The 57,671-nt window shown below is 51.2% G+C and carries 50 protein-coding genes (1 of these 50 running past the window's edge); 25 read left to right on the top strand and 25 right to left on the bottom strand.

Features of this window, described 5'->3' with window-relative positions:
• Positions 1-868 carry the 5' portion of an alpha/beta fold hydrolase gene (locus tag ACM615_RS15295; RefSeq protein WP_431012133.1) on the bottom strand. 8 nt of this gene lie to the left of the window's left edge, so only the first 868 of its 876 coding nucleotides appear in the window; it begins with the start codon at positions 866-868; the stop codon falls past the left edge of the window.
• Between the two features lie 170 nt (positions 869-1,038).
• Between ACM615_RS15295 and leuC the strand changes: the two genes are divergently transcribed.
• Together leuC and leuD are read left to right on the top strand one after the other, a co-directional pair.
• On the top strand, positions 1,039-2,469 hold the full coding sequence (leuC, locus tag ACM615_RS15290; RefSeq protein WP_431012132.1) for a 3-isopropylmalate dehydratase large subunit: 1,431 nt from the start codon (positions 1,039-1,041) through the stop codon (positions 2,467-2,469).
• Positions 2,456-3,064, top strand: a complete 609-nt coding sequence (gene leuD / locus ACM615_RS15285; RefSeq protein ID WP_129639000.1) for a 3-isopropylmalate dehydratase small subunit — start codon at positions 2,456-2,458, stop codon at positions 3,062-3,064. Before leuC ends, leuD begins: the two co-directional genes overlap by 14 nt.
• Before the next feature lie 23 nt (positions 3,065-3,087).
• Here the strand turns inward: leuD and ACM615_RS15280 are convergent, their stop codons facing one another.
• From ACM615_RS15280 to ACM615_RS15260, 5 genes are all read right to left on the bottom strand, one after another.
• A complete protein-coding gene (locus ACM615_RS15280) occupies positions 3,088-4,014 on the bottom strand; it encodes a LysR substrate-binding domain-containing protein (protein ID WP_129639001.1) in 927 nt (308 codons plus the stop codon).
• A 5-nt stretch (positions 4,015-4,019) separates the two neighbouring features.
• On the bottom strand, positions 4,020-5,129 hold the full coding sequence (locus ACM615_RS15275) for an endonuclease/exonuclease/phosphatase family protein (protein WP_431012131.1): 1,110 nt from the start codon (positions 5,127-5,129) through the stop codon (positions 4,020-4,022).
• Between the two features lie 144 nt (positions 5,130-5,273).
• Positions 5,274-6,950: a kdo(2)-lipid A phosphoethanolamine 7''-transferase gene (gene eptB / locus ACM615_RS15270; protein WP_431012130.1), complete on the bottom strand. Its 1,677-nt coding sequence runs from the start codon at positions 6,948-6,950 to the stop codon at positions 5,274-5,276.
• Between the two features lie 236 nt (positions 6,951-7,186).
• On the bottom strand, positions 7,187-8,620 hold the full coding sequence (locus ACM615_RS15265) for a heavy metal sensor histidine kinase (RefSeq protein WP_240783308.1): 1,434 nt from the start codon (positions 8,618-8,620) through the stop codon (positions 7,187-7,189).
• Entirely contained in the window at positions 8,613-9,287 is a 675-nt protein-coding gene (locus ACM615_RS15260) for a heavy metal response regulator transcription factor (RefSeq protein WP_113877501.1), read from the bottom strand. The genes ACM615_RS15265 and ACM615_RS15260 overlap by 8 nt, the downstream gene beginning before the upstream one ends.
• A 213-nt stretch (positions 9,288-9,500) precedes the next feature.
• Between ACM615_RS15260 and ACM615_RS15255 the strand changes: the two genes are divergently transcribed.
• The 3 genes from ACM615_RS15255 to ACM615_RS15245 are packed head-to-tail and all read left to right on the top strand — an operon-like array spanning position 9,501 to position 11,562.
• Positions 9,501-10,124, top strand: a complete 624-nt coding sequence (locus ACM615_RS15255) for a hypothetical protein (RefSeq protein WP_112289412.1) — start codon at positions 9,501-9,503, stop codon at positions 10,122-10,124.
• 39 nt (positions 10,125-10,163) lie between these two features.
• Positions 10,164-10,805, top strand: a complete 642-nt coding sequence (locus ACM615_RS15250) for a cytochrome b/b6 domain-containing protein (RefSeq protein ID WP_113877500.1) — start codon at positions 10,164-10,166, stop codon at positions 10,803-10,805.
• Positions 10,798-11,562, top strand: coding sequence for a molybdopterin-dependent oxidoreductase (locus ACM615_RS15245; protein WP_129639003.1), 765 nt, complete (start codon positions 10,798-10,800; stop codon positions 11,560-11,562). The genes ACM615_RS15250 and ACM615_RS15245 overlap by 8 nt, the downstream gene beginning before the upstream one ends.
• 166 nt (positions 11,563-11,728) lie before the next feature.
• Here the strand turns inward: ACM615_RS15245 and ompX are convergent, their stop codons facing one another.
• Positions 11,729-12,256 carry an outer membrane protein OmpX gene (gene ompX / locus ACM615_RS15240; protein ID WP_112289432.1) on the bottom strand — a complete coding sequence of 176 codons (528 nt, stop codon included), beginning with the start codon at positions 12,254-12,256 and terminating at the stop codon, positions 11,729-11,731.
• 486 nt (positions 12,257-12,742) lie between these two features.
• Here ompX and rhtA point away from each other — a divergent pair, with 486 nt between their 5' ends.
• The 10 genes from rhtA to ACM615_RS15190 all read left to right on the top strand — a co-directional run bounded on the left by rhtA (position 12,743) and on the right by ACM615_RS15190 (position 21,964).
• A complete protein-coding gene (rhtA, locus tag ACM615_RS15235) occupies positions 12,743-13,651 on the top strand; it encodes a threonine/homoserine exporter RhtA (protein ID WP_369964440.1) in 909 nt (302 codons plus the stop codon).
• 229 nt (positions 13,652-13,880) lie between these two features.
• Positions 13,881-14,444, top strand: a complete 564-nt coding sequence (locus tag ACM615_RS15230; RefSeq protein WP_095922755.1) for a fasciclin domain-containing protein — start codon at positions 13,881-13,883, stop codon at positions 14,442-14,444.
• Between the two features lie 64 nt (positions 14,445-14,508).
• Complete coding sequence (locus ACM615_RS15225; RefSeq protein WP_112289416.1) at positions 14,509-15,090, top strand: sigma-70 family RNA polymerase sigma factor; 582 nt, start codon at positions 14,509-14,511, stop codon at positions 15,088-15,090.
• Positions 15,087-15,764, top strand: coding sequence for an anti-sigma factor (locus ACM615_RS15220; RefSeq protein ID WP_431012129.1), 678 nt, complete (start codon positions 15,087-15,089; stop codon positions 15,762-15,764). The genes ACM615_RS15225 and ACM615_RS15220 overlap by 4 nt, the downstream gene beginning before the upstream one ends.
• 455 nt (positions 15,765-16,219) lie before the next feature.
• Complete coding sequence (gene dps / locus ACM615_RS15215) at positions 16,220-16,723, top strand: DNA starvation/stationary phase protection protein Dps (protein ID WP_112289418.1); 504 nt, start codon at positions 16,220-16,222, stop codon at positions 16,721-16,723.
• A 653-nt stretch (positions 16,724-17,376) separates the two neighbouring features.
• Positions 17,377-18,153 (top strand): ABC transporter permease, encoded by a 777-nt coding sequence (locus ACM615_RS15210; protein WP_431012128.1) that lies wholly within the window; start codon positions 17,377-17,379, stop codon positions 18,151-18,153.
• Positions 18,150-18,815, top strand: a complete 666-nt coding sequence (locus ACM615_RS15205) for an ABC transporter ATP-binding protein (protein WP_165058175.1) — start codon at positions 18,150-18,152, stop codon at positions 18,813-18,815. Before ACM615_RS15210 ends, ACM615_RS15205 begins: the two co-directional genes overlap by 4 nt.
• 28 nt (positions 18,816-18,843) lie before the next feature.
• Entirely contained in the window at positions 18,844-19,488 is a 645-nt protein-coding gene (locus ACM615_RS15200; protein ID WP_431012127.1) for an acyltransferase, read from the top strand.
• A 2-nt stretch (positions 19,489-19,490) separates the two neighbouring features.
• Positions 19,491-21,011: a glycosyltransferase family 29 protein gene (locus ACM615_RS15195; RefSeq protein WP_431012126.1), complete on the top strand. Its 1,521-nt coding sequence runs from the start codon at positions 19,491-19,493 to the stop codon at positions 21,009-21,011.
• Positions 21,012-21,025: 14 nt separating this feature from the next.
• Positions 21,026-21,964: a glycosyltransferase family 2 protein gene (locus tag ACM615_RS15190; protein WP_431012125.1), complete on the top strand. Its 939-nt coding sequence runs from the start codon at positions 21,026-21,028 to the stop codon at positions 21,962-21,964.
• Positions 21,965-22,020: 56 nt separating this feature from the next.
• Here the strand turns inward: ACM615_RS15190 and ACM615_RS15185 are convergent, their stop codons facing one another.
• The 6 genes from ACM615_RS15185 to ACM615_RS15160 form a co-directional block, all read right to left on the bottom strand.
• The gene (locus ACM615_RS15185; RefSeq protein WP_431012124.1) at positions 22,021-23,016 is read right to left on the bottom strand and encodes a NosD domain-containing protein; all 996 of its coding nucleotides are present in this window, start codon (positions 23,014-23,016) and stop codon (positions 22,021-22,023) included.
• 26 nt (positions 23,017-23,042) lie between these two features.
• On the bottom strand, positions 23,043-24,314 hold the full coding sequence (locus ACM615_RS15180) for a capsule biosynthesis protein (RefSeq protein ID WP_431012123.1): 1,272 nt from the start codon (positions 24,312-24,314) through the stop codon (positions 23,043-23,045).
• 47 nt (positions 24,315-24,361) lie between these two features.
• Positions 24,362-26,401, bottom strand: coding sequence for a capsular polysaccharide biosynthesis protein (locus tag ACM615_RS15175; protein WP_431012122.1), 2,040 nt, complete (start codon positions 26,399-26,401; stop codon positions 24,362-24,364).
• Positions 26,401-28,077, bottom strand: a complete 1,677-nt coding sequence (locus ACM615_RS15170; RefSeq protein ID WP_112289426.1) for a polysaccharide biosynthesis/export family protein — start codon at positions 28,075-28,077, stop codon at positions 26,401-26,403. Before ACM615_RS15170 ends, ACM615_RS15175 begins: the two co-directional genes overlap by 1 nt.
• 54 nt (positions 28,078-28,131) lie before the next feature.
• Positions 28,132-29,220, bottom strand: a complete 1,089-nt coding sequence (locus ACM615_RS15165; protein ID WP_431012177.1) for a capsule biosynthesis protein — start codon at positions 29,218-29,220, stop codon at positions 28,132-28,134.
• A gap of 195 nt (positions 29,221-29,415) precedes the next feature.
• Positions 29,416-30,402 carry a KpsF/GutQ family sugar-phosphate isomerase gene (locus ACM615_RS15160; protein ID WP_129639012.1) on the bottom strand — a complete coding sequence of 329 codons (987 nt, stop codon included), beginning with the start codon at positions 30,400-30,402 and terminating at the stop codon, positions 29,416-29,418.
• 533 nt (positions 30,403-30,935) lie between these two features.
• Here ACM615_RS15160 and ACM615_RS15155 point away from each other — a divergent pair.
• From ACM615_RS15155 to ybiO, 5 genes are all read left to right on the top strand, one after another.
• Complete coding sequence (locus ACM615_RS15155) at positions 30,936-31,202, top strand: DksA/TraR family C4-type zinc finger protein (RefSeq protein ID WP_112289429.1); 267 nt, start codon at positions 30,936-30,938, stop codon at positions 31,200-31,202.
• A gap of 413 nt (positions 31,203-31,615) precedes the next feature.
• Complete coding sequence (glnH, locus tag ACM615_RS15150) at positions 31,616-32,359, top strand: glutamine ABC transporter substrate-binding protein GlnH (protein WP_013574683.1); 744 nt, start codon at positions 31,616-31,618, stop codon at positions 32,357-32,359.
• Positions 32,360-32,470: 111 nt separating this feature from the next.
• Positions 32,471-33,130 carry a glutamine ABC transporter permease GlnP gene (gene glnP / locus ACM615_RS15145; RefSeq protein WP_013574682.1) on the top strand — a complete coding sequence of 220 codons (660 nt, stop codon included), beginning with the start codon at positions 32,471-32,473 and terminating at the stop codon, positions 33,128-33,130.
• The gene (gene glnQ, locus ACM615_RS15140) at positions 33,127-33,849 is read left to right on the top strand and encodes a glutamine ABC transporter ATP-binding protein GlnQ (RefSeq protein WP_129639013.1); all 723 of its coding nucleotides are present in this window, start codon (positions 33,127-33,129) and stop codon (positions 33,847-33,849) included. The genes glnP and glnQ overlap by 4 nt, the downstream gene beginning before the upstream one ends.
• Before the next feature lie 474 nt (positions 33,850-34,323).
• The gene (gene ybiO, locus ACM615_RS15135; RefSeq protein WP_129639014.1) at positions 34,324-36,555 is read left to right on the top strand and encodes a mechanosensitive channel protein; all 2,232 of its coding nucleotides are present in this window, start codon (positions 34,324-34,326) and stop codon (positions 36,553-36,555) included.
• Between the two features lie 402 nt (positions 36,556-36,957).
• Here the strand turns inward: ybiO and ACM615_RS15130 are convergent, their stop codons facing one another.
• The 3 genes from ACM615_RS15130 to rlmF form a co-directional block, all read right to left on the bottom strand.
• Positions 36,958-37,227 carry a helix-turn-helix domain-containing protein gene (locus ACM615_RS15130; RefSeq protein ID WP_132965518.1) on the bottom strand — a complete coding sequence of 90 codons (270 nt, stop codon included), beginning with the start codon at positions 37,225-37,227 and terminating at the stop codon, positions 36,958-36,960.
• A gap of 581 nt (positions 37,228-37,808) precedes the next feature.
• Positions 37,809-39,119: a methyl-accepting chemotaxis protein gene (locus tag ACM615_RS15125; protein WP_431012121.1), complete on the bottom strand. Its 1,311-nt coding sequence runs from the start codon at positions 39,117-39,119 to the stop codon at positions 37,809-37,811.
• Positions 39,120-39,463: 344 nt separating this feature from the next.
• The gene (gene rlmF, locus ACM615_RS15120; protein WP_112287765.1) at positions 39,464-40,432 is read right to left on the bottom strand and encodes a 23S rRNA (adenine(1618)-N(6))-methyltransferase RlmF; all 969 of its coding nucleotides are present in this window, start codon (positions 40,430-40,432) and stop codon (positions 39,464-39,466) included.
• A gap of 206 nt (positions 40,433-40,638) precedes the next feature.
• On the opposite strand from rlmF, the gene ACM615_RS15115 reads away from it, so the two are divergent.
• Positions 40,639-41,268, top strand: coding sequence for a flavin reductase family protein (locus ACM615_RS15115; RefSeq protein ID WP_132965520.1), 630 nt, complete (start codon positions 40,639-40,641; stop codon positions 41,266-41,268).
• 87 nt (positions 41,269-41,355) lie between these two features.
• Here ACM615_RS15115 and ACM615_RS15110 read toward each other — a convergent pair whose 3' ends face one another.
• The 4 genes from ACM615_RS15110 to dinG all read right to left on the bottom strand — a co-directional run bounded on the left by ACM615_RS15110 (position 41,356) and on the right by dinG (position 47,000).
• Positions 41,356-43,218, bottom strand: a complete 1,863-nt coding sequence (locus tag ACM615_RS15110) for a M3 family metallopeptidase (protein WP_279918587.1) — start codon at positions 43,216-43,218, stop codon at positions 41,356-41,358.
• A gap of 112 nt (positions 43,219-43,330) precedes the next feature.
• Positions 43,331-43,672 carry a zinc ribbon domain-containing protein YjdM gene (locus ACM615_RS15105; protein ID WP_112287762.1) on the bottom strand — a complete coding sequence of 114 codons (342 nt, stop codon included), beginning with the start codon at positions 43,670-43,672 and terminating at the stop codon, positions 43,331-43,333.
• A 146-nt stretch (positions 43,673-43,818) separates the two neighbouring features.
• The gene (gene ybiB / locus ACM615_RS15100; RefSeq protein WP_112287761.1) at positions 43,819-44,781 is read right to left on the bottom strand and encodes a DNA-binding protein YbiB; all 963 of its coding nucleotides are present in this window, start codon (positions 44,779-44,781) and stop codon (positions 43,819-43,821) included.
• A 44-nt stretch (positions 44,782-44,825) separates the two neighbouring features.
• Positions 44,826-47,000 carry an ATP-dependent DNA helicase DinG gene (gene dinG, locus ACM615_RS15095; RefSeq protein ID WP_112287760.1) on the bottom strand — a complete coding sequence of 725 codons (2,175 nt, stop codon included), beginning with the start codon at positions 46,998-47,000 and terminating at the stop codon, positions 44,826-44,828.
• A 322-nt stretch (positions 47,001-47,322) separates the two neighbouring features.
• On the opposite strand from dinG, the gene ACM615_RS15090 reads away from it, so the two are divergent.
• Together ACM615_RS15090 and ACM615_RS15085 are read left to right on the top strand one after the other, a co-directional pair.
• Positions 47,323-48,432, top strand: a complete 1,110-nt coding sequence (locus tag ACM615_RS15090) for a porin (protein WP_113877481.1) — start codon at positions 47,323-47,325, stop codon at positions 48,430-48,432.
• A 210-nt stretch (positions 48,433-48,642) separates the two neighbouring features.
• Positions 48,643-49,449, top strand: coding sequence for a 5'-nucleotidase, lipoprotein e(P4) family (locus ACM615_RS15085; protein WP_431012120.1), 807 nt, complete (start codon positions 48,643-48,645; stop codon positions 49,447-49,449).
• A 626-nt stretch (positions 49,450-50,075) separates the two neighbouring features.
• Here ACM615_RS15085 and ACM615_RS15080 read toward each other — a convergent pair.
• The 4 genes from ACM615_RS15080 to yieE all read right to left on the bottom strand — a co-directional run bounded on the left by ACM615_RS15080 (position 50,076) and on the right by yieE (position 54,714).
• Positions 50,076-50,909: an ABC transporter ATP-binding protein gene (locus tag ACM615_RS15080; protein WP_113877479.1), complete on the bottom strand. Its 834-nt coding sequence runs from the start codon at positions 50,907-50,909 to the stop codon at positions 50,076-50,078.
• The gene (locus tag ACM615_RS15075) at positions 50,909-51,991 is read right to left on the bottom strand and encodes a FecCD family ABC transporter permease (protein ID WP_112287858.1); all 1,083 of its coding nucleotides are present in this window, start codon (positions 51,989-51,991) and stop codon (positions 50,909-50,911) included. Before ACM615_RS15075 ends, ACM615_RS15080 begins: the two co-directional genes overlap by 1 nt.
• Positions 51,992-52,234: 243 nt before the next feature.
• A complete protein-coding gene (locus ACM615_RS15070; protein WP_112287857.1) occupies positions 52,235-53,710 on the bottom strand; it encodes an amino acid permease in 1,476 nt (491 codons plus the stop codon).
• A 131-nt stretch (positions 53,711-53,841) separates the two neighbouring features.
• Positions 53,842-54,714 (bottom strand): DNA-binding transcriptional regulator YeiE, encoded by an 873-nt coding sequence (gene yieE, locus ACM615_RS15065; protein WP_112287856.1) that lies wholly within the window; start codon positions 54,712-54,714, stop codon positions 53,842-53,844.
• A gap of 190 nt (positions 54,715-54,904) precedes the next feature.
• Between yieE and ACM615_RS15060 the strand changes: the two genes are divergently transcribed.
• Together ACM615_RS15060 and nfo are read left to right on the top strand one after the other, a co-directional pair.
• Entirely contained in the window at positions 54,905-56,017 is a 1,113-nt protein-coding gene (locus tag ACM615_RS15060; RefSeq protein WP_129639020.1) for a YeiH family protein, read from the top strand.
• A gap of 89 nt (positions 56,018-56,106) precedes the next feature.
• Positions 56,107-56,973, top strand: coding sequence for a deoxyribonuclease IV (gene nfo, locus ACM615_RS15055; protein WP_113877477.1), 867 nt, complete (start codon positions 56,107-56,109; stop codon positions 56,971-56,973).
• 80 nt (positions 56,974-57,053) lie between these two features.
• On the opposite strand, the gene ACM615_RS15050 is transcribed toward nfo, so the two are convergent.
• Positions 57,054-57,671, bottom strand: a 618-nt coding sequence (locus ACM615_RS15050; protein WP_431012119.1) for a fructose-specific PTS transporter subunit EIIC, incomplete at its 5' end; no start/stop codon positions are given.

The raw sequence follows: 57,671 nt of genomic DNA, 5'->3' as shown, positions 1-57,671 counted from the left end.
AAAATGGCAGGACTTTTTCCAGCAGCAGTTCCGGCTGTTCTTCGGCGATGTAATGCCCGCAAGGCAGCGCCTCACCCTGCACGTTTTCTGCCACCTTTTCCCACTCCGCCAGCGGCGCAAAACATTTCCCCACCGTGCCCTGTTCCCCCCACAGAACCAAAAGCGGACACTTCACTTTGCGGCCTGCATTCACATCCGCTTCGTCGTGTTGCAGATCGATACCCGCCGACGCGCGGTAGTCCTCGCAAATCCCGCGTGCCGTGCCATCCAGTTGCAGACAACGCAAATAATCTGCGTAAGCTTCTTCGGTGAAAGGCTGCATACCGGCGCTGCGGCTGCCCATTACGCTGCGCAGATAGAGATCGGCATCGGCCATGATTAATGCTTCCGGCAGCGGTGCCGGGCGGATCAGGAAAAACCAGTGCCAGTAAGCGCGGGCGAAGGTTTCAGTCGTCTGGCGATACATGGAAAGCGTCGGAGCGATATCCATCAGCACCAGCCGCTTCACCGCCTGCGGATGATCCAGCGCCAGCCGGTGCGCCACACGGGCACCGCGATCGTGAGCGACCACGCTGAACTGATTAAAACCGAGCGCGGCCATCAGCTCAAACTGATCCTGTGCCATTTCGCGCTTGCTGTAGCGCAGATGCTCCGCATCCGGCTCCGGTTTACCGCTGTCCCCATAACCGCGTAAATCGGCAAGTACCACGGTGAACTGAGACGTCAGATAAGGCGCGACTTTATGCCAGATCGCCTGAGTCTGCGGGTGTCCGTGCAGCAATAACAACGGTTCCCCCTGACCGGCAATGCGGCAGGCAATTTCGGTGCCGTTAACGGCCATCCGCCTTTGGGTAAAATGTTCAAACATAGGTTTTCTCCTTTTTTACCCATCTTAGTCGCTGATGAACCGGCAACAAGGCCGCAAGTGGAGATTGCCGCTTCACGGATCGTGTTTTAACGCTCCACACTCAGCCCGTTGCCCGATACGCGTGAGTTTGCGACGCTGACGTTATCCACTTCGTTTATCAGGGCAATGCAATGAAGCCAAGAACGCTATACGAAAAACATATCGACAGCCACACCGTGCGTACGCTCGACGATAAAGGCCACGTGTTGCTCTACATCGACCGGCAGGTGATTAACGAATACACCAGCCCGCAGGCCTTCAGCGGATTGCGTGAAGCAGGCCGCCGCGTATGGCGTCCGAAAACGTCGCTGGCGGTGGTCGATCACGTCAACCCGACGGCACCCTTGCGTACGCGCCAGATGCCGGACGCCGGTGGCGCGCGTCAGGTTTCCTATCTGGCAGAAAATTGCCAGGAATTTGGCATTGAGCTGTTCGATATTCTCGACAGCCGTCAGGGGATTGAGCACGTTGTCGCCCCCGAACAGGGCTTTATTTTGCCGGGTATGGTGATTGCCGCCGGAGACAGCCACACCACCACATACGGCGCATTAGGCGCGTTCGGATTTGGTATCGGCACCTCGGAAATCGAACACCTTCTGGCGACCCAGACGCTGGTTTATAAACGCCTGAAAACCCTGCGGGTCACCGTTAACGGTACGCTCGCCAGAGGTATAACCGCCAAAGACGTGGTCATGGCGCTGGTGGCAAAAATCGGTGCGGCGGGAGCCACCGGCTACGCCATTGAATTTTGCGGTGAAGGCATCGACGCGCTGAGTGTGGAAGGCCGTATGACGATGTGCAATATGGCGGTTGAAGCCGGTGCCCGCGGGGCATTTATGGCACCTGACGACAAAGTTTTTGATTACCTGAAAGACAAACCGCGTGCGCCGAAAGGCCCGCAATGGTCGGCAGCGGTGAATGTCTGGCGTGAGTTACACAGCGATGCGGACGCCGTTTTCGACCGCGAAGTTGAACTGAGCGTCGCAGAAATCGCGCCGATGGTGAGCTGGGGAACCAGCCCGGATCAGGCGCTGGCAATCAGCGGCCAGGTGCCGGATCCGCTGGCAGAATCCGATGCCTCGCGCCGCAAGGATTTACAGCGTGCGTTGCAATACATGGGGCTGCGCGCTGGTCAGCCGCTGAACAGCATCAACATAAGTCATGCCTTTATCGGATCCTGCACTAACGCACGCATCGAAGATTTACGCGCTGCCGCCGAAGTGGTTCGTGGAAAAACCGTCGCCCCCAGCGTTCGTGCGATGATCGTACCCGGTTCCAGTCAGGTTCGCGCGCAGGCCGAGCAGGAAGGTCTGGCGGAGATCTTCACCCGCGCAGGTTTTGAATGGCGTCAGTCGGGCTGCTCGATGTGTCTGGCGATGAACGATGATGTGCTTTCGCCGGGCGACCGCTGTGCCTCCAGCACCAACCGTAATTTCGAAGGCCGCCAGGGCGCGGGAGCGCGTACCCATCTGATGAGCCCGGCAATGGTAGCTGCTGCGGCAATTTCCGGTCATCTGACCGATATCCGGGAACTGGAAGGAGAAAACAATGCAGGCTTTTAACGTACTAACCGGCGTAGCTGCGCCGTTACCCGCCGCGAATGTCGATACCGATGTGATCATGCCGAAGCAATTTTTAAAAGGCATCGACCGCAACGGGTTAGATCACGGGGTATTTTTCGATTTGCGTTTTCTGGCGGACGGTTCTCCGGATCCGGCGTTTATCCTCAATCAGCCTGACTGGCAGAATGCCAGATTCCTGCTGGTCGGGCCGAACTTCGGTTGCGGCTCCAGTCGCGAACATGCGGTATGGGGATTAAAACAGCTGGGGATCCGTGCCTTGATCGGCACGACGTTTGCGGGGATTTTTTTCGATAACTGCCAGCGTAACGGCGTACTGACGGTACAGCTGAGTCCTGAACAGTGGCAACAGGTCGCACAGGAAGTGACTCTCGCGGTCAGCAACGAAATCACCGTCGATTTGCCACAGCAGAAGATTGTTTTGCATAACGGCAACGTGATTGATTTTGCCATTGATGAGCTGAGCAAACTCTCTTTGCTTAACGGATTAGATGCTGTCGGTAATACGCTGCGGTACAGCGAGGACATTCGTCAGTTTCAGCAGTCACATCTGCAAAAAAATCCGTGGCTGGCCTGAGCCACAGATATCTGATGTGCCCTCTAAAAACGGCGCCAGGTCAGTAACTGACTGAACCGCTGCTGAAGGAATTCGACGCAAACCCGCAGCTTGGCAGAATCCGCAAGGCGTGTCGGGTAAACCGCCCACACGCTGGCGGGTTGCGAATAGTCTGGCAATATTTGAACCAGTTCACCGCGTTCGATATAAGGACGTACGTCCCACTCTGAACGCAGGATAATGCCGTGATCTTTCAGTGCCCATTGCAGAACCACTTCGCCGCTGTTCGATGAAAGCGGCCCTTTTACACGGGCGCGAACCTCTTTGTCTCTGGCGGTGAGAGTCCAGATGCCAAAGGGGTTATCGCGCTCTTTTAATACCAGACACTGATGCTGCGCCAACGCATCCGTTGACTCCGGCACGCCATGCGCGGCCAGATATGCCGGAGACGCACACAAAATACGCTGATGCTGCGCCAGCTTTTTACCGATGTGCTGCTCGGGAATATCGTCACCGACAAGAATTTCCAAATCGATCCCGTCGGCGACCAGATCCACTACCCGGTCGAATAAATCCAGTCGCAGATTCAGCAGCGGATACTGTTCCGCCAGTTCAGCCACCGCAGGTGCAACGTGACAACGCCCGAAACCGAACGAGCTGCAAATATGCACATTGCCTCGCGGTTCAGTGCGGGAGTCTGACAGGTCACCGATAAACTGATCGAAGTTATCCAGAATTTGCAGCGCCCAGCGGCGGGCTCTTTCACCCTCGTCGGTTAAGCGCACACCCCGTGTGGAACGGTGCAGCAGACGGGCATTCAGCGACTCTTCAAGGATCTGGATCCGCTTGCTGACATAGGCCGGAGACTGACCGAGCTCAGTGGCGGCAGCGGCAAAACTTTGTTTATTTACCACCGCCAGAAACACCCGTAAATCTTCTGCCAGTGGCAGACGATCGCGTTCACTTGTCATAGTGATTACCCGCAGACAGGCATGTTGAGCTTTTCCGCCCGGTGTACATCAGTGCTTTTCACCCCGGCGTTAGCCAGTTTTTCTTCCGCCTCGTCGAGGTCTTCCTCATCGATTTCCAGCGGTTCCTGATCCTGCCCCTCACAAGGGGTCAGCGCCAGTTCCACCAGGATCGGGAAATGATCCGACCCCATAAACTCAAGACGCTGAAGACTGACCAGCGTGAAATCTTTGCTATGGAAAACGTGATCCAGCGGCCAGCGAAGGAACGGATAACTGGCGTGGAAAGTATTGAACATACCCCGGCCACGGCGCGGATCGAGCAGGCCGCTGACTTTCATAAACAGGCGCGTGGTGCGAGACCATGCCACATCATTCAGGTCACCGGTCACAATCGTCGGATAGGTCGCTTTCGCCGCCGTATGACCGACGGCAACCAGCTCGCCATCGCGGTCAGTGGATTCGTCGGCTTCCGTCGGGCTTGGCGGCATCGGGTGCAGGCAGTGCATCACCACCTGTTCGCCGGAAGGCAGTTCGGCGCGAAAATGCATCGACGGAATATCGTCTGCCACCAGAAATTGAATTTTTGCCGAATGCATCGGCAGACGGGAATAGACGTGCATTCCGTAGAGATTATCCAGAGGGCAACGCAGGCTGTGCGGGTAATCCGCGTCCAGCACCGCCATCTGGTCTTCCCACCACTGATCTGTTTCCAGCAACACCAGAATATCCGGCTGATGCTCGCGTATTTGTGCAATCAGCGCACCGGCTTTGCGGTTGGTGGTCAGCACGTTGCTGTTCATGATTTTGATACGTGAATGACTGCCGGAGACGGTTTTCTTCACCTGCACCCGGTAAAAGGGGGTGTAAGGCAAAATCCACCAGCTCTGATAGGCCATACAAGCCACCGTTAAAATAATGATTGTGGTGGAAATTCCGTCGCTTAACGGCATGATCATCAGCTCGGTCAGCAGAAATAGCAGACACAACGTTGCCATCTGCAAACGCGGGAAATCCCAGACCCGTACCCACCAGCGCTGATTGCGGGAAAAAGGCAGCAGCGTCAGCAAGGTCATGATGACCGTCAGGACACAAAGGGTAATTCGAAAAGCATGCATCGGTTATCGACCCTGATAAAAAAATAGCAGAAGAGAAACTCTCAATACCTTGTTAACCGATTGTGACTTAAAAAACGGAGGGCGACCAGAAGGATGTCACCGCCCTTTCCATTGTTCCGAAAAAGGCGGCATTTTTAGCGGTAATTATTTTGCAGCGGCGGCCTGATCAGGCACATGACACCAGTTGTGTTGCTCGACAATCCCGCCATTTGGCGAGGTGTAACCGATACAGCCCAGAATGGTGTCGTACAGTTTTTCATGGAAAGCCGGTTTCTTTTCAGCGGCCATTTTCTGCAACTGTTCGAAGCCCGCTTTGTTCTGGTCGTTTGACAGGAACTTGTCTGACGCCCAGACCATGATCGGCACAGTACGTTGCTCAATCGGCGCATGATCGCGCGGTGTGCCGTGGAAATGCATACTTTTGGAAATCGATTCACCGTGATCGGAGGCATAAAACACAATCGCATTCTTGTCGCGCAGCTGATCAAACACCTGCGACAGGAAATAGTCGGTATACAACAGCGAGTTGTCGTAAGCGTTGATCATCTCTTCCGTAGAACAGGAATCATCAATACCCATGCATTCCGGCTTATATTTGGCGAAAGAACGCGGATAACGGTCGGAATAAAGATAATGCGAGCCTTTGGTATGCAGAATAATCAGGTGCTTACCCTGCGGATGATTGTTCATCGAATCTTTCATTTCGTTGATGAGCAGCATGTCATCCACCGGCTTACCGGCATTACGCTTCTCAGAGGCAATGTTCTCACGCAGTGAATAATCGTCAGCGCGGGTTTTATTGTAGAACCACGCTTCGCTTTGCATGGAATAAAGCTCAGAGCTCCAGCCATTGCTTTTCAGAACGGAAAACACGTTAGCTTCTTTCAGGGTACGCTGCGGTTCTTCAGAGGCTCCGCCCTCGCGCACAAACATGCAGCGCAGGGAAAGTTTGGTGGCGGTATCACAGGAATAGCCCTGCAACGCGACCAGGTTTTTCTCTTTGTCGAGATTCGGCGTGTTGTCACGGTCGTAGCCGTACAGCCCCATATGGTCACGACGCGCACTTTCGCCGATCACAAACACCACATACATATCTTTGGCATCAGCCGGTGCGGTGTAAGTGAAATGTTTGGCCGGATCGAACAGGTTTTTGTTGTCTTCGGCTTTGCTGTAGCTGCTGTAGGTGTAAAGTCCAAGCGCTGAGAGCCAGTTAGACGGCGAATACGTACCAGCCACCACGCCGCCATAACTCGCCATCATGCGGTTATTGACGATGTCGTGACGATCCTGCACTTTGCCCATCAGACGCAGTGGCATATAACAAATCAGCCCGGAAACCGCGAGCAGCACGGTTCTCACCGCCAGCTTTTTAAAGGTTGTTTGTCTGAGCGCCGCACCCGGCATTTTGCTCAGCCACAACAGCAGAACGGGGATCAGGCTGACCAGAACCGTCCAGGCGATGAAGTGCGTTCCGACAGATTCTTTCGATAAATCAATCGAGTCCGATGCCAGCGCCGCCGCCAAAATACCGTAACCGATATCGACGTTGAACAGGATCATGTAATAGCTGGCGGCAGCGGAGGAAATAACAATGGCCGTCATCAGCACACGGAAAACGGTTTTTCCGGTATAAGACAGCAACATACAAAGGAAGTAGACCAGCGCGAAACAGGCGATCGCTTCAACAGCAATGGACAACGCATTGTCATAATGCAGCTGCTCGAAACGACGGAAGAAGATCGGAAGGTTCAGTAAAATCCCAAGATAAAGTGCAATGAACAAAGAGATGCTCTGTTGCGAAAGTGTTCGTAATTTATGCATTAGAAATAAATGGCTCTTTTGTGAGTCTGTTTACGTCGTAAAGACCGCTCGTACCGGAGGATGGAACCTGCTCCTTAGGACAATTCAGACCCCGGAACGCCTATAATCGTTCAAAGTCATTGGTGACTTCCAATGTGATAATGTTACAAAATTAACGAATTGCTTATGTTTCAAAGCCATAGAAATGTGGGTTTCATACTTTTCCGACTCATTTTTTGAAATCTGTTGAGCAATTATTAAGAATCTTTGTGACCCGTATCAGGAAAGGACAGCGTGAAGCGCGTCTCTCCCTGCGCTGAACTTTCAACACTGACACTGCCCTGATGCAGCGCCATAATGGCCTGAACAATCGATAAACCGAGCCCGCTGGAACTGCCACCTTCACTGCGCGATGCATCTGCACGATAGAAACGGTCGAAAAGTTTTCCGAGCTTATCTGCCGGTATCGGATCGCCCTGACTGATAACGTGAATATCCATGCCTTTATCATGAGGTTCGGCGCGTAATACCACTTCGGTTCCTTCACGGCCATAACGCACCGCATTGGCAACCAGATTACTCAGCGCACGCTGGAACAAAATAGCATCCGCGTGTAATACACCGCGCCCCTCGCCATGCAGGGTCATTTCCCGCTCTTCTGCCAGCCCTTCAAAATATTCCTGGATACGCGTAATTTCTGATGAAACATCAATGCTGGTTATGGTGAGAACCGACCGCGCATCCGAAGCACGCGCCAGAAAAAGGATGTTTTCGACCATCCGCGAGATGCGTTCCAGTTCTTCCATATTGTTAGCCAGCAGCGTTTCATATTCTTCAACCGTGCGTGGCTGATACAACGCCACCTGACAATGCCCCATCAGCGCGCCCACCGGCGTGCGGATTTCATGGGCCAGATCAGCGGAAAACTGCGTCAGGCGCTGATAACCTTCCGCCAGCCTTTCCAGCATATCGTTGAAAGAAAGGATGAGTTGCTGTAATTCCTGCGGCGCTTTGTCGGTACTCAGGCGCGTCGATAAGCTGGCCGGATGGATTTGCGTCGCTTCCCGCGCCATATTGCGCAGCGGCCTCAACCCGCGGCGGATGACCAGATAACCCAGTGCGGCAATCAGCACATACGAAAACAACACTGCGCCAATAATTTCCCAGCGGAAGGTTTCTAACAGGCGCGATTCTTCGGTCATGAAATGGCCTGCGGTAATTTCAACCGTGCGTCCGTCCTGAATTTTTACCGCAGCACGGGCAAAACGCACCGGCGTGCCATCTGGCGCCTTTTGCCCGTGAACCGTTTTCAGCGTCAGCGGCTGCCCTTCGGGGACCGCGGCAAACGGCGGCAAAACAAGGTGTGAAGGATTGACGTTGATTAACGGCGGTTCACCGGAAAGGCTGAAGGTCAGAATATCGCGCTCATTGCCGAGCATATTTTCAAACAGGCCGGGATTACGGCTCAGCTGTGACAGCGGGAATTCATTCGCCAGCAGATGGCGAAAATACTGCACGCGCCCGCTGACCTGATAATCCGCACGGCGCACCAGTTCTTTGTCCATCGAATAGTAGAGATAAAAGCCCACGGCACTGACCACCAGCGAGGCCAGCAGCGCAAAAAGTAATGTGGCGCGCAGCGTCAGCGACATGGCCCGTGCAGGCTTTTTAGCGGAGGTTAAATCAGTCATTGCGCACTTCACAGACGTAGCCGATGCCGCGCACGGTGTGGATCAGTTTCAGCTCAAAGCCACGGTCAACTTTGGCGCGCAGACGCTTAATGGCGACATCCACCACGTTTGTATCACTGTCGAAATTCATATCCCATACCTGCGAGGCGATCATGGTGCGCGACAGCACTTCGCCTTCGCGACGCATCAGCAGCTGCAACAACATGAATTCTTTATTGGTCAGCGCGATGGTCTGATCCTGACGGGTTACGCGACGGCGCAGCACATCCAGATGCAGGTCAGCGACCGAGTAAATATCCGGCTCACGCGCTGCCGGACGGCGCAGCAACGTGCGGATACGCAATACCAGTTCGGTAAAGGAAAACGGTTTGATCAGATAATCGTCAGCGCCCAGTTCCAGCCCGTGGATGCGATCCTGCACTTCATCACGTGCGGTAAGAAACAGCACCGGCACGTCGCTTTTCTTGCGCAGAACTTCCATCACCTGCCAGCCGTCGAGGCCGGGCAGCATGACATCGAGGATCACCGTGTCATAGCCCTCTTCCAGCGCCAGAAACAGGCCATCGGCCCCGTTACGCGCCAGATCGACGCTGTAACCGGCTTCGGTCAGCCCTTTTTTCAGGTAATCGCCTGTACTGACATCGTCTTCAATCACCAGTATCCGCATTCAGGCCCTCAGCGCCGCAATACCATTCTCCCAAAGAATGATTCATGGGGAAGTTTATCAGTTTCGCCAGACACCTTTGATGACAATTTTGTCATCAATTTGTCATCAGCCAATCCCGGTTTATCGTCCACTCTTAAGGAAGCCATTCATCACTGGCAGGGTCAGTGATTCTTCTAACCAAATGAAATAACGCCGGAAACTGGAGAGTTAATAATGAATACCACCAAACGTCTTGCGGGTCTGTTACTGGGTTCACTGCTGATGAGCAGCACAATGGCATCAGCTTTTGCCGCCGATAACGTGATCAAACCAACACGCGGAACCATTGATTCTGTTAATGACTCATCAGTACAAATCACCACCCGTCAGGGCGAAAAGCTCGACGTTAAGCTGACGGATAAAACCCGTATCAACTCCGTCACCAAAGGCCAGATCAGCGATATCAAAGCCGACAGCTTCATCGGTACGGCGGCAGTACCTCAGGCCAACGGCACACTGAAAGCGCTGGAAGTTCACGTATTTGCGCCAAGCCTGCGCGGCAGCGGCGAAGGTTTCAATCCGTTTGAATCGCCGGACGGCAAAATCAACACCATGACCAACGGCACCGTCGGCAAACTGGTTAACAGCAATGGCCGCACGCTGACTGTGAAATACCATGATGCAGAGAAAACCGTTGTCGTTCCTGACGATGTACCGGTCGTTCTGCTGGCACCGGGTGACCGCAGTCTGCTGAAACCGGGCACCAAAGTCGTGCTGTTCGCGATGAAAGATGACAAAGGCTCCCTGGTTGCACGCGGCATTTCTGCGGGCAAAGACGGCGTTACGCCACCAATGTAATCCGGCCTGACGGCCTTACCGGACAACAGGAGTTTTTCCGTGAAACCTCAGCCCTCTCCACTTCGCAAACGCAGGGTGCATTCCTGGCCGGTGCGCATTTGTCACTGGATTAATCTGCTGGCAATGATCGGCATGGTAATGAGCGGCTGGGGGATTTATAACGCCGACCCGATTTTCTCGTTTACCTTTCCCCAGAGCACGACCCTCGGCGGCTGGCTGGGCGGCAACATCGCCTGGCATCTGGCAGTCATGTGGCTGCTGGCGGCCAATGCCCTTTTCTATGTGCTGTGGGGCATGTTCAGCGGCCATTTCCGCCGCGACTTTTACCCCTTTTCGCCGCGCTCCGTCTGGCGCGATACCGTTCGCGCGCTTACATTCAAACTTCCCCACAAACTCGGGCAGTACAACGCCGTGCAAAAACTGATGTACAGCGGCGTGCTGTTGCTCGGCGTATTGCTTTTGCTTTCCGGTTTGTCCATCTGGAAACCGGTACAGTTCAGCGGTCTGGTGTGGTTGTTTGGCGGTTTTGATATCGCGCGTTATGTGCATTTTTTTGCGATGAGCGGCGTGATGCTGTTCGTCATTATTCACGTACTGATGGTTCTGCTGGTGCCAAAAACCTTCGTGGCGATGCTAACCGGCGGCAAAAAAATAAGTACGGAGGAAAGCGCCGATGAGTGATAAATCACGCCGGCCAAAAATTATTCTTGAGCCCGATCAGCGCAAGCAACTGGTCAATATTCAGCGCCGCATGTTATTGCGTGGCGGTCTCACGCTGGGCGCGGTATCAATGCTCACCGGCTGTAATCTGCAGGACGGTGACGAAGTCGATAAAGTGCTGTGGGCGATGTCACGCTGGAATGACCGCGTGCAAGGCTGGCTGTTCAGCGGACAAAAACTAGCGCAAACCTATCGCGCTGACCAGATCACCACGCCGTTCCGCTTCAATGCTTATTATCCGGAATACAACGTGCCGGAAATAGACATTCCCAATTACCGGCTTGAAGTCTCCGGTCTGGTTCAAAAGAAAGCCTCGTGGACGCTGGAACAGTTACAGCGACTGCCGCAGGAAAGTCAGATCACCCGTCTGATTTGCATTGAAGGCTGGAGCGCAATTGGTCAGTGGAAAGGCGTGCCGCTGAAAACGTTTTTACAGCACGTCGGCGCAGATCTGACCGCTAAATACGTCGGATTCAAATGTGACGACCGTTATTATTCCAGCATCGATATGGCGACGGCGCTGCATCCGCAAACCATTCTGGCGCTGGATTTTGGCGGCAAACCGTTACCGCCGGATTTCGGTTACCCGTTACGCCTGAGAATGCCCACCAAACTCGGCTTCAAAAACGCCAAACACATCGGCGCGATTTTCGTTACCAACGAATATCCCGGCGGCTACTGGGAAGATCAGGGATATAACTGGTACAGCGGGATTTGAGTTGCCCGCTAAACCCCCTCCCGGCCTTCCCCTCGTAAGCGGCCAAGCTGCAAATAACGCTCCCGTCTCCACTACCCGCTGAAAAAAAGTCATAAAAAAACCGCTCAGTTGAGCGGTTTTTGTTTTCGCGGGTGTGTAACGACAAAGCGTTACGCAGGGCGAAGAATTAGAAGCTGTAACCCACGCCTGCGATCCAGGTACCAACATCAACACTGCGGATGCGGGACTGTTCGTAGGACACGTCCAGAGCAACGTTCTGGATTGGGTTGAACTGCAGACCAGCACCGTAAGAGAAGCCGTAATCGCTTGAATCGTATTTTTCACGGCTAGTAGATGCCGCTGATTCGTTGTACTGAGTTTTACCGTAACCCACACCCACAACACCGTAGATGGAAGCCCAGTCATTCAGACGGTAAGCTGGACCAGCAGTCAGACCGTAGTACTGTGCTTTACGGTAGTCGCCAGATGCCGGTGTGCTGTCATCTTCGATGTAGGTGAAAGAACCGATAACGCCCAGTGGGTTGCTATCTTGTTCCCAGCGGTATTTTAAGTTGAAGCCGTTTGCTTTGTTAGCAACGCCTTGCATATCACCCTGAGCATAACCAGCGGTAACGGTGCTGGTGTCAGCGAATGCGCTTGATGCGCCCAGTGCAACTACACAAGCTAATGCGGAAAGACATGCGATTTTTTTCATCATAACCACCTCAAATAAGAAACCAAAGTAACCTTCACGTTCCAAAATATAACAAAAACTAGTGTGAAACTCTGCCTCATTTAAGATGTCCAAAGCATCATATGGTGTAACAGGAAGTTTCCAGCACACCCTATCCATCTAATTTAATTGGGATTTTCGTCAAATAAACTATAAGATAAACTTATTGAACTTTTTGAAATTAGCAGATAATTCCTAATTATCTGGACAAAAAATGGACACTTTTCAGGCGTTTTTTCGCTTCTTTTAAAAAAACACGTTCTGAAAAAAACTTTTTATCAGGATTTTTTCTGTCCCGCTTTCCCTCTACACTGACCTTGCTTTACCTTTCTTTTCAAAACTATAAATCTAAAAGATTCTGAATTTATGGAATCACCTCAAAAGGCTCAAAGGATGACTCATTCAGGAAAGAACACGCCGGAAACGCAGACGACTCTGCCGCCTGCGACAAATAACAACAGCCCCCCGATCCCGGCGTTACCTAAAAAAGCGTCTCCCCTGGTGGCGATCCTGTTGCTGCTGATCGCCATGCTCTCATTACAGGGCGGCGCGTCACTGGCCAAAACGTTGTTCCCGGTAGTCGGGCCACAAGGCGTCACCGCGCTGCGACTGGGTATCGGCTCGATTCTGTTGCTGCTCTATTTCCGTCCGTGGCGCCTGAAAATGCGCGGCGGCAATCTGCGTTCACTGCTGATGTATGGTCTGGCACTGGGCTGCATGAATTATTCCTTTTATCTGGCACTGCGCACCGTGCCGCTGGGCATTGCCGTTGCACTGGAATTTACCGGCCCGCTGGCCGTGGCGATGTTTTCTTCACGCAGACCCGTCGATTTTATCTGGGTCGTGCTGGCCGTCACCGGATTGCTGTTCCTGCTGCCGCTCGGCCAGAGCGCGGGCGGTGTTGATCTCAAAGGCGCGTGTTTTGCGCTGATTGCGGGTGCGTGCTGGGCGATTTATATTCTTGCCGGACAACGAGCTGGCAGCAGCTACGGCCCCGGCACTGCCGCGATGGGCTCGCTGATTGCCGCACTGATCTTCTTCCCTGTCGGTGTCATCCAGGCGAAGACCTCCATATTCAGCTGGGAGATCCTGCCGCTGGGCCTGCTGATCGCCCTGCTCACGTCAGCTATTCCTTATTCACTGGAAATGATGGCGCTGACCAAACTGCCCGCTAAAACTTTCGGCACGCTGATGAGCATGGAACCGGCGATGGCGGCGCTTTCCGGCATTATCTTCCTCGGCGAGTTTCTGACAGGAACGCAGTGGCTTGGGCTGGCGGCAATTATCGCAGCCTCGGCCGGTTCGACGCTGACGATTCAGCGTAAAACAAAAATAGAAACGGTCGATATCGCCGGGAATAATCCTTCCGGTAAATAGCCTTTCGGCAAATAGCCCTGCGTTTTTCTGTCAAAAAGCCACGTTCATCCGACGTGGCTTTTTCTTTTCTGTTTGTTCTTTTCTGTTTATTCTTTTTTATCAATGCATTGCAAATTACTTTCATTAATTTCGATTTTTTATCGTTTTTCCTGCATCCAAAAGCGGGGGTCCGTTCGTATGTATAGATGTGAGGCAAGACCTTACCTACTCAACGACAAAGGACTACATCATGAAAACATTACTCCGTACCGCTATCTGTGCATCTCTTCTGCTGAGCACCGCGTCAATGGCTGCAATGATGTCCCAAAGCACCACCATGGTCGGTGGCGCTGAAATGTATCCTTCTAAAAATATCGTAGAAAATGCCCTGAACTCGAAAGACCACACCACCCTGGTCGCCGCCGTGAAAGCGGCGGGTCTGGTGGATACGTTGCAGGGTAAAGGCCCGTTCACTGTGTTTGCGCCGACCAACGCCGCTTTCGCTAAACTGCCAGCCGGGACTGTCGACAATCTGGTGAAACCGGAAAACAAAGCCACGCTGACCAGCATCCTGACCTACCACGTGGTGGCGGGTAAGTATGAAATGAAAGATCTGGAAAAACTGCTGAAAAAAGGCAACGGCACGGCGGAACTGAAAACCGTCAACGGCCAGCCGCTGTGGATCATGAATAATGGCCCGCACAATATTCAGCTGAAAGATGGCAAAGGGAATGTCGCCAATATCAGTACTTATGACGTCCAGCAGAAGAACGGTGTGATCGACGTCATTGATACCGTCCTGATGCCAAAATAATACCGACTATACTGAGGGCATGATTTCTTTATGAAACAGCACCTCAGTAAGTCAGGACGGGCGAATGCATGACAATTTTTTAGTTAAGCCAACACCAGAGAAAGCACAGGAAGTACAGCGAGAACTGATGAGCGCCATGGCCGTTGGCGATCGACAGGCATTTGAGCAATTGTACCGTCTGACGTCCCCCCGGCTGTTTGCCGTCGCGCTGAGAATGCTGCGACGTCATGCCTGGGCAGAAGAAGTGTTGCATGACAGCTATATCACCGCGTGGAACCGTGCCGGGTCGTATAATCCGGCGCTGAGTTCCCCGATGACCTGGCTCACCCATATTGTCCGCAACCGCGCTATCGACTGGATGCGCGGGAGCGACAACCAGTTAGAAGAACTGGATGACAACCTGGGAGAAAACGATGCCAGCGACCACGATGAACCCTTACAACGGTTGCAGCAGGACAGCGAAGCCAAAATACTGGCCGACTGTCTCGCGCACCTTCCCGCCGAACAGAGACAAAGCCTGACTCTTGCCTATTATCAGGGCCTGTCACACGGTGAGGTGTCATCGCATTTACAACAACCTCTGGGGACGATTAAAAGCTGGATCCGTCGCGCCCTGGATCACTTAAAGAGCTGCGCAGGCCTATGAAAAGCAGAAGCCATTATCATGCTGCCCTCGCGGCTGAATATGCGCTCGGCACCTTACGCGGCGCAGCGCGGATTCAGTTCGAGCAAAAAATGCGGGAAGATCCTGAACTGGCGGCTGAAGTCGCCCGCTGGCAGGAAGCTTTCACACAACTGGATAATCAGATTGTCCCGGTCATTCCGCCCGCTTCGGTGTGGAAGCGCATTCAGCACAACCTTGCATTACAACCGGCCAGATTACCGGTTCCCGTTAAAAGACCGGTGCGCACATATCTTGGCTGGGCGCTGGCCGCCGGGCTTGCGGCGCTGTTACTCATCCCGCGCCTTCTGGTGCAACCTGAAACGCCGACACCGGTGGCTGTTCTCGCCAGCAGTGCCGGTGCGCAGAACGGGCAATGGGTGGTGAGCGTGGATATGAGTACCCGCAGCCTGATGCTGACGCCGCTTAAGGCGCAAGGTATCGCCGACAACCATAGCCTGGAACTGTGGGCCATTCCGCCGGGCGGCAAACCCCGCTCGCTCGGTCTGCTGAATACACAACAACCGACACAACTGGCACTGGCGGAAAAGATGCCTGATCCGGGTTATACGCTGGCAATCAGTCTGGAACCGCGCGGAGGCTCACCGACCGGACAACCGACAGGTGCAGTGCTGTACAGCGGTGCTCTGGCACTTTGATTCACTGCGATACCCTGCGATAGACGTTATGAAATATAAAACGGCAGGCTTTTCCTGCCGTTATGTTTTCAAAAGAATAATTTATGCCAGTAACTATTTTCTGTGCATAAATCGTTTTCAGTGAATAAATGACGGCTTCCGTTGAAACCAGAGCCAGGATATATATCCCCACACGTCAGCTTACATTTAATAATATCTGACCGCTGTAATGAAAATTATTATCACTGGCATTTAATGATTTTCTCGCTAATATTTTATCTGTTCAGGAGGATTCCTATCCACCTTATAAATCAGTGTGATAAGGTGGTTCCTCAAATACGGAATTGTCTATTAGACAGATGCTATCGAAGCGATAGGAAATGCTGTCCTGCAAAATTTCGATTTATTGCTATACTGAATGCAGTTGAGAAACACGTTTGTAGCAATTAATTTTAATGAAACAAGGAGATATGAATATGAGTACCGCTAAACTGGTCAAAACGAAATCTTCTGAGCTTATTTATACACGCAACGATTTAGATGAAAGCGTCAAGCTTGATACTATCAAGGTGCTGAACCGTCTGGTGGCCGAATATATTGATCTGTCACTGATTATCAAACAAGCACACTGGAACATGCGTGGCGCTAACTTCATCGCCGTCCACGAAATGCTTGATGGATTCCGTACTGCAGTTATCGATCACCAGGACACCATCGCAGAACGTGTGGTGCAGTTAGGTGGCGTGGCGCTGGGTACCGTTCAGGTTGTTAACGATAAAACGCCGCTGAAAAGCTACCCGACCAACATCCATACCGTGCAGGAACATCTGAAAGCGCTGGCGGATCGTTTCGCCGTTGTCGCTAACGATACCCGCAAGGCGATTGGTGAAGTAGAAGATGAAGATACCGCAGATATTTTCACCGCCGCATCGCGCGACCTGGATAAATTCTTGTGGTTCATCGAATCAAATATCGAGTAATCAGATAATCATTATCGGGTATATGTTGCCCGATACCGCAGAATCAGGCTGCGGAACTCTGAGTGATTAATGCGAAAGGCCAGTGACGAAAGTCGCTGGCTTTTTTATGTCCGCTATCCAGCCCCGCTCCCCTCTTGTGAAAATTTGACTTAAAACCCGCCTCAGTCAGTAACTTTGCATCAGAATTTAATAATACCCCTGATGAATAGTTACAATTTCAACTAAATCCGCAACTTAAGTCAATGGAACCGGTTTCATTATCTTACTGAAAAACCGACAGTTTATTTATCTCCTCAGAGAATTCCTAAACCAATAGGCTGTATGAATGATTTAATACAAATTAATAGCTCAAAGCAATTTTACATAGGTGTGGTCACCCCTGAAACTTGCTGAAATATTTTTTCGCAACCTTTGCATTTTTGTGAAAAGGGTATCTCACTCTAACCTTATAAAAAATAGAGATATTTACCAGGGATGTTCCCCCGGCATCAGTCCTCTATACGCAACTTATGGATAAGTGACTCCCCCGCTCCTGACACATCTTTGATGTGTTATGCACAACCGACTCCCCACAATCCGACCCGTTCCTGAGCGCATTGGCTGCTGTAAGCCAGGGGCGGTAGCGTGGAAATGTTAAACACTGGAATAATCCGATGGCACGTAGTGGCTTAGAAGTTCAGAAGGCGGCGGTAAAAGCGCTGTTTTTGAGGGAAATTAAGACTCGTTTTGGTAAGTACCGGTTAGGGTATCTGTGGGCAGCACTGGAGCCGATGGCACATATGCTGATTATGATAGCCATATTCGGCTATATAATGCATCGCACAATGCCTGATATTTCATTTCCAGTTTTCTTAATTAACGGCATTATCCCTTATTTCTTATTTAGTAGTATAAGCACTCGCTCAATAGGAGCTATAGAGGCTAATCAAGGATTATTTAATTATAGACCCGTCAAACCAATTGATACTATTTTTTCGAGAGCATTACTCGAGAGCATTATTTATTCACTAGTATACATCTTAATGATGTCCATCGTTTTTATTTCTGGTGAAAACTTTAAAATAGTACATTTAATAATGCTAGTATTTACATGGGTTCTTTTGATAATTTTATCTTGCGGCATTGGATTAATATTTATGGTGATAGGTAAAACATTCCCTGAAACTGAGAAGTTTTTACCTATAATGATAAAACCCCTCTATTTCATATCTTGTGTTATGTTTCCTCTACACAGTATACCGAAAGACTATTGGCCATATTTATTATGGAATCCTTTAGTACATGTAGTAGAGCTATTTAGATCATCTGTTTTCCCTGGTTATGTTAGTGATGGTGTGAGTTTAAACTATTTAGCAATCTGTACATTAATAATCTTCTTTATTGGATTAGCTCTCTACCGTTCGCAAGAGGAGGCAATGCTCACATCATGATAAAAATTGAGGGGTTGACAAAGTCCTATAAAACACCAAAAGGAAGACATTATGTTTTTAGGGACTTAAACATAGAAATACCTTCTAATAAAAGTGTTGCGCTTATTGGTAGAAATGGCGCGGGTAAATCCACTCTATTGAGGGTAATTGGAGGTATTGATCGCCCAGATTCAGGTAGGATAACAACAAATAAAACAATTTCTTGGCCAGTCGGATTGTCAGGTGGTTTTCAGGGAAGCCTAACTGGCCGTGAAAATGTAAAATTTGTTTCTAGATTATATTCAACTAAAGAAGAACTAAGCGGAAAAGTCGCTTTTGTTGAAGAGTTTTCGGAGCTTGGAAAGTATTTCGACATGCCAATAAAGACCTATTCATCTGGAATGAAATCAAGATTAGGGTTCGGCCTTAGCATGGCTTTTAAATTCGATTACTATTTAGTTGATGAGGTAACGGCAGTTGGTGATGCTAGATTTAAACAAAAGTGCTCAACCCTATTCAGTGCCAAACGTAGTGAAGCCAATTTCCTTATGGTTTCACATAGTTTAAATTCTCTGAGGGAGTTCTGTGATGTAGCTCTTTTCATTGGTAGAAATAACAAAGTAGAGTACGTTGACTCAATAGATGAAGCCATTCATAAATATAAAATAGACGAAAACATCTAAACCTTAAATTATAATATAAGATAAAAATATGACTTTTGAAGAATTTATTGCTTTGGTTGAATTGAAGGGTGGTAAAGTAATAGGAAAACCATCCATATGGAAATCTGTAAAAATTGATTTACGTGGATTGAATAGTAATTTCGAATTTCATGAAAATTCAAAAATAGATAATTTAACTCTCGTAGATTACGGCGGTAATAATAATATTAAAATTGGGAAATATTCAAAAATTAATGGATTGATAAAAATTGGGCGTAAATGCAATCTTAAAATTGGAAGCAATTTTAGCTCTACTGGTGGTATGAAATTACACCTATCAGAATCATCAGATATTATCATAGGCGACAACTGCATGTTCGGCATTGATATCAATATCTACAATCATGATTACCACCCAATTTTCTCTATTGATACAGGAGAACGGCTTAATTTCTCAAAATCCGTTTATTTGGAAGATCATATTTGGTTAGCAAATAAAACAACTATACTTAAAGGCGTTACAATATCAACTGGATCAGTTATAGGCATTGGTTCAGTAGTAAGTAAAGATATTCCACCTAATTCTATTGCAGTTGGCAACCCGGCCATAGTAGTGAAAAGTGGGATTACGTGGGATCGTGCATCATTAAATACATCCCACTTAGATGGCATTAAACATTTTGATGAGATATGACAATGAATGTTTTGTATAGAAAAACAAGAAAGTTAATTCTAAATCCTAAAAAATTTATTCAAGACAGCAAGTTTTTAAATGCTAGTAAACAGCATAAAAAAAACACACAGGAACAAAATAAAAACCCTAGCATTAATAGTATAATTACTAAGGATATAATAAACCTCTACTTGTCAGAACAATATACAAACAGCCTTAAGCTTCAATCTCATATTGAAAACTGCTGTAGCAAGCATGTAAATTTAAAAATTGGAGATTATAGGCTAAGCTCCAATGAAGTGCTTTTCGAATTCGATGGTAATATATTAACCTACGACATTTCATTCCCATTTGAAAACAATACGATTATCAAAGGATTATTGCTTCTAACCCCTAAAGAAACAGAATTTGATGGCAACTCTGAATTTTTGAATAAAATTTCAAATGCAGCACACCAAATAAACGTACTGCATATGAAGCTATTAAATGACTTTAACTCACTTTATTTTTACTATAAAGATAGACCCGAATGCACTGATGTATCAAAAGTTAAATATGCATTAAATGCAGGCATATACACAACGGAAATAATAACCGCAGCGACAACACTGCTTGATTCGAAATATTTAACATTACATCAAAATGACCTTATTTTGATATTTAGGAAACTATATAGAATTTTAGGCCCAGATCCCAAACTAGAAAGCATTGCAAATAAACTAGCTAGCTCTATAAGAAAACAACTTTTCCCTGTTCAATTTATTATGTTATTAGCGGCATTTTTTACCGAAAGTGGGGAATATGAAAAAGCCATCGAGATGGCAAACAAAGCAAAATCTAAAGATAAAGATGCTTGGAGTCGTTATAGATTTTTGGGTTTAACTCATCTTCTTTTTAAAAGTGGTGCTTTGGAAGATGAATGGGCTAAAAAGGATCATGATTTATTTCTTCAATTGGCCAAAAATGAATGGGAATTTGAGACATATGCTTTAACAAATGGTTCGAGCATGTCTATTGTTGGTAACTCACCAATTGAAGTAGGTTTGAAAAAAGGCACCGAGATTGACAGAAATTATAAAGTTGTTAGGTTTAACGGTGCAATCACAGACTATCCATTTAGTGTTGATTACGGAAGAAAAACAAATATTCTAGTAATTAATCCGCGCTATTATGAAACGCCGCGTAATAGGAAGTTTGGCTTAGATTTTATAATCATTTCTGATGGCAACCTGTATTCAACTAAAAACCTTGCGCTTAAACTTCACGATTTACAAGAGCACGCAGATAAAATTTGCCTATTACCTCGCAATATCGATCTTAAGTTAACCCAGCAAATCGGGGCATCACCTAGTAGTGGACTTAAATACTTGAGCTGGTTATATAGTATAAATGGGCCTGTCTCAAGACAGAACATATTCGGTTTTTCACTTACTGACCAAGCTCATGGCGTAGCGACATCTTATTCTAATGGCCGCAGAGTGGGTTTAAATACAATACACAATTGGTCAAGCGAAAAATACCACATGGAATCTATTTTAGATTAAGCTGGGAAGAAATAATGAACATTGATATATTAATTCCATTTAAAGATGCTGAAGCTCACCTCCCTAATATTTGTTATGATTTATCACAACAAACATTTAATAACTTTCAAGTCACATTCATTTCAGACGACAGTATCGATGGTTCTATTGAATATTTAGAAAATACGCACTTCCCCTTTAGATCCAAAATATTAGAATCGACTGGACAGGGGCCAGGAACCGCTAGAAATATTGGCATCAGAAACACTGACTTTGAGTACATCTGTTTTATTGATGTTGATGACCGTATTGAAACTAATTTTATTGAAGAATTCACGTCTGTCGCGATTAATCATAAACCTGATATTGTTGAATGTATGTTTAAATCTATTTCGCCAGATGGCGAAATAATTTCCGGCACACACATTGAAAACTTCATTTCCAACAAGGATAGGTTTCTGACTTTACTCGACGGCTCTACCCCTCGTTTATCTTGGGGGAAAATATATAAAAGAGAACATTTATTAAATATTGATTGTTTCTTTCCCGATGGAATCCACAATGGGGAAGATCATATATTTCTTTTAAATGCTTACAGTAGCAACCCTACGGTAGAAATAATATTGAAGAAATTATATTCTTGGGTAAGACATCCAAACAGTTTAACTAATAGACCACCAACAGAAAAAACGATCGAAGACTTCATAAAAGTTAGCGAATTAAAAAGTGATATATTCGAAAAATACAAATCCTATATCACTAATAAAAACCTTTCTTCACTGGAATTTTCAAGAAGATTTTTCAAAGAAGCAAGAATGTTACAGCAACAAATAAAAGCGTTCCCTTCTACTTCTGGCAACTTAATTGTAAAGCTCCAACAAGGGATATTGCACTCAGAAAAACTGAAAAAAAGAAGGGACGACATTGAACATGATGCAACTAGTTACTGGAAAGATGTGATGACACAGTTTTAGATCCCATTAGTCTTCGACTTTAAAAAATTAATGAATCCCGAATGTTATTGACTCGACTAATGGCTTGGGATTCTATTATTTAATCCCTTATCTTCAATATCAGCCACTACCCCATCAAACCTATTCCCCTCCACCACATTATTATCCGCATAATCGTTAAAGTATTTACCGGAACTGTCCCTCGGTTTATCCCCGCAGTCAAATCCTGATAAGTCCCGGTTCTGCCGGGATGCCAGCCAGATGCCCACGGGTTCATTCACGAAGGTATTGTTGCGAATGACGTTGTAGTCGCTGTGCTGCCAGCGGATCACGGATTTGCCTGTACTGAAATGCTCGCCGCAATTCTTGTACAGAAACACGCCCCCTGCCCCGTTCGATTCGAAACGGTTGCCTTCGATAAGATTGTACGCCGACGAGTCCACCGCTAATCCTTCACGCTTTCCCTTGCCGAAACTCTCATGGCCGTTGTTGATGATCTGGTTATCTACAATTTTATTATTACGCGAGGAATGTTCCAGGTAGATACCGGACATATACGAGTCGCGGACAATCGAGTGGCTCAGCGTTGAATGGGTGACGTAATCGTCAAAGTAAATTCCCACGCGTCCGCTGCCAGTCACTTCGACGTTCTCAAGGGTTATCCGCGTCGGTGTCCGGCGGTAGTTCTCTTCATGGTTTGGGCTGAGTTTGCTGGCTGCGATATCAGAAGTGATACGGATGCCGCTGCGGGTAAAGTGTCGCACTTTGCAGTTGCGGACAGTGACATCGGATAAAGGCTTACCCTTGCTGTTGATCATTATGCCAAAAGGGCGTTCATTGTCCCCCTCCAGCACCGCCCCGTGGCAATCTAACGTCGTGTTGCTGCTGGTGATGATGACCGCTTCTTTATAAACGCAATGAGGGGATAACGAAGTATTGCCGCGCACCTCAGGTAATTCGCACTCATGAGAATGCATCGAGGGAACGGCATTGGCGCAGCCGGAGAGAAAAAGGGGGAGCAGAACAGGTAAGGAGAAATATGCGCAGAGGTTAATCGATAAACGTTTTTGCATCTGAGCATATTCCTCAAAGGTAGTCGTTATGAAGGCTGTTGTTTGATGTAATTCATAATCAGTTTCTGGCTGATAAATACCGGCTGATACTGGGTATCTGTGGCGGTCGCGATGTCCGCTTTATTACCACCATAATACACCGCATTAATCTGCGTATTCTTCAGCAAGTATAGACGGAACTGTTTGAAAAGCTTCATATCCGGCTTAAATCCTGAGGTCCAGAACTGGTTCAGATGTCCCTGATAGGTCATGCCTTTGATGTCATACAGCGCCCTTCCCATCACCTTCAGCGGCTTATTATGAATAAGCGCAGAGATACCGGCAGTGCTGTTAATCGTGACCACAGCTTTTGAGTGGGTCAGCAGTTCAGGCATCGGCAGGTCGTGGACGTAAATCACCCGGTTATGGATGCCGTATTTTTTACCGAGCTGGCGGATAAGCGGTCCGTATAAACGGTGTCCTCTGTCCATCGGGTGATGCTTAATCACCAGAAACTCCGTTGACGGCGCTTTCCTGGCGAACGAGTGCATCACTTCATTGATGTAATCACGCACGTCTTTATACGGGCTGTGATTGCGGATCTGGCTGTCGTTATATACCTGCAAAATCGCCAGAAAATAGCGCTGATCCAGATCCGTCTGCAGTTGCTGCAACACATTGCGCTGGCGGAAGGCGTACAGCTTTTTACGCCACGCAGCACGGGTCCAGCAACGCGCCTCATACCACGGCGAGAAGGATTTATGATGCCGATATTTCGGGAAGTCGTGGCGATAGCGCCAGCCGGCCAGATAATACAGGGTCGCATGACGGACGCGCTGCCAGCCTGAGGGTTTCAGGTGCTCGATTTCCGGCATGGTCATCGGTGGCAGGCTGCGGTAAAACTCCGCATCGCGCGGCAGGCTGGAATAGGCATTCACGCCGTTCTGTTCCAGCGTGATGTAATGCGGGCGCAGATAGCCTTCCTCAAACGCGAGGAAGCGCACGCCTTTTGCCTGCGCCCAGCGTTTAGCGGCCTGATGCAACGGACGACAATCCCCGAAACACACGATGGTATCGAAGTCGTATTCCCGCCAGGTTTCTTTCAGCCAGGTCGGAAACTCATCAGGCGTCTGCTGGTACAAGCGGTATTCACGCTTACGCGAATACCGCCTGTCTCCGCCGTTGAAAACGACGTTCACCGCTTCCCGCCCCAGAGACTCAAGCCACTGCGCCAAATCACTGAAGAAAGGTCCCATCGGGCCCTGCAACAGCAAGTATTTTTTTCCAGAAAGTAATGTTGTAAGCGCCTTACTGTCCATTTCTGTCCGATTCCGTCAACGCCTCAGGCATTAGTAAGAAGCTGTTCTCAGGTGCTTAATGTCACCCGGATCAGCATGAGCAGTTTTCTGTAATAACGGACTATCCTGCCCGCTTTTATTCTTGTGAATTGCATTTTTGCCCGTGGGGTCGCAGCGAGAAGTTCAACCGCCTGCTCCGCCAAAATGGGCTCCCGACTTTGCGGGTTGATATACGACGGGTACGCGATTAGCGCCTGGTAAACCACGTCGTCTAGGCTGAGGCTGCGCAGCCGGCGTGAACATTCATGCTCATCCTGCGTCAGTCCCCATCCGGCATAAAACGGCATGCCGTAACACGCCACTTTTTTGCCATGTAATAAGGCTTCAAATCCCGACAACGACGTCAGGGTATGCAGCTCATCAGCAGCCTGGATACACTGAATAATGTCAGCATCCAGCGCCTGACTGTTTGCCCAGCGGCTGACATCTTCCGCAGGAATATGTCCCTGCCGGTTGCCCACCAGAACATCCGGGTGAGGCTTATAAATGATGTAGGCGTCGGGATTACGCTCCCGCACCGTGCGCAGCAAATCACTGTTGGTGCAAATCGACATCGTTCCCGTCAGGATCGACGCGTCATCTTCCACCTGTCCCGGCACCAGAATCACCGTTTTACCCGCAGCTTCGGCTGGCAAGGTAAACGCAGCGCCGAGGTTATATTTACTGACTTTACTGGCGACCAGACGCTGACGCAGCGCAGCGGCACGTTGTTGCTGAAATGCCGTCAGCTGACTGTGGTTCAGCAAGTGCTCAAGGTCGCTCGGTCGTGTGGCATCGTAATAAATGCCCGATTTATCCAGCACCAGCGACAGCGGCGGATGCAGGTCAGAACCCAGACCGGCCGAGCGCAGAAAACCGTCTTCCATACGCCATTGCGGGATCTGCTGTTGTGCGGTCTGCGCACCCCAGCGTGATTCGCCTTTGATCCCCCACACCACGCAGGCGGTTTCACCGGCATAGCGTTTACTGAAATTCACTTTGTTGCTTTTGGTACGCAGAAACGGCGCCAGTATGCTGCGCTTCCACAACGTCAGCCCCGGCGACCATAAGCGTCCTGCCCGCTGCTGGTGATGACGTCGTTGCATCGAAAGCCAGCTAAGTACATCAAATAACGTGCCACTCTTGCCGCTCACCGGATTGATGTACCGGCTGTAACGCAAACAGGCCGCGCTGAAGATATCTTCCAGACTGGCTGTACCGCGCCGCGCACGAAGCGGTTCAGACTGAGCATGACGGTCGTCCGTTAATCCCCAGCCCGCATACCACGGCTGTCCGAACACGCTGACCGGTTTACCGGAAATCAGCGCCTCAAAGCCATAGTTGGACGTCACCACATACACGCGATCTACCAGACGCAGTAAAGATTGCGGACTGACGTTTTCCGCCAGCAGTTTGATCCGCGGTTCCTGTTGCGCCAGTCTGGCAATCTGCGTGAAGTAGCCCGCTTTCTTACCGTGCAAAACGTCCGGGTGGATCTTCACCCAAATCTCAGACTGCGGATTGTCAGCTATCGCCGACCGCAGCATGTCATCAAACTGTTCAGCGCCGGCATTGCCGTAAACCACCGCCATATCGCCGAAGGTCTGATCGACCACCAGCACCGCGCCCTGTTCCGGACGGGTCAGCGTACACGCCGGTGCCTGGTTGTATTTCGACAGGTCACCGTCAACAATCATCTGCATGGCCTGACGTGCGGCATCATGCAGTTGCTGGTTCTCTTCCCGCTGGTGGATCAGCCGCTCAAGCGTGCTGGGCTGCGAGGCGTCGTAATACATGCCCTCTGTATCCAGCACCATGGAAAGCGGCGCAGCGCCACTAACGCCCAGTTCGAGAGAACGGATAAATCCGTCCTCGAGACGCAATATCGGCAGGCCTGATTTTGCGGCCAGCGCGACGGCTTTATCGCCGGTTGGCCGGTATCCCCACACGGCAATCTGCGTGATGTCTTCCGGTACCGGCCGCAGCAGAGAAAGCTTGCGGCACGGCTGACCGAGAAACTCATCCAGATGCGGGATGCGCTGAATTCCCGCAGAAAAGATCCCAATCATTAAATTGTCAGAACCACTTTCGCGGCAACGGCCAGCTGATACAGGATCGTTGAAATACCGCGTGTGACTTCGATGTTCTTCGATTCGTATTTCGGCAGCACCATCAGCTCATCGCCAGGTTGCAGCGTTTTCACGTCTTCCGCGTTAATCGCTTCGCCGTTCTGTTTGATCAGGATGACTTTCGAGTTACCCGCTTTCTGCGTATAACCACCGACTTTGTCGATGTAATCATCCGGGCTCAGACCTTTCTGCCAGCTCACCGCATTCGGGAACAGCACTTCGCCGTGGATCATAACCAGCGAGGTTTTCTCAGGAATATTGATGACGTCGCCGTCTTCGAGGATCACCTGATTCAGGTTTGTTTCGCTCAGCACCACTTCACCTTTCGGCACCACCTGACGGGCCTTCGCCACGAAACGGCTGACCAGCTGGGCTTCCTGCGCACGCAGACGCCCTTCTTCCTGCGTCGAGGATTGTGCGGACAGAGACGCTTCTTCCAGTTTCTGCAACGTCAGATCCAGCATCTCTTTCTGACGCAATGCGACAGAACGGCGATAAAGCTGGATGGAGTTAATCTGCGACATAGAGTTGGTGCGGATTTTCGGCAACAGCTGGCTCATGGTGGCGCCATACGGCAGCACGACGGCGTGTTCACCGGAATGCGCGCCTTCGATGCGCACCTGAATGGTGCCCGCGTAACGGTCAGAGCTGACAATCAGTTTGTCGCCATCCTGCAATGAGCGACCCGGCGCGGAGCCCAGCGGATAATACTCGCTGCGCTTCATGCTGCCCTGCTGGCGGATAATGGTCATGTGCGTCGCGCCCGGCTTCGGACGCGCCCAGCTCAGGGCTTCGCTGACCGGAATAGTGCTGTCACGGAATTCAAAGTCGTAGCTGTTAAAGACATCGCCTTCCACGCTGAACGTGTGCTGACGCGGTCCGACCACGATGGTATCGCCATCAGAGAACTGCGACAGGCGCAGGTCACCGTTGAGCAGGAAATCGTACAGATTGATGCGCGAACGCACGCGGTCGTTATGTTTCACCACGATGTCGACATAGCTGCCGCGCTCGGTATCCACGCCACCGGCTTTGCTCAGGTAAGAAAGCAGTGAGTCAGACGCCACGCCACCGTACAGGCCAGGATTGGTGACATAACCGGTGACAAACACTTTCACCGGCTGCGCCTGAAGCAGTGAGGCATATACGTTCACGTTAGCCTGATAAACCTGTTTCACTTTGGTGGTGATCACGCTGTTCAGCTGGCTGTTAGACACACCGGCGACCTTCAGCGGCCCGACGTTCGGCAGGAAGATATTACCTTTCGGATCAACGGTCAGCGCGCCGTCAAAATTGAACGCGCCCCACAAACGGATTTGAACCTGATCGCCCAGGCCGACAATGTAATTCGGGTTGAATCCGATGCTCGCCGCGTTATCAGCCGCCGCGCTGCCGGTAAATAACTGCGCACCGAACATACGGCTCATGACCGCAGGCACCGGAGGCGGTGGCGAATCATCAAAACCGGTATCAGAACCGGTCTGCTGCGTCTGCCCGGTTAGAAAAGTCGGCAGCGGCGCGGCGCCGGTCATGTTCGGATCGGCATTGATCCCGATGGCATTTGCCTGGGTAAGCTGGCAGGCCAGCAAAATTAAAACGGACTTCAATAATTTCATAACAAGCTCTGTGTGCGATTCTTCAGGCAAAAAGGGATAGCGGTACAAACCACATCAATCTTTATGGTCATCGATAACGGCCAGCAATAATTTAATCGTTCCGAATAACAGGCAGCACACCAGCAGCCAGCTTGCGATCATATAAGGGATATTCGGGAACGTGGTTTCTTGCGGGAGCTGCGGTGAGCTGATCACCGAGAGCACCTTCAGTTTTCGTGCCGCTTCAACACGGGTTTTCTCCACCGATGTCAGCGTGAGTTTGTAGAGTTCAGTATCAAACTCGACTTTCGATTTAATGCTGTCGAAATCTACCGCCATGCTGTTCAGCTGATGGCCATCCGGCGCGGTGATTTTGCTTTTTTCCTGATCAATCTGCTTACCCAGAGAGGTAATGGCGTTCTGCGCGCTGATCACCTGCGGCGCATCATCGCGCAGGTAAGTCAGCAGGTTGCGCAGTTCCGCTTCCATCTGGATTTTTTGCCCCATCAGCGTATTCACCAGCGTGGTCGCTGCAATCGCCTGAGCCTGCGGATCGAGAATATTGTTGTGGTTCTGATACGCCAGCAGCTGGGTTTTGCTTTCATCCAGACGGGCGCGGGCTTCACGCATTTCGTTTTCAGCAAAAGCCTGCTGGTCGCGGGCAATCTTATGCGTGATTTCGTTGATGAAACGTTCGGATTCTTTCAGTACGGCCTGGTTGAACTGCTCGGCAAATTCCGGGGTAAAACCCTGCGTGCCGATGGTCAGCATGCCCGATTTATCGTCATACGTGACGGCAATCCGGTCGCGGTAGTAATTCAGGAACTGCTCACTGCTCGCATCTTTTGGCAGGTGATACAGAAAATCCAGACCGCTTTTACCGAAAACGGAACGGAAATCGAGTTGCTTATCCAGAACGGCCAGCATGTCAGGCGAGTTAATGTATTCTTTTAAATACATGGCGTCCTGAGCGGTGCTGGGATTTCCGGCGCCCAGCAGCAGGCCAACGTTCAGGCTGGAACCGCTGATGTCGTTAGAGCTTTTGATCGCGACGGTAGACTCGCTGAGATAGCGCGGACGGCTGAAGATCACCAGATAGATGATCAGCAACGCCATCGGCAGGCCGATCACAATTTTGCCCAGATTGCGGTTCAGCGTGACCATATTAAGATGAGGAGATCGACGAACCCGGGCAATGTGTTCCCCTGGCCATGCGGACTTCAATTTTTCAATAAACATTTATTATCATCATGACAAACAGCACGTTTTTAGTGTCGTGCTTTATTAAAAGTACCGTGAAAACCTCATTTCCCTCGCATAAGGATCACGGTGCGCAAAGAGTTTAATCGTGCTTTATCGTCAGTCGAAAATACGGACCAGGCCTGCGACGTTCTTTTCTTTATCCGTCACCAGCAACACCGAAACGCGGTGCTTTTGCATCAGCATTTCAGCATCCGTAATCATCATGTCAGCCGGTAAGGTCAGCGGCGAACGGGTCATCATGTCTCTGGCACACGCGCTGTCGAGCTGCGCATTCTTTTCCATATAACGACGTAAATCGCCATCGGTAATGATGCCGGCCAGCTGGTTCTGCGCATCATTTACCGCCACCATGCCCTGACAACCGCAGGTGATCGCCGAGATAACCTGACGGAACTCCGTGTCTTCGGTAATGGTCGGCACATTTGCCTGCATCACGTCGGAAACGCGGGTCAGCAAACGGCGCCCCAGCGAGCCGCCCGGATGGTAACGGGCAAAATCTGTCGGCAGGAATTTACGCTGATGGATAAGTGCCACCGCCAGCGCATCACCGATCGCCATGGTCAGCGTGGTCGATGTGGTCGGTGCGAGATTATTCGGACAGCTTTCGCTTTCCATCATCAGTTCAAGCGTCGCATCAGCATGTTTAGCCAGCGTCGATTCGCTGTGGTTGGTGATCGCAATAATGCGGTTACCAAACTGACGTAATGAAGGGATAAGCTTAAGAATTTCGTCGGTTTCCCCGCTGGCTGAAATCAGGATCAGCAGGTCATACGGCGTAATCATCCCCAGGTCACCGTGGAAGGCTTCTGCAGGATGAATAAAGAAACTGGGGGTTCCGGTTGAGGCCAGCGTCGCAGAAATTTTGCGCCCGACATGTCCGGATTTTCCCATTCCGGAGAGGATCACGTGGCCTTTGCATTCAACAATCAGCTTCAGCGCCTTCTGGTACTGAACGCTGTCGAGGTGTGAAGAAAGACGGTGTAAGGCGTCAGCCTGTTCAGAAAGCGTACTGCGCACCGAGTCAATCAGACCGGGCTGTAAGGATACAAGACCAGCGCTTCCAACTACCTGATTATCTGCCACTTTAATACCCTGAATACCCTTCCGGGATAAAACTCACTCAGCGACTACACTTAAGAGTGGTTATTTATTTTGGTTAGCCGATCAAGTAAATGCACGGAGACGAATTCCATTTCCTGGTCTGGCCGGTCGACGCTGCCTGGCAGCTGGAGGGAATTGAATGAGAAAAGCGAGAATCTGAACGATGCAGAGGCTCGCGAGCAAAACATGAACTTACAAACACGCGAAAAATGAAACAGATTCACATGGGTTATTGATAACCGAAATACATTCATTCAATTCACGCGTTTTTTTAACATAGGGCACGAAATAACACAAACTCTATCAGACTTGTCCTAGGAATTTATGACATTTCGCTATGTTGTTGTGACAAATAAAAATTATCAACCCCCTGTTTTATAACCATTTCCACTTAGCTAGCACAATTAATCATAGCGAATTAGCACTATAAGCAGCCTATTATTAACCAATAGAAATTTAGCCGTGAATAAATGTTTCAAATGAGTGATTTAAATTAATGTTTCGAGGAGGCCATTATGGCAAGCGGATGGGCGCAAGATGGCGCGGTACAAGATCAGATTGATTCCACAGTGAACGACGCGGTTGAACGAGCGCGTCAGTCGCTCGGCCATGGTGAAAGTGCGCATTATTGTAAGGAGTGCGGTGACCCCATTCCTGAAGCACGCCGGGAAGCGTTGCAGGGCGTGCAATATTGTGTGAAATGTCAGGCAGAGATAGACAAAAAACAGCAGGATCATGCCGGATACAACCGGCGCGGCAGCAAAGACAGTCAGTTGCGCTAGCATTTTTCCTTATGACCGGTTGCACCATTTTGGTTCACCCAGGGCGAATTCCGGCCTGAATTTCGCCCTTCCCTTCTTAACATCTGCTTCAAAACTGAGCACTGGTTTTGCTCAGGTTCTAATAAAGTTAGAGCGAGTTATCATTTGAGCAGCACAATTGTTAATTAATGATTGTTTAAAATACAACATCTGGTTAATGATGAAGCCATGCACCATCAAAGAACATTTCAACATGTAACAACGCACCATAATGGTGCTTTGATTCATAAAAATGCCGCTTGATCGGTTCAGCAGCGCGATAACCTATTGAATTTTAATATGCATAATTTCCCGCATAAATTCTGGCATAAATTTTGCATTAAAGCGCCGTAACCCAATGCCGTTCCCATAATATGTACAAAGGAAATTCACTGATGAAGTCACTGTTAAAAGTTTCCCTGGCCGCGTTGACTCTGGCCTTTGCCGTTAGCTCCCACGCAGCAGACAAAAAACTGATCGTAGCTACCGACACTGCGTTTGTACCGTTTGAATTCAAACAAGGCGACAAGTACGTCGGCTTCGACATTGACCTCTGGGACGCGGTCGCCAAAGAGATGAAAGTCTCTTATGAACTGAAACCAATGGATTTCGGCGGCATCATTCCTGCCCTGCAAACACACAACATCGACCTGGCACTGGCCGGTATCACCATCACCCCTGAGCGTAAAAAAGCCATCGACTTCTCTGATGGTTACTACAACAGCGGCCTGATGGTAATGGTTAAAAGCAATAACGACGCCATCAAAAGCGTTGCTGACCTGAAAGGCAAAACCGTTGCAGTGAAAAGCGGCACCAGCTCCGTTGATTACATGAAAGCCAACGTGCAGACCAAAGATCTGCGTCAGTTCCCGAACATCGACAGCGCTTACATGGAACTGGGCACGGGCCGTGCTGATGCGGTCATGCACGACACGCCAAACATTCTGTACTTCATCAAAACTGCCGGTAAAGGTCAGTTCAAAGCGGTCGGCGATTCACTGGCTGGCCAGCAATACGGTATCGCATTCCCGCAAGGCAGTGACCTGCGTGAGAAAGCCAACGCCGCGCTGAAAACCATCAAAGAGAATGGTACTTACGCAGCAATCTACAAAAAATGGTTTGATACCGAACCTAAATAAGCTGTTTTTAATTTAAGTCGTTCCTTTTTTAAGAAAGAGCACTTGAGAAGAAGCGCCTGTCAGATGCAAATCTGCACAGGCGCAGTTTGTTGTTTTACCAGGAGATAATCCATGCAGTTTGACTGGAGCGTAATTTGGCCCGCTCTGCCTATCCTGCTCGAAGGCGCTAAAATGACATTGTGGATTTCGGTCCTCGGTCTGGTTGGCGGTCTGATTATTGGTGTGATTGCGGGTTTTGCCCGCGCGTTTGGTGGCTGGTTTAGCAGCAACGTCGCACTGGTCTTTATCGAGCTCATTCGCGGTACGCCTATTGTCGTACAGGTAATGTTCATTTATTTCGCACTGCCGATGATGGTTCCCGATCTGCGTATCGACCCGTTCAGCGCGGCGGTGGTGACCATCATCATCAACTCCGGTGCTTATATCGCTGAAATTACGCGTGGCGCGGTGTTGTCGATTCACAACGGATTCCGTGAAGCGGGTCTGGCGCTGGGTCTGTCGCGCCGTGCGACGCTGCGCTACATCATCATGCCGCTGGCGTTGCGCCGCATGTTGCCACCGCTGGGTAACCAGTGGATCGTCAGCATCAAAGACACCTCACTGTTTATCGTTATCGGTGTCGCCGAACTGACCCGTCAGGGCCAGGAAATCATCGCCGGCAACTTCCGCGCCATGGAAATCTGGAGTGCGGTTGCTGTTATCTATCTGATCATCACGCTGGCTCTGAGCTTTGTTCTGCGCCGCTTAGAACGCAAACTGAAAATTATATGATTGAATTCAAGAACGTCTCAAAACACTTTGGTAAAACCCAGGTGCTCCACGACATCGATCTGAACATTTCTCAGGGTGAAGTCGTGGTTATCATCGGGCCATCCGGCTCGGGTAAATCCACACTGCTGCGTTGCATCAACAAGCTGGAAGAAATTACCTCCGGCGAGCTGATTGTTGATGGCCTGAAAGTGAACGACCCGAAAGTCGACGAACGCCTGATCCGCCAGGAAGCGGGCATGGTGTTCCAGCAGTTTTATCTGTTCCCGCACATGACCGCACTGGAAAACGTGGCGTTCGGCCCGATCCGTGTGCGTGGCGCGTCGAAGGAAGAAGCCAATAAACAGGCGAAAGAGCTGCTGGCAAAAGTCGGGCTTTCCGAGCGCGGTAATCACTATCCGTCAGAGCTTTCCGGTGGACAGCAGCAGCGCGTGGCCATCGCCCGTGCGCTGGCGGTTAAACCAAAACTGATGCTGTTTGATGAGCCAACCTCTGCGCTGGATCCTGAACTGCGTCACGAAGTGCTGACGGTAATGAAGCAGCTGGCAGAAGAAGGCATGACGATGGTTATCGTGACCCACGAAGTCGGCTTTGCCGAGAAAGTGGCTTCACGTCTGATCTTCATCGACAAAGGTCGTATCGCCGAAGACGGTAAACCGTCTGACCTGGTGAACAACCCGCCAAGCGAACGTCTGCGCGAGTTCCTGCAACACGTTTCCTGATGCCAAAGGCCGCGGCAAGAGCGGCTTTTAACTCTGACCGGAATTATTTCGGTTTCTTCACTCGCCGTGAAGGCTGAATTGTGAAAATTTCGGTTTCTCAGGTGCGGTGATCGCTTAACGTGTTGTGCCGAAACCGCCCAAGAGAGGGAAGTGCGTTCCCTCTCTTGGATCTCTCCCCGCTTTTACAATACGCGCTCCGCTCGCTGGCTATGTTCCAGTTACTACCGTGACAGGCTGGAAATCTTGCCGCTGAGCGGTGCCTTCTCTCGGTCCTGAAGCCTAAGGTCTTCAGGCCGCTCCGTTCAGCAAGATTTCTGAATCGCCCGTGAGTTTCAATACACTCGATCAGCCACTCACCCGCTTATGGCACGTCACCCCACAACTTTTTGCCACAAATTATCTACAATACGGCCACTTATGCTTTACCCTTAGGCAGCTTTACGCCGATTAATTGCTATTTTTGAGAGAGGAACAATGCCGCATAACGACAGGACTCCGTTGGCTCACCGCATCCAGACACACGTATTTTCCACCTTGCTGTTCATCACGCTGGCCCTGTTCAGCGCTTTCAGTCACGCGGCAGAACAACCTGCCGGTGCCGATCAGCAAAAAGCCTCATACACCGCGCTGGCCGATATACTTCAGGATGATAAGGCCCGGGCTGAATTAATTTCACATCTGCGTGAAGCCGCCAAAACTCAAACGGCAGAACCGGCTCCCGCCGCTGAAAAGAGCGAACCTAAGCCGGAACAGCTTTCCCTGATCGACGAACTGGTCGATACCACGCAAGGTACCGTCGCGCAGCTCAGGCAGCGCGTAGAAAAACTCAAAGACACTATCGATTCCGGCCCGCAGCATAGCTTTCGCGCTGACCGCTTTTTTACGGCGCTGGGGTATTTCCTGCTCACCGTTGCCGTGACCTTTGCGCTATTTCATCTGATCCGTAAACTGGTGGGTCCGCTGTATGTGCGTCTTGGCCGCTGGGGAAATAACGCGCGGCTGAAACAGGCGCACTGGTATCAGCTGCCCGCCAGTATTTTGGGTGCGTTCGTCATCGATTTGGTTATTTTGCTGCTGACCGTCGCCGCCGGAAATCTGTTCACGCAATATATGAACGGTGGCAGCGCGCTGATTGCGCGTCAGCAGGCCTTATTCCTCAGCGCCTTTGCGGTCATTGAATTCTTCAAAGCCGTATTGCGACTGATTTTTGCGCCCGGCTTCAGCTATCTTCGCCCGTTCCCGCTGACTGACATGACTGCCCGTTACTGGAATACCCGCCTGGCCTGGGTCAGCGGCCTGATTGGTTATGCGCTGATGGTCGGCGTGCCGGTAGTGGCGACGCAAATCAACTACACCACCGCCGCCGTGGTCAATTTTGTGGTGATGCTGGGGCTGACGATTTATGCCAGCTGGCTGATCCTGCATAACCGACGCACTATCCACCGCGAATTCAATCTGCTGGCCGAACGCTCGATGGCGTTTTTCAGCGTGATCCTGCGCGCCCTCGGACACGTCTGGCACCTGCTCGCGGTGAGTTATTTCGTGGTGCTGTTTTTCCTGTCACAGTTTGATTTTGCCGGCAGCCTGCGGTTTATGATGACCGCAACGGTGAAAAGTCTGGTGGTCATTGCGCTCGGCGCCTTGATTTCCGGCCTGCTTTCCCGCTGGATCAGCCGCCGCATTACCCTGCCTGATGACGTGAACCGCCGCTATCCGCTGTTGCAAAAACGCATCAACTCGTACATTCCGGCAGGTCTGAAAATCATCCGTGTGCTGGTGGTGCTCAGCGTGACCCTGTTCCTGCTCGATGCCTGGCACATCTTCAATCTCAATAAATGGTTCATGACCGAAAGCGGCGAGAAGGTGATCAGCGGGCTGGGGCATATCCTGTTTATCTTGTGCTTTGCGATCGTCGGCTGGACGTTGCTGGCCAGCATGATTGAACACCGTCTGGGGCAGGAACTGACTAACGGCGCACGACCAAGTGCCCGCGAGCGGACATTGCTGACGCTGTTCCGTAACGTGCTCGCTATCGTGATCTGCACCATCACCGTGATGATCATGCTCTCGCAAATCGGGCTGAATATTGCGCCTCTGCTCGCCGGTGCCGGTGCGCTGGGTCTGGCGGTCAGCTTCGGTGCGCAAACGCTGGTCAAAGACGTCATCACCGGGATCTTCATCCAGTTTGAAAACGGCATGAACACCGGCGAATACGTCACCGTGATGGGGATCACCGGTACGGTCGAAAGCATGACCATCCGCTCAATTGGCCTGCGCGATATTTACGGCGTGTTCCACATCGTGCCTTATTCTTCCATCACCACTCTCTCCAACTACGAGCGCGAATTCGGTGTGTACCGCGCCAGCTATAACGTCAGCCGCGACGAAGACGTAGATAAGGCCAATGATGTGCTGCGTCAGGCGGTAGAAGAGTTGCAGCAGGATGAGAAAATCAAACCTCTGCTGCTCGGCGAACCGACCTTCCAGGGCGTTGTGGGATTAGGCGATCAGTTCTTCACCATCCGCGTACTGGTACGCACCAGAGCGCTGGAGCAATGGACGGTGCAATACGCGCTGGACAGACTGGTGAAAATTCACTTCGAGAAAGCGGGCATGGTGATGCCAAGGCAGGCGGTGCAGATATATAAAGATGAAGGAGATGCTGGCGGTGGGGGCACCTTACCGGTGGTAGGGCCAGTCAGGTGATGTGCTGGCCGCAGGGCTGAAGCTGTATCGAGATAATTTCGGTTTCTTCACTCGCCGTGGGGGCTTGATCGAGAATATTTCGGTCTTTTAAGCGCAGCGATCACTTATCGCACTGCGCCGAAACCGACCAGAGGGGAAAGGCTTTTCCCCTCTGAACTCCCCTCGTTTTTTCAACACGCGCTAACGCTCGCTGGCTATGTTTCAGGTGTCGCATTGACAGGATGGAAATCTTGCCGCTGCGCGGTGCCTTCTCTCGGTCTTCGAGCCATAGGTCTCGAAGCCGCTCCGTTCAGCAAGATTTCTGAATCGCCCGCACGATCTTAAATTCAAAAGAAGACTGTTTTCCATCTTTTAGAGATGTGGATTGCCATTTTTGAGCGCGCCATTCGACAAATTCAAAAACTAGTCTCTTGATTTATCATGGCTATTTCTTAATGACTTACTGATGAGTTGACCTTTTGCATCGAAATAACGACTCGGCCAAATTTGTGCTGGTGCAATATTGAGTGCAGAAGCAATCAGCATTTCGCCTTTCGGCCACGAACGTGACAATGCATTGGAAAGAGTCGAAGAGGACAAACCCGCTGCGCGTGAAACGGCGGCAAGCGTTGTTCCTTGCTTACGCAGTGCGGCAATAATGTCAGCCTGATGCCAGTCGGTATAGGTTTTCATTGGATACCTCCATGCCAGAGAACAAAGTGACGAAACGATCTCGTTGAACGTTCCTTACCTCCAGTAATCTGGGCCGCAACTCCCAACTGCGGATGAGCCGCAGCGAAGTGATCATACCGTAATGACTTACCGCGTGCCAATTGCGAAATCATGAAGTTGAGAACTTGATTCAGAGTAAATTTAAGTCGTTACATGGAGTTACATCAGAGACAGGTTCTTTGCCCAAGGGCGCTTTCAGAAAACTTGCTGAACGGAGCGGCTTCGAGACCTATGGCTCGAAGACCGAGAGAAGGCACCGCGAAGCGGCAAGATTTCGCGCCTGTCGCTGTGATAACTGGAACATAGCCAGCCAGCGATAGCGCGGAGTAAAAAAGCGGGGAGAGATCCAAGAGAGGGAAAGCACTTCCCTCTCTTGGGCGGTTTCGGCGCAGCGCGTTGAGTGATCACCGCACTTGAGAAACCGAAATTTACTCAATCCAACTTTCACGGTGAGTGAAAAAAACGAAATTTTCTCGCTCCAGCCCTCACGACGAGTGAAATTCCCTTATCCATTGGCCGCCCCGTTGCAGCGCCCCCTGCCACTAATGCCTCGTCTGCCCCTGATCCCCCGTGATAACGGAAAACTCCGCCATCATCCGCACCAGATCCTGCATCCCCAGATTCACCTGATTGATCACATCACCCGCATTGCGGCTCAGCGCCACGCCACCACCGGCGCGGTTGACGCAATTCCCCATACCATCAATCGCCGCCATCACGCCATCGCGGATGCTTTGTGTAAGCTGGTCAATTTCGACGGCGGCTTTGCGGGACTGATCGGCCAGTGAGCGGACTTCTCCGGCGACCACCGCGAATCCCCTGCCCTGTTCTCCGGCATGTGCCGCTTCAATCGTCGCGTTGATGGCCAGCAGATTGGTCTGGGATGAAATCCGGCGGATGGTATCCACCATTTCGCCAATGCGTTCGGAGGTCTGCCCCAGTTGCCCGATAATCTCTGAAGTACGGCGCGCCAGCGCTTCCACTTCCTGCATATCTTCCACCGCTTTCTGCACGATGGTCACACCTTCAGCCGCCGTTTTATCCGTGGTCAGGGAAAGCTCATGCACATGCGTCATCATGCTTTCCTGCTGGCGCTGCTGTGCCATCTGACTGGTAATGTCCTGGGCGATTTTGACAATTTTTATCACTTTGCCGTCGTCGTCGATCACCGGGTTATAACTCGCCTCCAGCCAGATTGCCTGACCCCGGCCATTCATACGCTCGAAGCGCCCGAGAATAAACTCGCCGTTTCTGAGACGTTGCCAGTGGTTGCGGTAATCGTGTGAATCGCGGTATTGCGCAAGACAAAACATCAAATGGGGATGACCCTTAATTTGTTGCAGAGAATAACCCATGACTTTCAGGAAGTTATTGTTTGCAGAAATTACATGACCGTCGGGAGTAAAGGTAATCAGCGCCATTGAACGTTCCAGCGCCTGAAGAATTCCCTGATGTTCGTGAGATTCATTAATTCTTTCGGAGACATCACTGGCAATTTTAATTATCTCAGTGACTTTGCCTTGTTTATTTTTGACAGGTATGTACGTTGCTTCCAGCCAGATTATGCTTCCGTTTTTCTGTACGCGTTTAATATTTCCGCTGACCGATTTTCCCTGCCGCAATGCTTCCCAGTGCAAACGATACGCATCGCTGGCAACAAACTCCGGCGTACAGAAAATCCGGTGTGGCTGCCCCATCACCTCATTCCTGTTGTACCCCATGCTGCTCAGAAACAGATCGTTGACCTCAAGCACCACGCCTTCTGGCGTGAAAGCGATCATCGGAACTGCCTGCTGAATAGCAGCGAATTTATCACGCCATGCCGTACTAAACTGATGAGAAAATAATTGCATAGGACAGATACCCTGTGGCTGATAACGTGAATTAATGCGCGATCGCAATTAATTGAAATAAACACGTGCTAATTCCCGCAGGTTATTAGTAAGGTCACTAATAAATAGCGAAAAATAGTCTGGCCCCTGGGTGGGTGGCAGGAGGATTGCTCAGGCAGTCAAAACATTATGCGGTGAAAAATAAAGTCACGCGCAAAATCATTACTCTGTTAATTAATCAACTTTCTTATAGTGAATTAAGCATAATTTATTCCACTGAAAAAGAAAGGGGGGCGCGGGAGTATTTTTTTCAGCCTGTTCACCGTCAGATGAACAGGCTGAAATCAGGGCAGTTCACATCGTGATCAAACTGACCAGCGTTTGATTGCCCAGCTTTTTTGCTGTGAAGGCGTCAGGAATGTCCAGGCCACGAAACGGCTGATCTTGTTACCGTGAACCATTTCGACAGTGCGGACATCCGTCGCACCCTCTTCACTCAGCGCGTCATACAGTAACGGCAATGTCGTTTTTTTAGAAACCAGCACCGTGTACCAGAAACAGTTCTGCGCTTTACCGGCGCTTTCTTCTGCCATGCGAACCACAAACGCTTCTTCACCGCCTTCACACCACAATTCGTTGTGCTGGCCGCCAAAGTTCAGTTCTGCGGTACCGGCACGACGATCCAGACCGAGGTTCTGACGTTTACGCTGACTGCCAGACGCCGCATCTGCCGCCGACGCATGGAATGGCGGATTACACAGCACTGCGTCATAACGCTCATCGTGGCGGATAATGGTGTCGAGAATACGCTGCGGTTTAGCCTGTAAACGGAAACGCACCTGATTGGTCAGCAGCGGATTGGTCGCGACAATTTTCTTGGCCGCCGCCATAGAAACCGCATCAATCTCACTGGCGGTAAAGCGCCAGCCATATTCACGCAGGCCGATAATCGGATAAATACAGTTCGCGCCAACACCGATATCCAGCACGGAAATGTCTTTGCCCTGCGGGATCTTGCCGTTGTTGCTGCCTGCCAGTAAATCAGCCAGATGGTGAATATAATCCGCACGCCCCGGAATTGGCGGGCACAGATAATCGGCAGGAATATCCCAGTTTTCAATCTGATAGCAATCGCGAAGCAAGGCACGATTCAGGGCTTTAACTGCCTGAGCGTTGGCGAAATCAACGGACAAATCGCCCCATTTATTTTCGACAACAAACGGTGCCAGTTCCGGGCTGCTGGCAATCAGGGCCGGGAAATCATAGCGGCTGCGATGACGATTTCGCGGGTGAAGACCGCTTTTTTCCTGAGGGAAGACTTTCTTTTTTTCCACCTGAGTGACTCTCCGAGAGGTGTGCGCGACGCATAAAATATGCGATGGGGCGTTAGATATTCATGAATGGCGCACAAGATACCACAAAGCGCCGCTGCCTGCCGGATGCATCCGGGCTGACGCGGGCACATAAAAACGGTCAGCGTCTGATTAAATCGGGTAATGTACAAATCATAGTCTTTATGAATTATTTGCTGAGGAAAATCATGAGCACTGATGAACGCTACTATTACGAACCAGCCAAAGGCCACGGCCTGCCCCATGACCCGTTAAACGCTATTGTCGGTCCGCGTCCGATAGGCTGGATTTCCTCCCGCAATGCCGCCGGACAGCGCAATCTGGCGCCTTACAGTTTCTTCAACTGTTTCAATTACCGTCCGCCGATCATTGGTTTTGCCAGCAGCGGTTGGAAAGACAGCGTGGCGAATATCGTGGAAACCGGTGAATTCGTCTGGAATCTCACCACCCGACCGCTGGCGGTGAAAATGAATGAAAGTTCGGCCTCGCTGGAACACGGTGCAGATGAGTTTGATTTCGCAGGTCTGACGCCGCAACCGGGAACACGGGTTGCCGCGGATCGCGTGCTGGAAAGCCCGGTGAATTTTGAGTGCAAACTGACACAGTGTATTCAGCTGAAAACGGCGGCCGGTGGCGATATCGATACCTGGCTGGTGCTGGGTGAAGTGGTTGCCGTACATATTGCGCCACATCTGCTGATTGACGGGATTTATCAAACCTCGCTGGCCGAACCGGTATTACGCGCCGGAGGCCCTTCTGCCTACTACGGCATTTCTGAAGATTTACGCTTTGACCTGATACGCCCGGACGCCCGCTGAGTTCTGATCTTCACTGTAAAAAAAAAGCCACCGTGCGATTTACACCGCCGGTGGCTTTTTCATTGAGGGGATTATTTTGTAACGTAGCTATTTATGGTTGTAATTCTGCTCGACGAAATCCGCAAAATCCTGGCACATCGCGTCATCACCGTCGGCGCTGTCAGCTAAAATTCGGGCACCATCCACCACGCGGATGTGCACATTCAGGTCGAAATCGGCTGCGGGCTGCTCACGTTTTGATGCCATTTCAATGGTCTGCTGCGCATCCTGCCACGCCGAATCCACCGTCTGATTACAGGCCTGCGCCAGATAATCGGGATTGAACCCCTCGCCGGTCAGGCTGCGTAAGGTATCGTCGTGGCTGACGCTGTTACCCGGCGTCCAGTAATGCTTCGCCAGATCCGGGCCGATGGCCGGATTGTCGGTCAGGTAGCCATCGCGTTTCAGGAAGAAGGCGCGGGTCTGTTCAACGGCCATCATCGCCAGCAGATAGCCCTGATAAGAACAGGCGGATTCCATGGAAAGCAGATGCGGGATTGCCAGCGTCGGACGCGGACTGCCGGTCACGCCAAGAATATGCGTTTCAACATCACGCGCCAGCGCAGTCATGGCTTCCGGCGTGCGTTTTTCATCTGGCCACTGATAAAGCTGCCACTCGAAATACGGCACCAGCAGAATGTGACGCTCATTGAACGAACGCATCGGCTGACGGGCCTCGATACTGGCGCGGATCAGTTCGTCCGGCACCGGCTCACCGGCGGTATTTTTCGCGTAACGCTTCAGCCAGTCAGCGTCATCGAGCAGGCTGTCGCAGAACATGGACTGCGTTTCAGCATACGCCATCGACGTCGGCGGGAATTCTTGTGAGAAGCACGGTGCGTTCTGGCGGATATTGGCGAAATGCGCCGCATGTCCTCCTTCATGGAACAAGGTATTCAGACCCGTGGCGCCGCTGCCAATCTGATCCGGTTTTGCCAGACTGGTGAAGTTAATCACCGCAGGCACCCATTTGCCGTTGTCATAGAACGGCGGCACCGGTCCGTGCATAAATCCGTTCTCGTATTTGCCTTCGCGGACCAGCAAATCGAGCTGCATTTCTGCGCCGTTAAAACCGATATTCAGGCGTTTGAAGCTGTCAATCCAGCGGCGCAGGGAATCGGCAAACGGGAAGTAAGGATCGAGCTGACGGGTGACGTCACCGGCGCTGGCGAAACGGATATTCCACGGCAGCAGTGCGGCATCACCTTCGCGTGCTACCAGTTCATTGAGGCTGCGCGTGTTGCTTTCGCGGGTGCGTTCTTCGAACCGGTCGAGGATAGCGAATAACTGTTCCGGCGACATCCGCTCGGTTTTATTCACTTTATAGTCGAAATAGTTACGGTAACCGAGCTGGCGGGCAAAACGGTTACGCAGGCCGATCAGTTCAGGCAAGCCGTTATGCAGCAGCCAGTCTTCCAGATCGCGCAACGCATTCTGGGAACTGCGGCGGTAAGCTTCATTTTCGTTATTGGCCTGATTAGTCAGCAGTTCGCCGAGAGAGGCACTGACGCGCTCGCCTTTGCTGTTAATGTGGGTCATACGGTACTGCTTACGCTTACCAAACAGCACGGATTCGGCCTGAATGATTTCATCCATCAGCGCCTGGGCTTTGGGATCTTCAATCACATTACAGTCGAAGAAATTCAGCCAGCCGCGCAGACCGTGGAGCAGCGCATCACGCTCGTCGCTGGCACTGTGTTTTTCCAGACTGGCGATGGCGTCACGAATTTCCTGCGGACGGGAAGGTTCAGCGATAAAGCGTTTGTAAGCAGTTTCGGCAGCGGAGAAAGCGTCGGAGACATTTTCATCACCGGTGCCCATGTAGTTTTGCCAGAACAAGTTTTCTTTGTTCTGATGCACGTTGAGGTAATCGCGATTGAGGGCGTTAAAATAGTCCTGAGCCTGTTTCATGTAATCTTCTCTGCTGAATGTTAAAGAGATTTTACATTGAGTGTATGTTCGCAAAGCGGTTATGTCGATATGGCAAAACCGCTTTTGAATGTCAGGCAGGATTGTGCGGAAATCAGTTTTTCTTCACGAACTCGGATTTGAGTTTCATCTGACCAAAACCGTCAATTTTGCAGTCGATATTGTGATCGCCTTCAACCAGACGGATGCCCTTCACCTTGGTCCCGATTTTCAGCATTGAAGAACTGCCTTTCACTTTCAGGTCTTTGATTACGGTGACAGAATCGCCATCCGCCAGCAGGTTACCGTTGGCATCGACCACTTTCAGCACGTCATCTTCCGCGCTGTTTTCACCGCTCATTGACCAGACATGTCCACATTCAGGACAGTTAAGCATTTCACCGTCCTGCCAGGTGAATTCGGACTGACACGTAGGGCAAGCTGGCAACGTTTCCATATTTAAATCTCCATAAAACTTTATAAAAAAACGAATGAAATCAGTAAATAGATTCCGTAGTTCCTTTATTTTAGCCTTTAACCACACTTTTGAACAGGGTAAGGGAGATTTTGGGGAGATGAGCTAACTGAGCTCATTCCCAGCTTCTAAAAAATCTGATCCACAATCATTTTGGCCTCAGCCATATCGCCACACACTTCTGCTGCCACCAGACAACATGCCAGCTGATTCAGAATCGCCTGCGGGACAGCGCGTTCGCCCTTCAGGCATTCCTGAATGTAGTTCACGGTGGCGTCGACGTCTTTGGTCGACGGCACATCGGCGGCAAAAATCTCTTCTTTTTCTGCCAGCACACTCAGTTCACCACCGGCGATAAAGTGCGTTTGCGGGAAGCGTGACGGATTGGCATACACTTCCCCTTCCGTCCCTTGCGTCAGCAATGCACGGCCATCAATCTGGCGGAAAAATGAGGAAACACGCTGAATATATTCGGGATGAGAAACGCTGGATAAACGCAACGCATCCTGCCCGATGAAAGGTGTGATGAGTTTCGCCAGCGTATGGCTGCTGTTACGCACGCCCATCTGCCAGCGCAGTGCCAGTTGCTTTTCGATCGGCGCGCACATGACCGAAACCGGCACAAAGACCGGGCCGTTTCCGGCATCAAGCTGCTGCTGCGCCTGTTGCTGGTTTTGAGCAGCGTCGATACCTGATGCGCGGAAAATCTCCGCGCTGGTGATACGGGTAGGATCTTCATCCACGCCATGCACTACCACCGGCAAACCCAGACGGCTGAGCAGCATCGCCAGCAACGGCGTCAGATTCGCCTGCTTACGGGCGCCGTTGTAGGTCGGAATGACCACCGGCAGCGGACGATTTTCCGGTGCCTGCAGACGCATCACGCGCTCTTCCATCGCGGCATAAAACCCGAGCATCTCTTCTTCCGCTTCGCCTTTGATACGAAACGCAATCAGCAGCGCACCCAGCTGTAAATCCGGCACTTCACCGGCCAGAATTTCGCGGTACAACGCAAGCGACTGCTCACGATCCAAATCACGGGCATGATTCTTTCCACGCCCCACTTCTTTGATGAGTTTGGTGTAATCCATCGTAGCGTTACCTTCTCTGTGTAATGACTTTTCTTGAGGAAAAATTATCGCCGGCGGGCGCGACGGCGAACCGGATCTTTCTTCGCTGTTTTCAGGATATCAGGGCGTTTCACCGAACCGGGCGCAGGCATTTCGCGCTGTTCAATAGGAAACACCGGTAATGCCGCGAGCAGGCGCGAACCGTAGCTTTTGGTCAGCAGACGCTTGTCATAAATCACGATTTCGCCAGTACATTCATGGCTGCGGATCAGACGCCCGACCTGCTGGATCAGGTTGAATGACGCACTGGGTAAACTCTGCACTTCAAACGGATAGCGCTTCAGCGTTTTCAGCCACTCGCCTTCGGTCAGGATCACCGGGCTGTCGATCGGCGGAAACGCAATTTTATGGATGTGCACCTGCGTCAGCAATTCACCTTTCAGATCCAGCCCTTCCGCGAAAGATTGCAGGCCGATCAGCACGCTGGTCGTACCCGCGGCGACGCGCTTGCGGTGCTCCTCGACCAGCCGGTAACGGGGCTGATCACCCTGCACCAGCAGCATCAGGCGTAAATCCGGCAGCAAAGAAACGAATTGCTGCAACGCACGGTTACTGGCGAATAACACCAGCTGGCCGGTGTGCTGCCCTTTTGCCAGTTCGGCGCGGAAGAAATCGGCCATCTCCTGCAAATGCGCAGCTTCGTTAGCCATCAGCGGCTCCAGCGTCATTTGCGGGATCACCAGTTTACCCTGCGTGACATGGCTGAACGGCGAATCCAGACTGACGAAAAGGTCGCCGGCTTTTTCCGTCAGGCCGGTCATTTCCTGCAAGCGGGAGAAACTGTTCAGCGAGCGCAACGTCGCAGAGGTAATCACCACGTGCGGCACTTTGCGCCACAGCATTTTTTCCAGCTGCTCGCTGACGCGTATCCCCGCGCAATGGAAGACCAGATGCGTCTGGTTATCGAAATAAGTCCGCGTCACCCATTTGCCAATCGGCGCATTGGACGCTTTATCCAGCGCCGCCAGCCGCCACAGTTTGCTCATGGTTTCGAGATAGCCCTGCATCCGGCTCATGTGCAAAATCGCGCGATGCAGACGCATAATGTCGTGTTTGCCGGTCTTCTCGCTGAGGTCATTCACCATGTATTCCGCCAGACTGCGCAGACCATCGGTGAGTTTAAACAGGCGGCTGCACTGCTCTGTCAGCTCCGGCGGCAATAATCCCAGTTCGAAACGGTATTCGGCTTCCGGCTCATCCGGGGGTAAATACTGTCCCACGGTCTGTTCAATCGACAGCAGCAGTTCGCGCATTTCGGCGCAGTGATTATGCAGACGCTCGGCGTTGGTCAGCGGCGGCGGATTCTTCGGCGTAAACAGCGCCAGACATTGTTCAATCTGACGGACAAAATTATCGAGTTGCAGGTTATTCCACATCGCGGTGATTTCCGCGTCGACTTCCAGCGCGTCGCGGGCCACTTCCGGCAGATGATGTCCTTCGTCGAGCACCAGCAGCAGGTCTTTTGCCGGTGGCAGCACGGATTCTGACTCCAGCGCCGCCATCACCAGCGCGTGGTTGGTCACTACTACATCTGCGCTTTCAATTTCTTTGCGCGCCACAAAATACGGGCATTCGCGAAAGTAATGACAGTTACGGCTGAGGCAGTTGGCTTTATCTGTGCTGATTTTGATCCACAGCGGATCGTCGATAGTCTTCTGGTAGTGATCGCGTAAACCATCCCACTCGTAACGTGACAGCGCGGTTTCCAGCGTTTTACACAGTTTCTGTTCTTCGCCGCTGGAAGGTGCCAGTTCATCACCAAGAAATAATCCCAGATCGCCCTGCGCATTTTCATTGCTCATCGCCGCCAGATTTCGCGGACACACGTAACGCCCGCGACCAAAAGCGCCGGTAAATTTCAGATCCGGAATGATTTTTTTCAGCAGCGGTAAATCTTTGCTGAAAATCTGATCCTGCAACGCCACGTTTGCCGTGCTGACAATCAGCGGTTTTTCTTCTTCACGACTGACAGCAATGCCGGGGATGAGATAAGACAACGTTTTCCCGACGCCGGTCGGCGCTTCGATGGCCAGATGCCGTGCAGAATCCCCCGAGAACGCCTTCGCCACTTCTGCAATCATCTGACGTTGCGGAGCGCGGGAAATGAAATCCGGGATTTGCTGTTGCAGGGCTTTGTACCACTGGCTTATCTGATTTTTTACTGCGGGGGAAAGCGCCATGCATCTCTTTTTTTGTTGGAAGTGAGACAGGAATGTCCCGGCTATTGTCCCACAGACCGGCTTCTGGCGCAGCCCGAAATCTTGGTTAAGGGCATTTCCTGTGGTGTAAATTTATGCAGAAAAAAAGGAGGACGTGTAAAAAAAGAAAAAGTTCATTTCTGACTGTCATAAATTGATCACAAATATACGGTAAAAAACTCTCGCTGAGAAAAATCCGAGTCCATACGGAATGCACAGCAAAAATGATGATTAGCGTCTTTCCACAAGACTTCATATAAAGCTTTTATGAAAAGCTTTTAATAAAGAATGCAGGGTAAAATTCATGAAACGTAATATTCTGGCACTTTTAATTCCTGGTTTATTGATTGCATCAGGCGCACACGCAGCGGAAGTTTATAATAAAGACGGCAATAAACTGGACCTGTACGGTAAAGTGAAAGGTCTGCATTATTTCTCTGATGCTCCCGGCAGTGATGGCGACCAGAGTTACGTGCGTTTCGGTTTTAAAGGCCAGACCCAAATTAATGACCTGATCACCGGCTACGGCCAGTGGGAATACAACGTCATGGCTAACCATGCTGAATCTGACAGCAAAACGCCAAGCACCACCGGCACCAAAACCCGTCTGGGCTTTGCCGGTCTGAAATTTGGTCAATACGGTTCCGTCGACTATGGCCGTAACTACGGCGCACTGTACGACGTTGAAGCCTGGACCGATATGTTCCCTGAATTTGGCGGTGACGGTTACACCAAAGCTGACCGCTTCATGACGGGCCGTACCAATGGCGTCGCCACGTACCGTAACCGCGGCTTCTTCGGCCTGGTTGACGGTCTGAACGTAGCCGTTCAGTACCAGGGTAAAAATGAAAACGACGGTCGCGGCAGCAGCACAGCCAACGGTGACGGCTATTCACTGTCTACCACTTACGCACTGGGTGATACCGGCGTGAGCTTCGGCGGCGCGTATGCGTCTTCTGACCGCACCACGGCGCAGAGCAATTCCGCTTACGGCAAAGGCGATAAAGCTGACGCATGGACTGGCGGCATGAAATATGACGACAATGGCGTTTATTTAGCCGCCATGTATGCTGAAACCCGTAATATGCTGGCCATTACCGTACCAGGCGGAATTGCAGGCGCACCGGCAGGAAGTGGTTTTGCAAATAAAACCCAGACCTTCGAAGCCGTTGCACAATATCAGTTCGAAAATGGCCTGCGCCCTTCACTGGGTTATGTCCAGACTAAAGCAAAAGATATTGAAAACATCGGTGATGCTGACCTGGTTAAATATGTTGACGTAGCAGCAACCTATTATTTCAACAAAAACATGTCTGCCTATGTTGATTATAAAATCAACCAGCTGTCCGACGATAATAAACTGGCTCTGAACAACGACGACATTACCGCCGTTGGTCTGGTCTATCAGTTCTGATAATTAGTTCTAAAAACAGGCGCTTTACCACCTCATTATTCTCTGTCTTGACATTCTTCGGCCGGACTCACCCTCCGGCCTTTTTTATTTGTGTTATTTCTCGGCGCACCTCGCGTAAATCGCCATTTAGGCTTCCACACCCCGCTGAATCTGCTACAGTTTTAACGATTTTGATGAATGCGAATCTTTCTTAACAAGCAGGGATAACCCATGAATAAAATTTCGCTTTGCACCACCAGTGCTTTAATCATGCTGGCCCTCAGCGGCTGCGCGCAGCAAAAAACGGACGCCCAACAGAAACTGAACGATCAGTCGGTGATGGCGCTGAACTGGTTCCAGCAATCCGGTGAGTATCAGGCGCTGGCTTATCAGGCCTTTAACACGGCGAAAATGGCGTTTGATAACGCCCAGCCGCTGGCCGGACAGAAGAAAGCCGTCGTCGTCGATCTCGACGAAACGATGCTCGATAACAGCGCGTACAGTGCGTGGCAGGTGAAAGCGAATAAGCCATTCGACAGCAAAACCTGGTCCCAATGGACAGCAGCGCGTCAGGCTACCGCCGTGCCTGGCGCTGTGGAGTTTGCTAACTACATCAACACACATGGCGGCACGATGTTCTACGTGTCTAACCGTAAAACCAGCGAATACGCCGCGACGCTCGACAACATGAACCGCCTAGGCTTTACCGGCGCGAATGAAAAAACCATGCTGTTAAGTTCAGACACGTCCAACAAACAAGCGCGTTTCGACTCGATTAAAGCCGCGGGTTATCACGTGGTGATTTACATCGGCGACAACCTGAATGACTTTGGTTCTGCGACCTATCATCAGGGTAATGAACAACGCCGTGCCTTTGTGAATCAGAACCATCAGCACTTCGGCACGCAATACATCGTGCTGCCAAATCCGCTTTACGGCGACTGGGAAAGTGGTCTGGCGAAGGATTACAACAAGCTGACACCTGAGCAGAAATTGTCTGCGCGGGAGCAGAATCTGAAGGCATGGAATGGGAAGTAAGCTTTTAGAAAGCTGACAAATTATCTTTAAAAGATGATTTAGAGAAAATTTCGTTTTACCGGTTGCACCGGAGGCTTGATCGAGAATATTTCGGTTTTTTAAGCGCAGCGATCACTTAACGCGCTGCGCCGAAACCGACCAGAGGGGAAAGGCTTTTCCCCTCTGAACTCCCCTCGCTTTTTCAACACGCGCTAACGCTCGCTGGCTATGTTTCAGGTATCGCAGTGACAGGCTGGAAATCTTGCCGCTGCGCGGTGCCTTCTCTCGGTCCTGAAGCCTTTGGTCTTCAGGCCGCTCCGTTCAGCAAGATTCCTGAATCGCCCGCACGATCTTAAAATCAACGACAGACTGTTTTTCATCTTTTAAAAAGGTTGATTGGCGTGATCAAAATCCAGCTGAACGGAGCGGCTTCGAGACCTATGGCTCGAAGACCGAGAGAAGGCAGTGCGAAGCACCTGGATTTGCGCCACTCTCCAATGTGCCAGAATATGTCCGTCGTCCCAGCGATAGCGCGCAGTTAAAAAAGCGCGGAGTCCAGAGGCCCGCGCGTTACCGGGTCTCTGGTCGGTGTGGGCCGACGCCCACGACCTTGAATTTAAGACCAAAGTGGGTGGCAACCCACAAAATTACCCGATGTCCCCCACTAATCCATCAATCAATATCTGCGGCGTCCCCTGCGAGCAGCGTTCAATCCGCCCGCGGACGCCGTAAACACGCGCCAGACTGTCGGCGGTGATCACGTCTTCCGGTTCGCCATCGGCTATCAGATTACCGTCTTTAAGCATCAGCACGCGGTCGCCATGGCGCAGCGCGATATTGATGTCATGCACAACCACCACGGTCACGATATTGCGTTTCTGCGTCTCTTTGCGTACCAGATCCATGACGTGGAACTGATAGTTAAGATCAAGCGCGCTGAGCGGTTCGTCGAGCAGCAGTAAGGAAGGCTGGCGGATCAGGGATTGCGCCAGACCGACCAGCTGTTTCTGACCGCCGGAAAGCTGATCAAGATAACTCAGCGCCAGATGCTCGATACCCAGCTGACGCAACAACGTCATCACTTTATCGGTGCCTTCCGAGACTTTGCCCTTCCCGCCAGACGCACGCTGCGCCACGATGATGGACTCCAGCACATGCAGATGCACACCCGCAGGCAGCGTTTGTGGCAGGTAAACAACCTGCTCCGCACGGCGCGCAAAAGGCATCGGCATTAAATCGTGCCCGTCGAGAAACAACTGCCCTTCCGCGCGGTTAAGTCCGGCGAGGGAACGCAGCAACGTCGATTTTCCGCTGCCGTTTGGCCCGAGCAGCACGGTGATTTTTCCACGCGGCAGCATCGGGACATTGAGATGGCGGATCACGTGGCGCTTCGGATAGCCCGCGTTGAAATCGCGGATTTGCAGCCCCTGCGTGGCGGCATTCAGTAAATCTTGTGGCTGCGTTTCTGGCATTGCGGACATCAGACGTTCCCCCGGTGACGAAGAATAATACTCAGGAAGAACGGCACGCCGACCAGCGAGGTGACGATCCCCACCGGAATAATGACGCCCGGCACCAGATTTTTTGAGGCCACCGATGCCATTGAAAGCACCAGCGCACCAATCAGCGCACTGGCTGGCAGGTAGAAACGGTGGTCTTCACCAAACATAAGACGGGCGATGTGTGGCGCGACAAGACCGATAAATCCAATCGGGCCGACAAATGCGACTGCCAGCGCGGAAAGAATACTGATACGCAGCAAGGTGCCGAGACGCAAACGGCGCACGTCGATACCAAAACTCACCGCGCGATCTTCCCCCAGACGCAGCGCCGTCAGCTTCCACGCGCTCATCATCGACCATGGCAACAGAACCAGGAATGCCAGCAGCATTACGCCCAGCTTCACCCATGACGCACGCGCCAGACTGCCCATTGTCCAGAAAACCAGTCCCTGCAAGGTGTCTTCGGTGGCGATAAACTGCATCAGAGAAACCAGTGCGTTGAAAGTAAACACCAGCGCGATACCGAACAGCACTACGCCGGAACTGGCGACACGCGTCCAGCGCGTGATCCCATCCAGCATCAGCGCGGCCAGTAAGGCAAAAATAAAGGCGTTAGCAGAGATAAACCACTGGTCGGGAATGCCCGGAATACCGATACCCAGCACAATCGCCAGTGCTGCGCCAAACGCCGCCGCAGAAGAAACACCGAGTGTGAACGGACTGGCGAGCGGGTTGTTGAGGATAGTCTGCATTTCCGCACCGGCAAGACCGAGCGACATGCCGACTGCCACCGCCATCAGCGCATACGGCAAACGGATATCCCAGACAATCACGCGCGTACCCGGATCGGCTGCCGCCGCATCAAACAGGGTTTTCCACAGCGTACCGAGCGACAACCCCGAAGGCCCCATAATGAAATCAATCACCAGCGAGACGACGATCGCCAGCACCAGGACCAGCATGATTAACAGACGGCGGCGTACGATATTCTGGTATCGCCCCATCACGCCGTCCGGGGCGTTGCCTTTCACCGCCAGGGCGGGTTCGGTTGTTGCACTCATTTTCGCTTCAATCTCATTAAGTTAAAAACTTATGGCGGGAACAGATGTTGTGCTATTCCCAAAGAAAGGGAATAAATGATAATAATTATCAATGTGTTTTGCAAAACCTATCAGACTAAGACGTTAAACGCAGCGGTAACAAAGCATGATGTTGTCCGTTTTGTTTTGCTGAATTGCAGACGTAAAAAAGCGGAGCCTGAGCTCCGCTTTTCAACGATATGAATATTTCAAAATCCCAGCCGGTTACTTATCGACGTGATCCGGGAATTCCATTTCGCTGTATTTCACCACTTTGGTGCCTTTGGTCAGCTTATAGCCGAACCAGATAATCAGGAACAGCGGCAGGCCGATGTAAGTCGCGGCCACGCCATACCAGTCGATGGTGTCTTTCAGGAACGCCTGATAGTTCTGCCCCAGCGTAATAATCAGACACAGCACAAAGGCAAACACCGGACCAAACGGGAAGAAGCCCGAAAGGTATGGCAGTTTTTTCAGGTCTCGCCCCTGTGACACATAACCACGACGGAAGCGGTAATGGCTGATAGCAATGCCGAGCCAGGCAATAAAGCCGGTCATACCGGACGTGTTCAGCAGCCACAGGTAAACGGTCTGATTACCAAACATTGAGCTCAGGAAGCACAACGCAGCCACAATCGTGGTGGCATACAGCGCGTTACGCGGTACACCGCCTTTCGACAGTTTGGCGAAAATACGCGGTGCTTTGCCTTCGCTTGCCAGCGTAAACAGCATACGGGTAGACGCGTACATCCCTGAGTTACCGGCAGACAGCACGGCGGTCAGGATAACCGCATTCATCACCGCCGCCGCTGACAGCAGACCGGCATTACGGAACACCAGCGTGAACGGGCTGACCGAAATATCGCCGACTTCGTTACGCAGCAGGTTCGGATCGGTATAAGGAATGATCAGGCTGATGACCAGAATCGCCAGAATATAGAACAGCAGAATACGCCAGAATACCTGACGAACCGCACGCGGGATGTTTTTGGCCGGGTTTTCGGATTCACCTGCCGCGACGCCAATCAGTTCGGTGCCCTGGAAGGAGAAGCCGACGATCATCGCCACGCCTATCATCGACGCAAAGCCGCCTGCAAACGGCGCATCACCGATAGCCCAGTTATGCCAGCCAGCCGTTTCGCCGCCGCGCATAATGCCGGTGATCATCAGTACGCCCACGGCGATAAAGATGATGACAGTGACCACTTTGATCAGCGAGAACCAGTATTCCGCTTCGCCGAAACCGCGAACAGAAATGTAGTTGAGGAGGAAAATCAGGCCGAGGAACAAGGCGCTCCAGATCCAGCCCGGCGTGTCCGGGAACCAGTAGTTCATCACCAGCTGTGAGGCAACCAGGTCAACCGCGATGGTGACTGCCCAGTTGTACCAGTAGTTCCAGCCCAGTGCGAAACCGAAGCCTTCTTCTACATAGCGGGAACCGTAGGTGGAGAATGAGCCGGAAACGGGCATGAACGCCGCCAGTTCACCGAGGCTGGTCATCAGGAAGTACACCATGATGCCGATTAATGCGTATGAGAGCAGCGCGCCACCCGGGCCTGCCTGTGAAACTGTCGCACCGGATGCAACGAATAATCCCGTACCAATTGAACCGCCGATGGCGATCATCGTTAAGTGACGTGCCTTCAGCTCGCGACGCAGTGTGGGAGCCACCTGCGCATTTTTTGTAGGTTGTTGAGCCATTTTTTCCCTATATCCGCTCGTCATGTGGAAATTTAAGCGCGGATTGTAGCAAAACCTGCCGCTCTGAATAGCAGGAACGACCTGTTATAAGACACCTTCATAACAGGCCGTGGATCATTAGCGAAAGACCGTTATTGAACTTCGCGGCAGTACGTTAAAAAACGCGATAACGCGCCGGAGATGTGTTTCTGACGATGATGTATAAGGTAAAGTTTGCGTACCAACGGCGCGACCGGCAGGTGGATTTCCACCAGTGAGCCGCTGGCCAGCTGCTCAGCAATCACCCGCCGGGAGAGACAACTGATGCCAATCCCATGGCGGACGGCGTGCTTGATGGCTTCAGAATTACCCAGTTCCATCACCAGATTGAAATCAGGTAATTGCGGTAACAACAAATGGTCGAGCACTTCGCGGGTACCCGAACCGCGTTCACGTAAGATCCACGGTTCACGCGCCAGTGATTCAAGCGAAACGACCTGCCCCGCCAGCGGATTTTCGGGGGCAACGAATACCACTAACTCATCGTCCAGCCAGGGCTGAGTGATAAGCTCGGGCATCTGACAGGGGCCTTCGATCAGCCCCAGATCGACACGAAAATCCGCCACCGCATTGATGACGTCATTGGTGTTGCCGACGTTAAGCTCGAGCGGCGTATGAGGAAAATCCAGCCGGTAATCAGCAATCATCCCCGGCAGCATATAGTTGCCAATGGTACTGCTGGCGCCAATGCGCAGCGAACCGTTGTCCTGATTAAACAGACGTTCGATTTCCCCCGCCTGTTCCAGCAATGCCAGTGCTTTCGGGTACAGCAGACGTCCGTGCTCATTAATCACCAGCCGCTTCCCGACACGGTCAAATAACTGCACGCCGAGCTGCCCTTCGATATCAGCCAGCGCCGCACTGACTGCCGATTGTGATAATGAAAGCACAACCGACGCCTGAGTGGTCGAACCGCTTTTCAGCACCTCGGCGAAAACTTCAAGTTGTCGCAATGTTATGTGCATAAATGTCCCGCTGTTCTCATGCGCCTGACTGCACGCTTGTTCTTTTTAGTATAGACCCTTGGCTTGCAGGTCTCTTTTACATGAAATCTTTATACCAGTTTTTTCGATAGGTTATAAAGTTATAATCAATTTCATTTTTATATAAGCGCGGCGTAGCCTTATGTCATCACTCCTGAACGAGGAACGGACGATGACCCAATTTTCACTCAATAAAAGCGACGCGCTTAAACATGATGTTGACCAGCTTGCGCTGCAAAAACCTGGCGGATACAGCCGCCTGCTGCCGGGCTTGGCTCTGACCGGTGCCATTACCGGGCTGGCGGTCTGGCTGAGCAACTTCCCGTCGCTGAGCCATCTCGGTCTCAGCGCGCTGACGCTGGCTATTGTCATCGGCATGGTTGTCGGCAACACGGTATATCCGGCCGCCAGGCCCTGGTGCGACAGCGGCGTTACGCTGGCAAAACAACGCCTGCTGCGTCTGGGGATTATCTTGTACGGCCTGCGTCTGACGTTCGCGCAAATCGCCGACGTCGGCGCAACAGGGATCCTCATCGATGCCCTGATGTTGTGCTCCACCTTCGCCCTTGCCTGCTGGCTGGGACAACGGGTATTTAAATTAGACCGTGATACGTCGATGCTGATCGGCGCGGGCAGCAGTATTTGTGGTGCTGCCGCTGTGATGGCGACCGAACCGGTACTGGATGCCAAAGCAGAAAAAGTGACCGTTGCCGTTGCCACTGTCGTTATCTTCGGTACAGCGGCCATCTTCCTGTATCCGTGGTTGTGGCATCTGAACGAGCAATATCACTGGCTGAGTTTTACCGCGTCACAGTTTGGGATTTACACCGGTTCGACGGTGCATGAAGTCGCGCAGGTGGTAGCGGCCGGTCAGGGTGTCAGCCCGGACGCTGAAAATGCAGCAGTAATCGCCAAAATGATCCGCGTGATGATGCTGGCACCCTTCCTGTTGCTGCTCTCTGGCTGGAAATCACGTAAAGAGGTTCAGCACGGCGGTCAGAACGGCGGTATGCGCAATATCACCATTCCGTGGTTCGCCCTGTTGTTTATTCTGGTCGCAGCGTTCAACTCGCTGGATATCCTGCCGCACAGCTGGATCCCACCGCTGATTACGCTGGATACCGTGTTACTGGCGATGGCGATGGCGGCGCTGGGTCTGACAACCCACATGAGTGCCCTGCGTCAGGCGGGTCTGAAACCGATGCTGCTGGCGGCAATACTGTTTATCTGGCTGATTGTCGGCGGTGCCGGTATCAACCAGCTGGTGCATCATCTTTTTGGCTGATGTTGCGGCTTTTAACATTCCGATGCTGCGCCTCCTGCCCGGAGGCGCTATCATTCGTGAATAAACGCGATGAAAACTGAGGAGCAAAAATGAAGTTTGTGGGAGCACACGTCAGTGCAGCCGGTGGTGTCGATCAGGCGGTATTGCGCGCACATGAGCTGGAAGCCACGGCTTTTGCGCTTTTCACCAAGAATCAGCGTCAGTGGAAAGCCGCACCTTTGCCGGAAGATGTGATTGAAAAATTCAAACTGGCTTGTGAAAAATACGGCTACAAGAGCAATCAGATTTTACCGCACGACAGCTATTTGATTAATCTCGGACATCCGGTGACGGAAGCGCTGGAAAAATCCCGCGACGCTTTCCTTGATGAATTGCAGCGCTGTGAGCAGTTAGGTCTGTCGCTGCTGAATTTCCATCCGGGTAGCCATCTGATGCAAATCGAGGAAGACAAATGCCTCGAACTGATTTCTGAATCCCTGAACATTGCGCTGGATAAAACTAAAGGCGTCACTGCCGTTATCGAAAATACCGCCGGTCAGGGCAGCAATCTCGGTTTCCGCTTCGAACATCTGGCGAAAATTATCGACGGCGTGGAAGACAAAAGCCGCGTTGGAGTCTGCATCGATACCTGTCACGCGTTTGCGGCCGGTTACGATTTGCGCACGGCAGAAGAATGCGAGAAAACGTTTAAACATTTCGAAGAAGTTGTGGGCTTTAAATACCTGCGCGGTATGCATCTGAACGATGCGAAAAGTGAATTCAACAGCCGCGTTGACCGTCACCACAGCCTCGGTGAAGGGAATATCGGCAATACCGTGTTCAGCTGGATGATGAAAGATGCCCGCTTCGACGGCATCCCGATGATCCTCGAAACCGTCAATCCTGATATCTGGAAAGATGAAATCGCCTGGCTGAAAGCGCAGCAGAAGTCGGAGAATGACGAAGCCGCCGCTTAATCATTAGTTGCTTTTACGAAAGCAATAAAAAAGGCGCGACATGTGAATGTCGCGCCTTTCTGTTATTTACAGCCTGCTGATTATGCAGCGGCTTTCGCAGCTAACGCAGCATCTGAACGTTTCAGAATCGCGTAAGCACCACCGGCCAGAACGGTACCGGCGATAATCGCCACCAGATAACCCAGGATCGGAGTGATGGCACCCGGGATTAACAGCACGAACAGACCGCCGTGTGGCGCCATCAGTTGTGCATGGAAGGCCATTGACAGAGCACCGGTCAGTGCGCCACCTGCGATACAGCATGGCAGAACACGCATCGGGTCACGGGCCGCGAACGGAATGGCCCCTTCAGTAATGAAGCACAGACCCAGCACCATGGCAGCCTTGCCGCCTTCGCGCTCGCCCTGCTCGAACTTCTTACTCGCCAGAATCGTTGCCAGACCCATTGCCAGCGGTGGCACCATACCGGCAGCCATGATGGCAGCCATCGGGCCGTACACGGAAGAACTCAACAATGCCACGCCGAATGCGTAAGAGGCTTTGTTTACCGGGCCACCCATGTCGGTACACATCATCGCACCGAGGATCGCGCCGAGCAGAACCGCGTTCGCTGTACCCAGAGATTGCAACCAGTTAGTCAGACCAACCATGATTTTAGCGACCGGTGTACCGACGATGTAAATCATCACCAGACCGGT

The organism is Rahnella sp. PAMC25617 (assembly GCF_050606005.1).
Taxonomy (GTDB): domain Bacteria; phylum Pseudomonadota; class Gammaproteobacteria; order Enterobacterales; family Enterobacteriaceae; genus Rahnella; species Rahnella variigena.
Note: the sequence above shows the minus strand (reverse complement) of the source record. Positions and strands in the feature narration are given on the sequence as shown.

Excerpts from the sequence above, each read along its gene's own strand:
- leuC (WP_431012132.1), top strand. The coding sequence starts at position 1,039 with ATGAAGCCAAGAACGCTATACGAAAAACATATCGACAGCCACACCGTG.
- leuD (WP_129639000.1), top strand. The coding sequence starts at position 2,456 with ATGCAGGCTTTTAACGTACTAACCGGCGTAGCTGCGCCGTTACCCGCC.
- ACM615_RS15280 (WP_129639001.1), bottom strand. The coding sequence starts at position 4,014 with ATGACAAGTGAACGCGATCGTCTGCCACTGGCAGAAGATTTACGGGTG.
- ACM615_RS15275 (WP_431012131.1), bottom strand. The coding sequence starts at position 5,129 with ATGCATGCTTTTCGAATTACCCTTTGTGTCCTGACGGTCATCATGACC.
- eptB (WP_431012130.1), bottom strand. The coding sequence starts at position 6,950 with ATGCATAAATTACGAACACTTTCGCAACAGAGCATCTCTTTGTTCATT.
- ACM615_RS15265 (WP_240783308.1), bottom strand. The coding sequence starts at position 8,620 with ATGACTGATTTAACCTCCGCTAAAAAGCCTGCACGGGCCATGTCGCTG.
- ACM615_RS15260 (WP_113877501.1), bottom strand. The coding sequence starts at position 9,287 with ATGCGGATACTGGTGATTGAAGACGATGTCAGTACAGGCGATTACCTG.
- ACM615_RS15255 (WP_112289412.1), top strand. The coding sequence starts at position 9,501 with ATGAATACCACCAAACGTCTTGCGGGTCTGTTACTGGGTTCACTGCTG.
- ACM615_RS15245 (WP_129639003.1), top strand. The coding sequence starts at position 10,798 with ATGAGTGATAAATCACGCCGGCCAAAAATTATTCTTGAGCCCGATCAG.
- ompX (WP_112289432.1), bottom strand. The coding sequence starts at position 12,256 with ATGAAAAAAATCGCATGTCTTTCCGCATTAGCTTGTGTAGTTGCACTG.
- ACM615_RS15230 (WP_095922755.1), top strand. The coding sequence starts at position 13,881 with ATGAAAACATTACTCCGTACCGCTATCTGTGCATCTCTTCTGCTGAGC.
- ACM615_RS15225 (WP_112289416.1), top strand. The coding sequence starts at position 14,509 with ATGCATGACAATTTTTTAGTTAAGCCAACACCAGAGAAAGCACAGGAA.
- ACM615_RS15220 (WP_431012129.1), top strand. The coding sequence starts at position 15,087 with ATGAAAAGCAGAAGCCATTATCATGCTGCCCTCGCGGCTGAATATGCG.
- dps (WP_112289418.1), top strand. The coding sequence starts at position 16,220 with ATGAGTACCGCTAAACTGGTCAAAACGAAATCTTCTGAGCTTATTTAT.
- ACM615_RS15210 (WP_431012128.1), top strand. The coding sequence starts at position 17,377 with ATGGCACGTAGTGGCTTAGAAGTTCAGAAGGCGGCGGTAAAAGCGCTG.
- ACM615_RS15205 (WP_165058175.1), top strand. The coding sequence starts at position 18,150 with ATGATAAAAATTGAGGGGTTGACAAAGTCCTATAAAACACCAAAAGGA.
- ACM615_RS15200 (WP_431012127.1), top strand. The coding sequence starts at position 18,844 with ATGACTTTTGAAGAATTTATTGCTTTGGTTGAATTGAAGGGTGGTAAA.
- ACM615_RS15195 (WP_431012126.1), top strand. The coding sequence starts at position 19,491 with ATGAATGTTTTGTATAGAAAAACAAGAAAGTTAATTCTAAATCCTAAA.
- ACM615_RS15190 (WP_431012125.1), top strand. The coding sequence starts at position 21,026 with ATGAACATTGATATATTAATTCCATTTAAAGATGCTGAAGCTCACCTC.
- ACM615_RS15185 (WP_431012124.1), bottom strand. The coding sequence starts at position 23,016 with ATGCAAAAACGTTTATCGATTAACCTCTGCGCATATTTCTCCTTACCT.
- ACM615_RS15180 (WP_431012123.1), bottom strand. The coding sequence starts at position 24,314 with ATGGACAGTAAGGCGCTTACAACATTACTTTCTGGAAAAAAATACTTG.
- ACM615_RS15175 (WP_431012122.1), bottom strand. The coding sequence starts at position 26,401 with ATGATTGGGATCTTTTCTGCGGGAATTCAGCGCATCCCGCATCTGGAT.
- ACM615_RS15170 (WP_112289426.1), bottom strand. The coding sequence starts at position 28,077 with ATGAAATTATTGAAGTCCGTTTTAATTTTGCTGGCCTGCCAGCTTACC.
- ACM615_RS15165 (WP_431012177.1), bottom strand. The coding sequence starts at position 29,220 with ATGGTCACGCTGAACCGCAATCTGGGCAAAATTGTGATCGGCCTGCCG.
- ACM615_RS15155 (WP_112289429.1), top strand. The coding sequence starts at position 30,936 with ATGGCAAGCGGATGGGCGCAAGATGGCGCGGTACAAGATCAGATTGAT.
- glnH (WP_013574683.1), top strand. The coding sequence starts at position 31,616 with ATGAAGTCACTGTTAAAAGTTTCCCTGGCCGCGTTGACTCTGGCCTTT.
- glnP (WP_013574682.1), top strand. The coding sequence starts at position 32,471 with ATGCAGTTTGACTGGAGCGTAATTTGGCCCGCTCTGCCTATCCTGCTC.
- glnQ (WP_129639013.1), top strand. The coding sequence starts at position 33,127 with ATGATTGAATTCAAGAACGTCTCAAAACACTTTGGTAAAACCCAGGTG.
- ybiO (WP_129639014.1), top strand. The coding sequence starts at position 34,324 with ATGCCGCATAACGACAGGACTCCGTTGGCTCACCGCATCCAGACACAC.
- ACM615_RS15130 (WP_132965518.1), bottom strand. The coding sequence starts at position 37,227 with ATGAAAACCTATACCGACTGGCATCAGGCTGACATTATTGCCGCACTG.
- ACM615_RS15125 (WP_431012121.1), bottom strand. The coding sequence starts at position 39,119 with ATGCAATTATTTTCTCATCAGTTTAGTACGGCATGGCGTGATAAATTC.
- ACM615_RS15115 (WP_132965520.1), top strand. The coding sequence starts at position 40,639 with ATGAGCACTGATGAACGCTACTATTACGAACCAGCCAAAGGCCACGGC.
- ACM615_RS15110 (WP_279918587.1), bottom strand. The coding sequence starts at position 43,218 with ATGAAACAGGCTCAGGACTATTTTAACGCCCTCAATCGCGATTACCTC.
- ACM615_RS15105 (WP_112287762.1), bottom strand. The coding sequence starts at position 43,672 with ATGGAAACGTTGCCAGCTTGCCCTACGTGTCAGTCCGAATTCACCTGG.
- ybiB (WP_112287761.1), bottom strand. The coding sequence starts at position 44,781 with ATGGATTACACCAAACTCATCAAAGAAGTGGGGCGTGGAAAGAATCAT.
- dinG (WP_112287760.1), bottom strand. The coding sequence starts at position 47,000 with ATGGCGCTTTCCCCCGCAGTAAAAAATCAGATAAGCCAGTGGTACAAA.
- ACM615_RS15090 (WP_113877481.1), top strand. The coding sequence starts at position 47,323 with ATGAAACGTAATATTCTGGCACTTTTAATTCCTGGTTTATTGATTGCA.
- ACM615_RS15085 (WP_431012120.1), top strand. The coding sequence starts at position 48,643 with ATGAATAAAATTTCGCTTTGCACCACCAGTGCTTTAATCATGCTGGCC.
- ACM615_RS15080 (WP_113877479.1), bottom strand. The coding sequence starts at position 50,909 with ATGTCCGCAATGCCAGAAACGCAGCCACAAGATTTACTGAATGCCGCC.
- ACM615_RS15075 (WP_112287858.1), bottom strand. The coding sequence starts at position 51,991 with ATGAGTGCAACAACCGAACCCGCCCTGGCGGTGAAAGGCAACGCCCCG.
- ACM615_RS15070 (WP_112287857.1), bottom strand. The coding sequence starts at position 53,710 with ATGGCTCAACAACCTACAAAAAATGCGCAGGTGGCTCCCACACTGCGT.
- yieE (WP_112287856.1), bottom strand. The coding sequence starts at position 54,714 with ATGCACATAACATTGCGACAACTTGAAGTTTTCGCCGAGGTGCTGAAA.
- ACM615_RS15060 (WP_129639020.1), top strand. The coding sequence starts at position 54,905 with ATGACCCAATTTTCACTCAATAAAAGCGACGCGCTTAAACATGATGTT.
- nfo (WP_113877477.1), top strand. The coding sequence starts at position 56,107 with ATGAAGTTTGTGGGAGCACACGTCAGTGCAGCCGGTGGTGTCGATCAG.